Origin of the sequence: Mesorhizobium sp. CA10, assembly GCF_020165285.1 — a bacterium.
Lineage (GTDB): Bacteria > Pseudomonadota > Alphaproteobacteria > Rhizobiales > Rhizobiaceae > Mesorhizobium.
Window position 1 is genome coordinate 55,854 of sequence record NZ_JAIUHV010000009.1, and the last position, 55,556, is coordinate 111,409.

The following is a 55,556-nucleotide window of genomic DNA, read 5'->3' on the forward strand; positions in this document are numbered from 1 at the left end:
TTCCACGGCGCCTTCGCCGTCGGCCTCGCCGAGGCCATGCCCATGGAGGAAGCCCTGCGCTTTGCCAGCGCCGCCGCGGCGCTCAAATGCCTGCGCTTCGGCGGCCGCCTCGGCGCGCCGGATCGGGCCGAAACGCTGGCGATGATGGCGGCGCACTGGCCGCCAGCCCAGGGCTAGAACGCAAGAGTATCTCCGCTATTTCCGCGAAATCGGCACAAACGCTGGGGTTGGCGTAAGTCGCTCAACCTCGTCATTCCAGGGCGGAGCAGCCGCGAAGCGGCGTCGCGGAGATCCATTCCGTGACCTGAGCCATGGAATGCGGCGGAGCAGAATTCTGCACCGCGACAGCGCTCGGAAGTCACGGAATGATCCTCGGGTCTGCGCGCGTCGCTTCGCTCCTTGCTCCGCCCGTGGATGACGATCGCGATGGGCGTTTCGGCCAATCTCCATCGCATGCGCCTGCCCAGGCTGACAGGTCAATCCACGCCAGAGAACGAGGGAAAAGCCTAAGGCTTGGCCGGGTGCTCGACCGCCTGGCGGCCAAAATCCGGCACATCGATGTCCTGGCCGGCCTCGATGATCGAACGGCGGATTGCGCGGGTGCGGGTGAAGAGGTCGAACAGCTTCTCGCCGTCGCCCCAGCGGATCGCCCGCTGCAGCGAGGCCAGATCCTCCGAGAAACGCGCCAGCATCTCCAGGATCGCGTCCTTGTTGTGCAGGCACACGTCCCGCCACATGGTGGGGTCGGAGGCGGCAAGACGGGTGAAGTCGCGGAAGCCGGAAGCGGAATATTTGATGACTTCGCTTTTGGTCACCGCTTCCAGATCGTCCGCCGTGCCGACGATGTTGTAGGCGATGATATGCGGCAGATGCGAAACGATCGCGAGCGTCATGTCGTGGTGCTGCGGGTCCATCGTGTCGATGTTGGAGCCGCAGCGCCGCCAGAATTCCGAAAGCGTCTCGAGCGCCGCGGGATCGGTGCCCGGCAGCGGCGTGAAGATGCACCAGCGATTCTCGAAGAGATCGGCAAAGCCGGCATCGGGCCCGGACTTTTCCGTGCCGGCCAGCGGATGTCCGGGGATGAAGTGCACGCCTTCGGGCACATGCGGCTGCATTTGCGCGATGACGGAGGCTTTGGTCGAGCCGACATCGGTGAGGATGGCGCCCTTCTTCAGCGCAGGCGCGATCTCGGCCGCAACCTCGCCGGAAGAGCCGACCGGAACCGAGACGATGACGAGATCGGCGTCACGCACCGCTTGGCTGGCGTCGGTGCTGTAAGAATCGCCAAGGCCAAGCTCCTCGGCACGCTTGAGCGTCGAAGCGCTGCGCGTCGCTATGGCGATATGGTGCGCCAGGCCCTCACGGCGGATGACGCGGGCGAGCGACGAGCCGATAAGGCCGATGCCGACCAGCGCTATTTTCTCGAACATCGGTGATGCCATGGTGTCTAGCTTTTCAGGAAGGTCTTCAGCGCATCGATGACGCCGCGATTGGCTTCCTCGGTGCCGACGCTCATGCGCAGCGCATTGGGGAAGCCGTAGCCGGTGACGCGGCGCAGGATGTAGCCGCGGGCGCTCAGATAATCGTCCGCCGCCGCCGCCGAATGTTTGTTGCCGTCGGGAAAATGGATCAGCACGAAATTGCCGACGCTGGGCGTGACGCGCAGGCCGAGCCCGGTCAGCTCGGCGCTGAGCCAGGCCAGCCATTTCTCGTTATGCGCCACGCTGCGCTCGATATGGGCGCGGTCGCGGATCGCGGCGATGCCGGCCTCAATCGCTGTAGCGTTGACGTTGAAGGGGCCGCGAATGCGGTTGATCGCATCGACAATATGCGCCGGCCCGTACATCCAGCCGATACGCGCGCCGCCGAGCCCGAGCTTGGAGAAGGTGCGGGTCATCACCACGTTCTCGGAACTGCCGGCGAGCTCGATGCCGGCCTCGTAGTCGTTGCGCCGCACATATTCGGCATAGGCCGCGTCGAGCACCAGGAGCACGTTCTTCGGCAATGCAGCGTGCAGCCGGCGCACTTCCTGGAACGGCACATAGGTGCCCGTCGGATTGTTGGGATTGGCGAGAAACACGATCCGCGTCGCCGGCGTCACCGCGGCCAAAATCGCGTCGATGTCGGCGCGCTCCTCGGTCTCCTTCACCGCCACCGGCTTGGCGCCCGCCGCCTGGATATAGATTTTGTAGACCATGAAGGCGTGCTCGGTGAACACGGCCTCGTCGCCCGGCGCGAGATAGGTCTGCGCCAGCAGCCCCAGGATCTCGTCGGAGCCGTTGGAGCAGATGATGTTGGCCGGATTCAGCCCATGCACCTCGGCGATCGCCTCGCGCAGCCGGCGGGCGGTGCCATCGGGATAGACATCGAGCTTCGCCGCCACTTCGCGCACGGCCTCGATCGCCTTCGGCGAGGGCCCGAGCGGGTTTTCGTTCGCCGACAGCTTATAGACCTTCGTCACGCCGGCCGGCGCGGTGCTTTTTCCCGGCACATAGGCCTCGATGTCCATGATGCCCGCGCGGGGCGTCGGACGGGGCTGATCCTGCTTCATGTCACAAATCCGTCGAGAAAGCCTTCAAGGCCGCAGCGGAAATACAGGCCACGGGCTGGAATGTCGAGTGGCGGCGCCTGGCACCCGCATCCGGTCGCGAGGAGGCCACCCGTTGACGAAGCGCGGCGCTGGTCCTAGAAGGATTGCCAGACTCCCGTGGTGATTTGGCCGGTCGGCTTGCAGCCACGTTAAACAACTCGCTAAAGGGCCGTTTGCAACCTGTAACCGGCTTTGCGACGGCAATGCCGGTTTTTTATTGTCCGCTGCCGGCCGGACACCGCATCGGGACGAGACCGATGCGGGACAGGATGAGGACGGACATGGCCGCTCAGCGTGCTGCAAGAACCAACGACGAGGCCGACCATCCGTCGAGCCCGGTGCTGCGGTTCGGCCCGGACAAGCCGCTGAAGCTCGACGCCGGAACGCTGCTCTCGCCCTTCCAGATTGCCTACCAGACCTATGGCACGCTCAACGACGCGCGTTCCAATGCCATCCTCGTCTGCCATGCGCTGACCGGCGACCAGCACGTCGCCAACACCAATCCGGTGACCGGCAAGCCGGGCTGGTGGGAGGTGCTGATCGGCCCTGGCAAGATCATCGACACCAACCGTTTCTTCGTCATCTGCTCCAACGTCGTCGGCGGCTGCCTCGGCTCGACCGGCCCGGCCTCGACCAACCCGGCGACCGGCAAGCCCTACGGGCTCGACCTGCCGATCATCACCATCCGCGACATGGTGCGCGCGCAGGCGATGCTCATCGACCATTTCGGCATCGAGAAGCTGTTTTGCGTGCTTGGCGGCTCGATGGGCGGCATGCAGGTGCTGGAATGGGCAGCAACCTATCCGGAGCGCGTGTTCTGCGCCCTGCCGATCGCCACTGGCGCCCGCCATTCCTCGCAAAACATCGCCTTCCATGAGGTCGGCCGGCAGGCCGTCATGGCCGATCCCGACTGGCATGGCGGCAAATATCTCGATTTCGGCAAGCGGCCGGAAAAAGGGCTCGCCGTTGCGCGCATGGCCGCTCACATCACCTACCTTTCGGAAGCCGCGCTTCACCGCAAGTTCGGCCGCAATTTGCAGGACCGCGAGGCGCTGACCTTCGGCTTCGACGCCGATTTCCAGATCGAGAGCTATCTGCGCCATCAGGGCATGACTTTCGTCGACCGCTTCGACGCCAATTCCTACCTCTATCTGACCCGCGCGATGGACTATTTCGACCTTGCCGCCGATCACGGTGGGCGCCTCGCCGACGCCTTCGCCGGCACCAAGACGCGTTTTTGCCTGGTCTCCTTCACCAGCGACTGGCTGTTCCCGACCGAGGAGAGCCGATCGATCGTGCATGCCTTGAACGCGGCGGGCGCTTCCGTCTCCTTCGTCGAGATCGAGACCGATCGCGGCCACGACGCCTTCCTGCTCGATGAGCCGGAGCTGTTCGCGGCCATCAACGGCTTCATCGCCTCCGCCGCCCGCGCGAGGGGGCTCAGCCTATGACCCCGAACCGAAGGTCAGCGAACGCAAAAAGTCGCGGACTTTTCGGACCGGCATCATGCGCCATGCAGGAGGCGAAGCCATGAGCGTCAATCGCGCCCAGCGTGTCGACCTCGAGGTCGTCACCGATCTCATCCCGGCCAATTCGCGCGTCCTCGATGTCGGCTCGGGCGACGGACTGCTTCTGGAACTCCTGCAGGAGACCAAGCAGGTCGACGGCCGCGGGCTGGAACTGTCGCAGCGCGGCGTCAACGAATGCGTGGCGCGCGGCCTTTCCGTCGTTCAGGGCGATGCCGACAAGGACCTCGAATTCTATCCCGACAAGGGCTTCGATTTCGTCGTGCTCTCACAGACCCTGCAGGCGACCCGCAACCCGAAGCTGGTGCTCGACGAGCTGCTTCGTATCGGCAACCGCGCCATCGTCTCCTTCCCCAATTTCGGCCACTGGCGCGTGCGCTTCTCGCTGTTGGTCAAGGGCAGGATGCCGGTCACCAAGGACCTGCCCTACTCCTGGTACGACACGCCCAACATCCATTTCTGCACCATCCGCGACTTCGTCAACCTGTGCGAGGAACTCGGCGCGACCGTCGAGAAGGCAACCGCGCTCGACGCCAACGGCCAGAAGATCGGCCTGTCGATGCCTTGGTGGTTCTGGAATTTTTTTGGTCAGCAGGCGGTGTTTTTGCTGAGGCGATGACGGAAATTCGTTTCTTTCGTCGATCGCCGGCAGTGGTGGAAATCCCCCCGAATATTCTTTCCGAAATACGGGCGGGAATTCTCGTCTGCACATCGCCGCGCAGCGGTCATCTTGCAGGTTTGATGGCTTCCGCCGGGCTGGGCCATCCGCTGGAATGGTTCGGCGGCGACGTCTGCTGGAGCTGCCGGATTATCCGCGAGATCCCCGCGCCCAGCTACTGCGTGCGCTGACAGGGGCGGTCCTCTACCGGCGTCTATGCAATCAAGCTCTTTGCGAGTCAGTTCGCACAACTTGTCGATAAGATAACTCATCTGACAAATTCGCAGCGCATAATTGCATCCCGATCGTTTGACAGCATGCTGTTAGGACTATAGCCACTGGGTTGATCAACCGGTTGTGCCGCGATGGCTGAACATCCCACCTATTCTATTGTCTTGGAGATGGAGAATGCTAAATCCATCGACTGGGACGAGATTGGCCTTGGGCTGAAGGCCTTGGCGCGCGAGATCGCCCAGGCTTCCGCTACTGGATATCCGAAGCCGAAGGTCATAATCTCGCACGGCGGCCTCGAAACTGACGCAGTCTCACTGCGAAGCAGCATCGGAGCTGAAGCGCCACAACTGGAGCAGGTTGCCGATCTGGCCTTCGCGGCGTTCCCTGGCGGCAGATATTACGACCTCAAGAACAACGGCATTCCCTCGTGCGAAGGGAGCGTCCTTGTTTTTCTCGATTCCGATACAGTTCCGGAACGGAACTGGCTCTCAACTCTACTGAAACCCTTCGTCGACCAGCCTGAAACCATCTGTGTGAATGGACACACCTATCTTTCATACGATGACTTCTTTTCGCGAACCTTCGCATTGATCTGGTTTTTCCCGATGGCTGAGGGAGACGAGAGATTCGCCTCGAAGCGTGCTCTCAACGCCAACAACATCGCCTTTCGGCATGACTGGATATCCAGTCACCCATTTCCAGCCCACAACGGCTTTAAGGTCTCGTGCACGTTGCTGATGCACCGGCTTTGGAGCGAAGGCCACAAGATAGTCAACGTGGACGCACGCGTTCACCACTACTCGCCGCGGGGCTGGGGGTTCTTCTTTTGGCGCGCGCTGGTAACCGGCAGGGACGCCGATCGAAAATTCGTCGAGCTTCATGCACCTGGCAGGGCTCGGCGTATCGTCAAATCCTTCACGCGCTGGGGGACTATGTCTTGGCGCACGATCCGGCGAGTGACAGGCCATGCGCGGCAGACCGGCATGCCGTTCTGGCAAATCCCGTTTGCTGTCATTGTCGGACTGGCGTTCTATACTCTGGCGTTTTTCGGCCATTTCAGCCTGGCGGCCGGCCTTGTCCGCGACGAGGTCGAAATGGTGCCGGACTATATCGGGCACAGCTAACGCCAATCTTTTCTCGCTAGCCAGGCACATCCGTAGCCTTATGCGGATGCTCGACGCCGTCAGCGAAGATCACGTCGGATTGCGAGTTCTCGGTGCGCGGCGAAAGGATCGCCTGATAGGCCGGTGAATTGTACCAGTCCCGCATGTGCTGCCTGCCGGGGGATTCGATGACGATCAGGTGCCCGGGCCAAGGGCAAAACCGTCCGTTGGTTCCTGTTGGCGGGCCGCCTAATCAACAGGAAGGCCAGTTGTGTTGCCATCAGACCGCAATGTTGCGGAAAAACCGCTAATTTCGGCATTTCTCGGCCGGCCTGGCGTGACACAAAGGGGGGTTTTTTGTAGCGTCGGCCGCAAATCAGAGGTGGGACACGAAGATAGCCATCGGACCCATCCGACAAACGCTAGATCCGACCGGTGGTGGCAGCCCGATGTCGAGCCAGGACGTTCCGCTGATCTCAGTGATCACGCCGACCCACAACCGCCGCAGCCAGGTCGTGCGCGCGGTGGAAAGCGTTCTGGCGCAGACACTTACCCGCTTCGAGCACATTGTGGTCGACGATGGTTCGACCGACGGGACGGCCGCTGCGCTCGCCGAAATCCGCGACCCGAGGCTGATTTATGTCGGCGCCAAATGGCGCGGCGCAAATGCCGCGCGCAATGCGGGCATCGAGCGCGCGCGGGCGCCGGTCGTGACGTTTCTCGATTCGGACGATGTCTATCTGCCGGACCGGCTGGAACGGACGCTGGCGCGCTTCGACGGGAACCCCTCGCTCGAAGTCCTCATCAGCTCGTTCGTATCGCTGAAGGGCGGCCGCAGCACCAAATGCATCAATCGCGACGCCTTCCTCGACAAGAGCACGCTGCAGCGCGCCCTGGTCTCGCAGACCATCTTCATTGCCGGCTCGGCGATCACCGCAAGGCGCGAGTCGCTGCTGGCGATCGGCGGCTATGACAGCGACATCACGCGCATGCAGGATCGCGAATTGCTGCTGCGCTTTGCCCAACGCGGCGGCGCCTTGCTGTCCGAGGACATCGACTGGAAGAAGTACAATTCGGAGAATTCGATCTCAGGCCGCCGCGATGGCTATGTCGAGGCCTATGCCAGTCTGATCGACAAGCATCCTTATATCGCCGACCGCTATCCCGACGTTCCGCCTTACATGATAGCGCGCCAGATCATCGCCGATATCCTCAAGGGCAGGTTGCCGCAGGCGTTTTCGGGCTATCATGCCAACCGGGCGTCCAAGTCGCTCGGCTACTCGCCCGCCGAACTCTTGCGCGGCTATGTCGTCGGCCGCCGCTGGCGGCGCGACTGCTATGATGAGTTCCGCGCCAAATACGGCGCCCGGGCGGTCTGAGAACCCCACGACGGCTATCTGTCGAGTTCCGGGAAATAAGGATCGGAAAACCGCTGCCGCAGGCGCTCGCCCAGCAGGCAATCGACCGGCATCGCATCCTCGACGTGGAAGGATCTGGCGTCTGTCAGGCCGCTGACTTCCTGGACCAGCTTGCGGCGGACGGCGGTGGAGAATTCGGACGCCGCGTAGATCGGCAGCACGAACGAACCGGCTCCTCCGGTCACGCAGTCGGCGTAGTAGCGGTCGAGACGGCCGACACTCGGCGACGGACTGATCAGTATAGGTAGGCCGTTGATGACGACACCCCTAGCAACGGCGGCGTCACGGGCTGCGGTGACGGGCAGCCCGGTATTGTTGGGCCCGTCTCCCGATATGTCGATGACGCGGCGTGGCGCCGAAAAGCCGGTTCTCTCCAGGAGCCCGGCGCCGAAGCCGAGGGCGCCCGAGATCGAGGTGCCGCGGAAGCTGCGGAACGGCCGCGTGGCGATCTTGTCGGCGAAGGCGTTGGCGCTGTCCTCGCCGTCGATGATCTGCCAGGCAATGGCCCCGTCCTCGCGCACGACGCCCGCCCATTCGAAATAGGCGAGCGCTATGCGGCCATTTGGACCCGCGCGTACGGCGTTGATGAAGTCGGGATGGCGTAGCGCTTCGACATAGCCGGCGCGCTGCAGGGCGAGTTCACGCTGGTCCATCGACTGCGAGATGTCGACGGCAAGCACAAGTTCCACGTCCACCGGCGCGCCTTTGCCCGGCATCGGCAATGGCGCCGCCTCGGCGCAGGCAAGGCACACAAGCAGGCCGAGCATCGCAAGCATGGCAGCCTCGAACGACCCGGCGGATTTTCCCGGCGATCACGGCGAAAATAAGCTATTTCTTCCCCTGGCGGGCAGCGATGGGTGGCGGCTCGATCGCGCCGGCGCGGACACGGGCCGGCTTCAAAGCCGGTGCGCCGGTATCCTTCACAATATTCAGCGCGCGCGGGAAGAACTGGGTGTTGTGCTGGCCCCGCCCGATATTGATGATTGCGGTTTCGGGCAGGCGCTTCTGCAGCATGGCCAGCACCCGCCGCAACGTCGGCCCGTCGAACGCATCCAGGGCTTCGTCGATGATCACCCATTTCGGCTTGCGCAAGGCGAGCCTGGCGAAAGCCAGCGCCCGTTGTTCGTCATCGCCGAGCTCGCGTTCCCATCGCCTGGGATGATCAAGAGTGGTTGCCAGTGGATCGAGGCCGACCTCGCCAAGCACCGCCGCGATCTCGGCATCGCTGGCCGGGGCCTTGCCGTTCGGATGATCGAGCACCTCGCGCAGCGTGCCGGCCGGGAAATAGGGCACGCGCGGCACGAAGATAGGGGTCTCGCCGGCCGGCAGGCCGATCCGCCCGCTCCCCCACGGCCACAGGCCGGCAAGGGCGCGGAAGAACAATGTCTTGCCTGCGCCCGGCTCACCGGTGATCATGACGCGCTCGCCGGCGTGGATTTCGACATCCGTCTGGGCAAGCTTGGTGCAGCCTTCCGGCGAAGCCACCTGAAGCGTGTCGAAGGTCAGGCTGCCATTGGCGTTTTCGCCGAACTGGATGTGTTTTTCCGTATCATGCAGCGCGTCGGTTTCGGTGAGCGCGATGCGGAAATCGGCCACGCGCATCAGCGTCGCGCGCCAGTCGGCTATGCTGCCGATGTTGTTGATGAACCAGCGCAGGGAAGAATGAACCTGGTTGAAGGCGCCGACCGCCATCATCAACCCGCCGAATGAGATGTCGCCCGAGAAATAGACCGGCGAAGCCACCAGGATAGGCGCCACCACCGTTATCCAGCCATAGGTGTCGGTCACCCAGGCCAGGTTGATCTGGGCGGTGAAGATGCGCCGCATGGCGCCCAGCACCGTGCCGAGATCGAGCTCGAGCCGGCGCCTGGCGTCTGGTTCGCCATGATAGAGCGCGATCGCATCGACATTCTCGTTGACCCGCACCATGGAGGAGCGCAGCTCCGCCTCGCGGGTGTAGCGCTCGCTGTTGAGGCCGATCAGCGGACGCCCGACCAGCCAGCTCAGCCACGAGGCGATGCCGGCATAGAGGAACGCGGCCCAGACCATGTAGCCCGGTATCTCCAGCGAATGGCCGCCGACATGGAACACGAAGCCGGAAGACAGCTCCCACAGCACGCCGATGAAGGAGACAAGCAGAATGAACGACTGCAGCAGGCCAACGCCCAGATCCGTCGACAGATCCGACAAATGAGCGGCATCCTGCTGCATGCGCTGGTCGGGATTGACGCCGATGGCGCCGGCATTGGCAAGCCGGAAGGCCCGCGCCGGGCGCATCCATTGATCGATCAGGTCGAGCGTCAGCGCCTCGCGCAGCCTCAGACGGATCATCTGGTTGAGCCAGGTCTGGCCGATATTGAGAACCAGCAGCCCGCCGGCGATCATCGCAAAGACCAGAAGCTGGTGCAGGAAGGCTGTCATGTCGCGTCGGGCCAGCGCATCGTAGAAAGGCTGGTTCCAGCGATTGAGCAGGACCTGTCCGACCGAGGTTGCGACGATGACCGCGACGATACCGATGGAGACCCAGGCAAGTTGCCTGCGCACCGGCGAGGATTTCAGCCCCAGCTTGATCGTCGCCACCTGGTCGGCGAGGCTGCTCGCCTCCACCGAGACAACGGGTTTCTGCGGCCCCGGCTTTTTATTGGTCTGGTCGTCCATGAAGAATATTCCTGGTTTCCGCTGCGGTCATGAACGCTGCGCCGAGCGAGCATGCCTTAGCTCGGGCATGCCTCAGATAGGGTGACGATTGCCGCGCGATGCAAGGCGCGGCGATCACGAACGCGTCACTTGGCCAGGCGCGGCATCAGCCGCACGCCGGCCAAGCCGCGTTGCCCCCTGCGGCGAGAAGACCGGCACGAAGACGCGGCGAGAGGCACGCTGCGCGACCGGCACGCCCTGGTAGAGCCGCTTCTGCGCCTCGACGACGATGACGCCGGAAAAGATCGGCCAGAACCGCCGGCCGGCCTTCTCCAGCACATTGTGGAAGCGCATCATGAAACGCCGCGGCGACGGCGGGAAGAACAGCGCATCGCTCCATGTCGCCGGGGTGAAATTCGCCTCCCGCAGCAGCTCGGTCAACTGGCCGCGCGAGAACGGTCGGCCATTGCCGAAGGGCGTGTGCTCGAACCGCGCCCAGACGCCGCGCCGGTTGGGCACAACGATGACCACACGCCCGGCCGGCGACAGCACCCGCCAGATCTCGTTCAGCGTCTCGCGCGGGTTTTCGGCATGTTCGAGCGAATGCACCAAAAGCACGCGGTCGATGCAGGAATCGACCAGCGGCAGCTCCTCGTCGAAGACCAGCGCCGTCGCCGTCGGCCCCGACACCGGCCATACCACCGCGCCTTGCGTTGCCGGCATGAAGGCGAAGACGCGCTCGGCATCGGTGCCGAAGCGTTCCAGCCATGGCAGCGCATAGCCGAGGCCGACCAGCCGCTCATTGGGAACGGTCGCCCATACGGACGACAGCGCCATGGTGATCGAATGCTCGGCCAGGCGCCCGAGCGTGGTCGAATAGAAGGAACGCAGGTCGACGATATCCGAATGCATGCGCGCGACGGTAGCTGCGAAGGGGCCCAAGTTCAACAAAGGCGGAGAGTTCAACAAAGGTGCCGAGTTCAACAAACCCGGATGACATCGGCGGCCGGCCGCCCTATGTCTGCGACGACAAAGGGAGACATGCGATGCCGGTCGAAATCGAGCAGTTCATGTGCCGCACCGACAATTTCGGCGTGCTGGTCCACGATCCCAAAAGCGGACAGACGGCGATCATCGACGCGCCGGAAGAAGCGCCGATCCTGGCGGCGGTCAAGCGCACCGGCTGGACGCCGACATTGATCCTCACCACGCACCATCATGCTGATCATGTCGAAGCCAACCTGGCGCTGAAGGAACGCTTCAAATTGCGCATCGTCGGCCCGGAAGCGGAGAAGGCGAAGATCCCCGGCATCGACGAGACGGTCAGCCAAGGCTCGGTCGTGCTCCTTGGCGAGGAACGCATCGAGGTCATCGAGACGCCCGGCCATACCGCCGGCCACGTCTCCTACTATCTGCCGGCCTCGAAAGTGGCCTTCACCGCTGATACGCTGTTTGCGCTGGGTTGCGGCCGCCTGTTCGAATGCAAGCCGCCGGTCATGTACGAATCGCTGAAGAAGCTGGCGGCGCTGCCGGCGCAAACCGCCATCTATTGCGGCCACGAATACACCTTGGCCAATGCCCGTTTCGCGGTGACGGTCGACCCGACCAACTCGGCGCTGAAGCAGCGCGCGGCGAGGATCGAAGCGCTGCGCGCCGACAACAAGCCGACATTGCCGACGACCATCGGCGAGGAGTTGTCGACCAACCCGTTCCTGCGCTGGCACGACCCGGCGATCCGTAAGCGTCTCGGCATGGAGAAAGCCTCGGATGCCGAGGTGTTTGCCGAGATCCGCAAGCGCAAAGACAATTTTTAGTTCCACCGCATGTCGACCAAAAGGCTCGACGTTCGTCGCAGCAAAGGCCGCCAATGACCAGCGCCGCCGAGATTATCGCAACGCTAGGCCTCAAGCCGCATCCCGAGGGCGGCTGGTACGCCGAGACCTTTCGCGACGCCGCGGGCGGCCCGCGCGGTCATTCGACCGCGATCTATTTCCTGCTCGAGCACGGCCAGCTTTCGGCCTGGCACCGGGTGAAGGACGCGGCCGAGGTCTGGCATTTTTATGCCGGAGCGCCGCTGGCGCTGTCGATGCATGAGGAAGGCGCAGGCGCCGTCATCGAGCAGGTGCTTGGCACGGCCCTTACCGCCGGCGAGCGGCCGCAGATCGTCGTGCCGGCCGGCTGGTGGCAGTCGGCGCGCAGCCTGGGCGAGTGGACGCTGGTCGGCTGCACCGTGGCGCCGGGCTTCGATTTCGCCGCTTTCGAACTGGCCGAGCCGGGCTGGCAGCCGGCTAGAGCAATTCCAGGAAAAGTGTGAGCGGTTTTCCGTCCGGAATTGTGTAAAAAACAAAGAGATAGGGCGTTTCGTCGTTTCCGTTAAACGGTGAAACGCACTAGGCGAGTAGAAGTCCCAGCGTGATCGCCAACTGGGCGGCATAGTAAAGCACCCAGACCGCATAGCGCATCCAGACGCGATGCGGCGAGATCGCCGCGAGCAGGAAGCGCTCGGCCGCCAGCAGCCCGTCCGAGGCGATGAACAGCACCGCGCCGGCAATCACCCAGGGATGGTCCGTGGTGAGCGCCGAAATGCCCATGGCGAGGATCGCCGCGACATAGACGGCGACCGGCGCGCGCAGTTGCGGGCCGACGCGGCGCCAGAGTGCGGCAAGCATGACGGTGCTGAATGCGGCCATGGCCAAGGCGATCGCGCCGCGCCAGGGTTCGGCGCTCAACAGGCCGAGCCCGCCGCCTGCCTGCGAAAACAGCGCTACATAGGCGATATGACCGGCGAGAAAGCTCGCCAACCCGCTGAGAAAGGCCTTTTCGCCGTCGCGTGACAGAAAGGCGTCGCCGACGGCGCTGAGTGCCAGCGCCGCGACGAGCAGCAGCGGACCGCCCTGCATGGCGGCAAGCACGGCCAGCAAAGCCACGGCAAGCGTCTTTGCCGCCGTGCGCGTCCACTTCGGCGGCATGTCGAGCGCAAAGGCGTAGATCACGGCCGCGACGAACGAGAACAAAAGCGTCGCGTTGGCGTTGGCCTCGACGCCGCCTGGAAACGGCATCATGCGTTGACCTCTTTCGCCGCCGGCTTGCGCATCAGCAGCGACTTCGCCGCGAGCGCAGCACCACCGGTGATGAGCACGCAGGCAGCGAGGATGCGCAGCGACGGCTCGGCGACGCCAGCGGCGATCAGCACCAGCGTCGACAGAAGCGGCGCGGCGTAGCTCGCGGCGCCCAGCACCTGGATGTTGCCGCGCTTGACGCCGATATCCCAGGCATAGAAGGCCGCGCCCACCGGCATCAGGCCGAGCCCGATGACGGCCAGCCATTGTCCGAGGCTGTCCGGCAGCACCGCCTTCTCAAGCAGCAGATGGCAGGCCAGCGACAGCGCCGACGTCGCCGCGCAGAACCAGGTGACGATCGAGGTCGGCACCGACGGAAAACGCCGCGACAAGAGCGAATAGGACGACCACAAGAGCGCGCAGACGGCCGCCATCGCATAGCCGAAGGCGTAGCGCGCGTCGAAGGCCAGCCCGCCGCCCTTGGTGACGATCAGGAAGGTGCCGGCAAGGCCGAGCAGCGCCCCGACGACATGGTTCCAGGCAAGCCGCTCGCCCGGCATCAGCGCCGAGCCGAGCACGATCAGCAGCGGCCACAAATAGGCGATCAGGCTCGCCTCGACCGCCGGCGCATTGCGCAGCGCCGTGAAGTAGAAGAAATGATAACCGAATAGCCCGGCAATGCCGATCACCCAGACTTGGCGAGGGATCTTCCGGCCCCGGTCGGAAGCCGGCATCACCAGCCGCGCCACGAGCCCGACGCAGGTGCCGATGGCGAAGGTGATGGCCGACAACAGGAAGGGTGGCACCTGTCCGGAAGCGTTGGTGAGCAGCGCCAGCAGCGCCCACATGGCGACCGCCGAAAACCCGATCAGTGTTGCGCGCCCCATATTTCCCCCGCCGGCGCGCGGTGGCGCCTGTCCTAATTTACCGCCTCGAACCGTCTCGCGCTGATGGTCAGCGGACCAATCTGGGTCCCGACCGTGGCGCGGATCGGCGCATATATGCCGGATTGGCCGAGCGGTGCAAACGTCACCAGCATGCGGCTCTTGTTCTTCAGGAAATTCAGTGCCTTGCGGCCCTTGCGATAGCCCGCCACCGGCTCGAAGCCCATTTTGCAGGTCACCGTGTCGCCCTTGTAGCCCGGCACCGAGATCGATCCCTTGGAGGCATAGGTCAAGGTCAGGTCGGCGCGCATCTCGCCATCATAGAACTTGACCGTGCGTCCGCAGACCTTGTCCAGGCTGTCGGCATGGATGACGGTCGCGGCCATCGGATCGAGCACCGATTTCAGGTCGCTATCGCCCAGCGGCACCCAGCTCTTCGGATCGCGCTTCTTTGGCGCGGGAACGACTTGCGTGGAGGTGACGGCGCCGTTGTTGAAGCGGATATCGACCATCGAGGCCTTCTTGCCCGACGTATAGTCGGCCCGGAATGCGTGCGGCTGCATCTGTTTGCCGGAAATGGTGCCTTTCGAGGAAATCGTGCCTTTCGTGTCGTCGAACAACTTGCCGAGGCCGGCGGCCGAGACGGTGCCGTCAATGGCATAGTTGTCGCCTTGGTAGCGGCTAGAGAAAGTCGCCCTGGCGATCGAAAGGCCGAGAAACGACACCGTATACTCGCCCTTGAACGACTGCGGCGGCGCGGCGGCGAAGCTCGGTGCCGGCACGGCAACAGCAAGCAGGCTGGCAAGTGCATAAGAAGGACGGAGCATGGCGGCTGGCTGATCCCTGGCGGTTCGGCCGGAACGCAGCGGCTCCGGCCTGGCATATCCCTTCGCGATGGGCTTATACTGTGAAATCCGGCCTTTATATGGAGCGTGTCTGACAACGGGGCGCGTGCCGGAGCTTGACGCAGTGGTGAAATGCCACTATGGAACGCCAACTTTTCCAAAGGCCGCCTGACCGAGACCGCGCGCCGCCCGGCGCGGGCAGTATGGTTTGGCAGGTTTAGAAACTGAAGGTTAGACAAGATGTCCCGCACCTGCGAACTCACTGCCAAGGCAGTCCAGACCGGCAACAATGTGAGCCACGCCAACAACAAGACCAAGCGTCGCTTCCTGCCGAACCTGGTCAATGTGACGCTGATTTCCGAAGCGCTGAACCAGAATGTTCGCCTGCGCATTTCGGCCAACGCGCTGCGTTCGGTCGAGCACCGCGGCGGCCTCGACGCTTTCCTGGCCAAGGCCGACGTCAAGGAATTGTCGCAGCGCGCCCGTCTGCTCAAGAAGCAGATCGCCAAGAAGCTGGCCGAGCAGTCGGCCGCTTAAAGCAGCAGCTTTCAGGCGGGGGACGACCGCCTCGAGCCCCGGCCAGACCGGTGCTCGAAACAGGAGCGAGCGTCGGCATGACGCTCGGCTGGTTCCATTACCCAGGATAAAAAAATGTATTTCCTGACGCGATATTTGCCCTTCGTGGCCGCCATGGCGTTTGTCGTCGTGGCGTCGAACATCCTCGTGCAGTTCCCGATGCAGGGCCAAGTCGGTGGCCTGTCGTTGGCGGACCTGCTGACCTGGGGCGCCTTCACCTATCCTTTCTCCTTCCTGGTCACCGACCTCGCCAACCGCCGCTATGGCCCGGCCGTGGCGCGCAAGGTGGTGTTCGTCGGCTTCATGACCGCGGTGACCTGTTCGATCCTGATTCCGCCCTTCCTGTTCCGTCATGGACTGATCGAGTTCGAAACCGCCGCCGACCGGCTGGTGCGCATCGCAGCCGCCTCGGGAGCTGCCTTTCTCGCCGCGCAGTTGCTCGACGTCACCGTCTTCAACCGGCTGCGCCGGCAGAGCTGGTGGCGCGCGCCGATCGTCGGCACGCTGGTCGGCTCCATCTTCGATACCGTCGTCTTCTTCGGCGTCGCCTTCTCCGCCGCCTTCGCCTTTGCCGGTCCCAACGACAGCTTCGCGCTGGAGACCGCGCCGCTGATGGGTGTGCTGCCGGTCGAGACGATGCGCTGGGTCTCCTGGGCGCTCGGCGACCTTTCGGTCAAGCTGATCATCGCCGTGGTGGCGCTGATCCCCTACCGGCTGCTCGCCGCGCGCTGGAGCCAGCCGGCGGTCGCGGTCGGAGCATGATCCCAGCAAGTGGAATCGGGCCGTGATCCCCTGGGTTCAGCTTGACTCCGCCCGCACGCCCGATGGCGGCCAGGAGCTGCGCCTGAAGCGGCGCGGCGCTGAATTCTCGATCATGCTCGGCACCAACGAGCTGATGAACAGCCGCCTCAGCGGTTCCGAGGAAGCGCTGGCCAGGCTTTCCTGTCAGCGTATCGCCGGACGCGAGCGGCCAAGCATCCTCATCGGCGGGCTCGGCATGGGCTTCACCTTGCGCGCCGCCCTCGCCGCGCTCGATCGGAACGCTGCCGTCACCGTGGCCGAACTCGTCCCCGCGGTCGTCGACTGGGCACGCGGTCCCATGGCGGAAATCTTCGGCGGCTGTCTCGACGATCCCCGCGTCACCATTCGCGAGGCCGATGTCGGCCAGGTGATAGGGGCGGAGAAAGCCGTCTGGGACGCGATCCTGCTCGATGTCGACAATGGTCCCGAAGGCATCGTCCACAAGGGCAATGACACGCTCTATGGCGCCGCCGGCCTTGCGGCCGCGCGCACCGCGTTGAGGCCCGGCGGCGTGCTGGCGGTCTGGTCGCAGGGGCCGGACAGCGGCTTCACCCGGCGGCTGAAACAGGCCGGCTTCGCGGTCGAGGAGATCAGCACGCGGGCCAACGGCAAGCGCGGCGCCCGCCACGTCATCTGGATCGCAACCAATCAGGGCTGACGCTTTCAGCCACAGCCGCGGCGGCTTTACGCTTTGTTACGCCCGATCGTGCAGGATCGCGAAAATTCTCCAGAGTGGTCCGACGTTTCACGGAAACGGCGGACCACTCTATCTCTTTGTTTTGACGCAATTCCTGACGGAAAACCGTGGCACACTTCTCCTGGAATTGCTCTAGGGCATTGCGACCAGCATGACCGTGCAAGGCACCGGTTGGAAAAACGACCTTCTGCTTGCGCTGTGCGCCACACTGGTGGTGCTGACGATCAACGCCGTTTCCGGCTTCCCCACCCTTGCCAACTACGGCGCCGACAATGACAGCATGCTGCGGCTGGTGGAGGTTCGCGACCTGCTCGGCGGGCAAAGCTGGTTCGATCTCCACCAATACAGGATGGGAACCTCGGGCGGCTTCGTCATGCACTGGTCGCGCTTGGTGGACATGCCGCTCGCGCTGATCATCATGGCCTTCGAAGCGCTGGGTGCCGGCCCCGCCACCGCCGAGCGCGCCGCGCAGATCATCTGGCCGACCCTCCTCTACGGGCTGACCATATTCGTGCTCATGCGCGCCTCGCAGCGCTTCGCCGCTGCGAATGTCGCGATGCCGGCAGTCATTCTGTCGACGGCGGCGCTTTTCTACCTGGTGATCTACAGCCCGGGCGTGATCGATCACCACAATGTCCAGCTGCTTCTGACGGCGGCCGGCCTCTGGCTTCTGATGGAAGCGCCCTCTTGGCGGCCCGCGGCCCTTCTGTCGGGCATTTGCGCCGGCCTGACACTCGCGGTCGGCATGGAGACGGCTCCCTATGTGGCGGTGCTCGGCATCTGCGCCGCTGTCCTGTTCATCCTCGACGACAAGGAGCGCGGCACGGCGCGAGGCTTCGGCATCGGATTTGCCGGCATCGCCTCCCTGGTCTTCGTGGCGACCATCCGGCCCGCCGACTGGGGCGTGGCCCAATGCGACGCCTTCTCCTCCTTCCAGTTCGCCGTGGCCGCATTGTCCGGCTTCGGCCTCGTGATCGCCAGTACCTTTGCCGCGTCCAGCCGCCGGGCGCGGCTGGTTTCGGTGCTGGCGCTGATGGCGGCGGTCGCGGTCATTGTGATCGTGTTCTTCCCGCAATGCCTGGCATCGCCCTATGCGGGCATGGACGAACGTATCCGCACCTATTGGCTGGCCGACGTGGTCGAAGCGCAGCCCTTCTGGAGCGTCGCCATCCACCAGCCGAAGCTGATGGCTGCGCGCTATGTGACGCCCTTCATCGCGATCCTGCTGGTCGGCTTTCAGCTGCGAACCCGTCGCCTGCGCCGCGAGGAAACGCTCGCCGCCATCCTGCTCGTCGTCGCCTTCGGCGTCAGCCTATGGCAGGTGCGCGGCTCGACTTTCTCCGTCGCCTTCGCCGTGCTGCCGCTCTCGGCCTGGATCGCGAGAATCCGCCTGCGGGCGGACGCCGCGCCCTCATGGCGCCTTTCCACCGGCATCGTCATGGCGTGGCTGGTCTCGCTCAACGCGACCTGGGCCGGGGTCGCGGTAGCGGCGCAGTCCGTGGTTCGGCAGGCGCCACAGCGGGTTAATTCCGACCCCGACCATGCCGTGACCTGCGGCAAGCCGGGCGACTTCCACGATCTTGCCGCGATGCCCGCGACGACGGTGCTTGCCTCGTCCAATCTCGGCTCGGGAATATTGACCTTCACCGGCCATCGGGCGCTGGCCGGCCCTTACCACCGCAATGTCGGCGGCAATCTCGCCATGCTCGACGCGTTCATGGGGACGCCGGACGCCGCCCGCGCCGTCATCGAACGCGAGCATGTCGGGCTGGTCGCGATCTGCCGCGGCAACACGGAAGAGATATCGCTGGCTCTGGACGCGCCGAAGGGCCTTGTCGCGGCGTTGCTGCGGGGCGACCTGCCTGAGTGGCTCGAACTGGACCAGTCTACCGCGGGAAAGCCGATCGAGATCTACAAGGTTCGTTGAATATCGGCCCGCGGCCATATCAGCATCGTCGACAGCGCCCTTCGCAACACGGCTGCTCTGCGCTGATGCAATTTCACTGCGTGATTTAGAAAACCGCTATCGAAATCAGTTCCGTGGATCGTTGCAATCCAGCCTGTGCTTTGGTTAGCATCTCGTTTAGGCGGCGATATATGTATTCAAGAAATTTGGATTCGGGGTTTTAGCTTGGGGAGAAGACATCCATGTCGGCCATAGAGGGCGCGGCGGCGCCAGCATCAGCCACACAAACGCTGCAGCATGTTGTCTCTCACATGGTGGACGCCGTGAACCGCGCCGCGTTTGTGGAAAAGCCTTTCTGGCATCTGGAAATGACCGATGTTTTCCCGGCGGACCTTTATCGGCGCATGCGCGCCGCCATGCCGGAGGCGCGCGAATATCGTGCGCTCAAGGGACGCAACAATGTGAATATCAAGGCTGACGGCACCGCAACGCGGATCAAGATCGACCTCTACCCCGAATACATCCGCCATCTGCCGCAGGAGAAGCGGGCGATTTGGTCCCTGGTTGGCAAGGCATTGCATGCGCCGCAGCTGAAGGACGCATTCATGCGCCGCCTTGCCCCGGGCTTGGAGCGCCGGTTCGGCTCGGACTTCATGAAGGTCGGCATGTATCCGGTGCCGATGCTGACGCGCGACGTGGCGGGCTACAAGATCGGCTTCCATACCGACACGAAATGGAAAGGGATCACGGTCCAGTTCTACCTGCCAGAGGACGACTCGATCAACCATATCGGCACCCGCTTCGCCGAGCGCATGCCGGACGGGCGTTTCGAGAATTCGCACCGGATGTCGTTTTCGCCGAACACCGGCTACGCCTTTGCGGTCGGCACCGACACCTGGCACGCGGTCGACACCGTCGGACCGGAAGTCCGCACCCGCGACAGCATCCTTCATACCTATTTCGTGGACAACACCGCGACGCTCAAGATCCGCAACCGGAGCAAGCGCGCGGCCAATTTCGTGATGAACGAAGTCCGCCACGTCGGCCGGTAATCTTTCGGCGCGCCCCCGTCGGCACGGCTGAATCCATACCGGCCAGCCGTCGTCAATCCTGGTGCAGGATGAATTCCAGGTAGAGGTTGCGCTGCAGGATCGAATGGTTGTCGTCGGATATCAGCGACACCATCAGCGCGCCATCCTCGCGGGTCCAGACATCCAGCCCTTCCATATTGTCGATCTGGTAGCCCATATCGGCCTCCATCAGTACCGGCCCGTCGGCGACCGCGCCCTTCTCGACGCTTTCGCCAAAGATGCGCCGCAGCCGCATTTTCACCCCGCGCGCGATCGAAAAACTGCGCTCCAGCAGCAACAGGTCGCCATCCGGCAGGAAGGCACCGTCGGTTATGTCGAAATCGCCATCGCGCTTCACGGTGAAGACACCCTTATGCGGCCCCTCGATGATGGCGGCGTAGACGTTGCCGGCTTCATCGAGGCTCCTCTCCGAGACCACGACCAGGCCGCCCGCGTGCTGCCCATAAGGATTGGCATGGGTGACGGTCTCGAAGCCGCGGTTCTGGCGCAGCTCCCGGGCGGGGATCTGGTAATCGAGCTGCCGGATCGGCGCTTTCATATTGTCGGGATCGATCTTGAACTGGGCGACGCGCTGGTCGCGCTCAAAGCCGACGGTGGCGATACCGTCCCTGACCGCGAGCCCCTCAGCGTCGACCTTCCATTTCCGGTTGATCGGCCGGCCCGAAGCGTCGACCATCTGCTGCAGGCGGAAGTTCGAAACGCCCGACGGACGTCGGTCGGCGTCATGCGTGATCGTGCCGAAGAACCAGAAGCCGGTGTCGGCGACGCCGATGAAGTCGCTGCCCGGCTTCAGAAAGCGAAAGGCCGACAGCGCGCCGAAATCGCGTGCCTGCGAAGTCATCTCCAGCCCGCCGACGAATTCAAGCGGCCCGAACCGCGTCTCGTCGCGGCCGATATGGAACTGGCTGATCGGTGGCGCCGAAATCCCGACTGTTTCGACGGGAGTTCCCGGAGCGGCCATGGCCGGTGAGGCGCAGGCCAGCACGCAGGCGAAAAGCGTCCGCCGCGCACGCCGCCCCGAAAGGATCATCCGGCGCGTCGCAATCCGCCGCGCCGCGTGTCACGTGCGCTCTCCTCGCCGAACAGCGAGGCGAGCTGCTCGGTCATGGCGCCGGCGAGTTCCTCGGCATCGACGATGGTGACGGCGCGGCGATAATAGCGCGTGACGTCGTGGCCGATGCCGATCGCCAGCAGCTCGACCGGCGAGCGCGTCTCGATCAGCTCGATGACCGCCCGCAGATGCCGTTCCAGATAGTTGCCCGGATTGACCGACAGCGTGGAATCGTCGACCGGCGCGCCATCCGAGATCATCATCAGGATCTTGCGCTGCTCGGGCCGGCCGATCAGCCGGTTGTGCGCCCACAGCAGCGCCTCGCCGTCGATGTTTTCCTTCAGTAGGCCCTCACGCATCATCAGCCCGAGATTGCGGCGCGCGCGCCGCCACGGATGATCGGCGGATTTATAGATGATGTGGCGCAGGTCGTTGAGTCGGCCGGGATTAGGCGGCTTGCCGTCCTTCAGCCATTTCTCGCGCGCCTGCCCGCCTTTCCACGCCCGCGTGGTGAAGCCGAGGATTTCGACCGAAACGCCGCAACGCTCCAGCGTGCGCGCCAGGATGTCGGCGCAGGTCGCGGCGACGGTGATCGGCCGGCCGCGCATGGAGCCCGAATTGTCGAGCACCAGCGACACCACCGTGTCGCGGAACTTGGTGTCGCGCTCCTGCTTGAAGGACAGCGGCTGCATCGGGTCGATGACCACGCGCACCAGGCGGGCCGGATCGAGATAGCCTTCTTCCAGGTCGAAATCCCAGGAGCGGTTCTGCTGCGCCATCAGCCGGCGCTGCAGCCGGTTGGCGAGCCGCCCGACAACGCCGGAAAGGTTGGCAAGCTGCTTGTCGAGGAAGGCGCGCAGCCGGTCGAGCTCCTCTTCCTCGCACAGCTCCTCGGCGCCTACCGTCTCGTCGAAGGCGGTGGTGAATACCTTGTAGTCGATCTCTTTTGGCAGGTTCAGGAACGGATTGTCGTTTCGCTTGGCCTCGCCCGGCGTCTCGGCGTCGGCGTCGTCCTCATCGGACAGGTCGTCGGAGGTGGCGTCGGTCGCTTCGGTCTCGGCCGACTCTTCGTCGTCGGCGGAGGCTTCGGCATCTTCCGACTGCGACTGCTCGGAGCCTGAATCCTCCTCGCCGCCTTCCTCGCTCTGTTCCTCGCCCTGCTGCTCGTTCTCTTCGTTTTCCTCCGAGTCGTCGGTTTCCTGGTCGTCGCCGAGTTGCTCGGCCATTTCCATGGAAACCAGCATGTCGCGCACGACGCGGGCAAAGGCCTGCTGGTCCTCGAGCTTGGCCGACAGGCCGTCCAGCTCGCCGCTCGCCTTTTCCTCAATCCAGGGACGCCAGAGATCGACCAGCCGCTCGCCGCTCTTCGGCACGGAACGTCCGGTGAGCTTCTCGCGCACCATCAGCGCAATCGCTTCCTCGAGCGGCGCGTCCGCCTTGTCCCTGACGTCGACGAGGTTCGCCTTGGCGTATTTGTCCTCGAGCATCGAGCCGATATTGTCGGCCACGCCCTGCATGGCGCGGCTGCCGATCGCCTCGACGCGCGCCTGCTCGACGGCGTCGAAGATGGAACGCGCCAGCTTGCCTTCCGGCGCCAGCCTGTTGTGGATGCGCTGATCGTGACAGGCGCGCTTCAGCGCCATGGAATCGCCCAGGCCGCGCGTGATCGCAATGTCGTTGCGGGACGCTTTTTTCGGCAGTTCGGGCAGGCGCGCGCGGTTGCCGGCCAAAGCCGGCCGGTCCTTGGCAAAACCGACCTCGAGGTCCTTGTCGCCGGCGACGGCGCGCATGCACACGGTCACCGCGCGCTTGAAGCTGTCGGCTTCAGACCCGTTCTTCGGCTTGTTGCGCGTGTTGTCGCCTGGACCCGCCATGATCATTCCCTGCGCGATTCATGCTGAAAGGCTAGAGGCCTTTTCAGCCGCGCGCCTACCCCAGCACCACGTTCGCGGCGCTCTCCGGCAGATCCTCACCGAAGGCGCGCTGGTAGAACTCGGCCACCACCGAACGCTCCAGCTCGTCGCACTTGTTGAGGAAGGTCAGCCGGAACGCCATGCCGATGTCGCCGAATATCTCGGCGTTCTCGGCCCAGGTGATGACGGTGCGCGGGCTCATCACGGTCGACAGGTCGCCGTTGATGAAGGCCGAACGCGTCATGTCGGCGACGCGCACCATCTTGTTGACGATGTCCTTGCCCTTGCTGTCGCGATAGTGCTTGGCCTTGGCCAGCACGATGTTCACTTCATTGTCGTGCGGCAGGTAATTGAGCGTGGTGACGATCGACCAGCGGTCCATCTGCGCCTGGTTGATCTGCTGCGTACCGTGATAGAGGCCCGTGGTGTCGCCGAGACCGACCGTGTTGGCGGTGGCGAACAACCGGAATGCAGGGTGCGGGCGGATGACCCGGCTCTGGTCGAGCAGGGTCAGGCGGCCCGACGATTCCAGCACGCGCTGGATGACGAACATCACGTCCGGCCGGCCGGCATCATATTCGTCAAAGCAGAGCGCCACATTGTGCTGATAGGCCCAGGGCAAAATGCCGTCGCGGAATTCGGTGACCTGCAGCCCTTCCTTGACGACGATGGCGTCCTTGCCGACGAGGTCGATGCGGCTGACATGGCTGTCGAGGTTGACGCGCACGCAGGGCCAGTTGAGCCGCGCCGCGACCTGCTCGATATGCGTCGACTTGCCGGTGCCGTGATAGCCCGACACCATGACGCGGCGGTTGTAGGCAAAGCCGGCGAGGATCGCCAGTGTCGTCGCCTTGTCGAACAGATAGTCGGGGTCGATGTCCGGCACATGCTCCGTCGCCGCCGAATAGGCGGGAACGATCATCTTGGAATCGAAGCCGAATTTCTCCTTCACCGGCACGGTCGTGTCGGGCAGGTTGGCGATGTCGCGATCGACCTTGTTCATCACTATCAACGTCTCCACGGGCGAAACGCCGCGTTTCGCCGGCAATCGATTTTGTCCGGGGGCGGTCTTAGAGCCTTTTCCAACCATATGAAAGTTGGAAAAACGACTTGGTACCGTGGGGCCGCTCAGCACAATCCTGCTTGCTTGAGCACGCGATAGGCCTGCAGCACATCGCGGAACCGGTCTTCCGAACCTCTGTCGCCGCCATTCGCATCCGGATGGTGGCGCTTAACGAGTTCCTTATAGCGCGCCTTGATGTCCTGACCAGTCGCCTTTGTGTCAAGGCCAAGCGTTTCCAGCGCCTTGGCCTCAAGTGGCTTTGCCTTGCGCTCGCGCGGCTCGCGTGCTCCGCCGCTGAACAGATTGAAGGGATCGCGCATGCGGTTGTAGTAGCCGGCCCGCCCCGAACGCTGCTGCGCGAAATCCGGCGCCGAGCGCGTCCCGCCGCCATTGGCGCCCATGCGCCATGTCGGCCTGTGGCCGGTCAGCGCCTCCTTCTGGAAGCGGGCGATCTCAGTGTCCGACACGCCGGAGAAGTAATTGAAGCCCTTGTTGTATTCGCGCACATGGTCGAAGCAGAAGCGAAAATACTCGCCCTCCTTGAGGCGCCCGACCGGCGCGCGATGCGTGCCGGCTTCGTTGCAGCCGTCCCACTGGCAGATCGGGGCGCGCGACTTCAGCTCCGCGTCCTTCTCCGGCCGAATTCGAATTTTCTCGAAATATTTGGGGTACGGTTTCATCTCACCCATTTATGGGCTGTTCGCATGTGCGAAACAAGAATTGACATTTCGCCGATGATCGCCCTAACCGCTGAATCGCGGCTTAAAAGCGGTCGAAATTCAAGATTTTGCGGCTATGCCGCAGATGTGGGGAAGGGAAACCCGGATGTCCATACAGTCGACAATCGAAAACAAGCTGAAAGCGGCATTTTCGCCCGAACGGCTAGCGGTCATCAATGAGAGCCACCTTCACGCCGGGCATCATCACGTCGAGTCCGGCCACCACGCGACGTTCGACGGCGCCGGCGAGACGCATTTTCGCGTTCGCATCGTTTCGCCGAGCTTTGCCGGCATGGCTCGCATCGAGCGCCACCGTGCCGTCAACGAATTGCTCGCGGACGAACTGAAGGCCGGCGTGCATGCGCTGGCGATCGAGCCGGCGGCGCCCGGCGAGAAGACGCGCTGGTAAGCTCTCAGCCGACGCTCGCCTTGAGGAAGGCCAACACAGCCGCGGTCAAGGCGTCGCCGTCCCGACCGAAATCGCGATTGATCGACATGTGCGTATAGGCGCTGCCGTCGAACAACGTGACTTTGGCGCCGGTGGCGCGCAGGCGTTCCGCGAAAGCATTCGACGCTTCGGCTCGCTCGGGCGCGCGCGAATAGGCGATGAAGGTCGGCGGATGTTTCCTGCCGTCGACATAGGTCGACGGCGATAGCGCCGCCCATTGTGTCGGGTCGGGAAAGGCACGCGCATAGGCGCCCACCATGCCGCCATTCCTGAAAAGCGTCGCAAGATCATAGGCCCTGGTATCATCCAGGATCAGCGCGGCGACACCGGGCAACCCGCCGCGCATGCCGGTCAGCGCGATCAGATGGCACCCGGCCGAATGGCCCATGCCGACGATGCGACTGGGATCGCCGCCGTATCGGGCGATGTTGGCGCGCACATAGGCGTAGGCTTTTTCGACGTCGCCGGCCTGGGTGGCGACATCGGCTTCCGGCAGCATGCGGTAATCGATCGAGACGAACGCGAAGCCATTGGCGAGCAGGAAGGCCGGCTTTAAGCCGACCTGGCCGCGTTTGCCGAACCGCCAGGCGCCGCCATGGACAAAGAAAAGCACCGGCAGGTGGTTCGCGCTGTCCGGCGCGTAGACATCGAGCTTGGCCGGACCGTAATCGAGGGCTTGCGGTGCCTGCCGGCCCGGACGCCTGGCGGCTGACGCACCTGCAGGCAGCAGCGCCCCAAGGCATGCCGCGATGAAGCCGCGTCGATCGGTCATCGTCATCTCCGGCCAGGTTGCGGCGCAAGCCGCGCACCTCGATTGGATCAATAATGACAACTTGTGGGCAGCAAACCAAATCAGGACCTTGAAGCTCCGCCGGCAATCACCACGTATTTCTCGGGCGAGCATTTTCGGCCGCGTCGGGTATCCCCCGGGTCAATGCCAGATTGCATGCGCTATCCTTCATGTGAAGGGAACAAAGAGTGCTTTCCGGCAGTTGATGCAGCGATGAGCCGATTGGCAGCCCACCGGCTCCGAGGCAAAGCACCATGCGCGAGAACCAATCAGACGTCTTCGATCTGTTTTCGGAGATTTATTCCAACGCGGCTCAGGAAGAGATCAGCCTGCAGCAATATCTCCTGGCCTGCCGCGAAGACAAATCCATGTATGCGTCGGCGCCCGAACGCATGGTCGAGGCGATCGGTGAGCCGAACCTGGTCGACACCAGCAAGGACGAGCGGCTCGGCCGCATTTTCTCCAACCGCACCATCAAGGTCTATCCCTCCTTCTCCGATTTCTACGGAATGGAGGATACGATCGAGCGCATCGCCGGATATTTCCGCTATGCCTCGCAGGGCCTCGAGGAGCGCAAGCAGATCCTCTATCTCCTCGGCCCGGTCGGCGGCGGCAAATCCTCGCTGGCCGAACGGCTGAAGAAGTTGATGGAGGAACGCCCGATCTACACGCTGAAGGTCGGCAACAAGATCAGCCCGGTCTTCGAATCGCCGCTCGGCCTTTTCCATCCCGATCGCATGGGCGATCTGCTGGAGGATAAATACGGCATCGCCCGCCGCCGCCTGAACGGACTGATTTCGCCCTGGGCGGCCAAGCGCCTCGACGAACTGTCGGGCGACATCTCCAAATTCAGCGTGGTCAAGCTGATGCCGTCGCGGCTGCGCCAGATCGCCATCGCCAAGACCGAGCCCGGCGACGAGAACAACCAGGATGTCTCGGCCCTGGTCGGCAAGGTCGACATCAGGCAGTTGGAGCACTTCAGCCAGTCCGACCCGGACGCCTACTCCTACAGCGGCGGCCTCAACCGGACCACGCAAGGGCTGCTCGAATTCGTCGAGATGTTCAAGGCGCCCATCAAGGTCCTGCACCCATTGCTGACGGCAACCCAGGAAGGCAGCTACAACGGCACCGAGAATTTCGGTGCCTTCCCCTATCAGGGCATCGTCGTGGCCCATTCCAACGAATCGGAATGGCAGCAGTTCAAGAACAACAAGAACAACGAAGCCTTCCTCGACCGCATCCTCGTGGTCAAGGTTCCCTATTGCCTTCGTGTTACCGAGGAGAGGCACATTTACGAGAAGCTGCTGCGCGAGAGCGAGCTGGCAAACAGCCCCTGCGCGCCCGAAGTGCTGGACATTCTCAGCCGCTTCACCGTCTCGACCCGCCTTGCCGAGCACGAGAACTCACCGCTCTACACCAAGATGCGCGCCTATGACGGCGAGAACCTCAAGGAGATCGACCCCAAGGCCAAGTCGGTCCAGGAGTATCGCGACGCCGCCGGCGTTGACGAGGGCATGACCGGAGTCAGCACGCGCTTTGCCTTCAAGATCCTGTCGCAGACGTTCAACTACGACACCAAGGAGGTGGCGGCCGATCCCGTGCACCTGATGTACATCCTCGAGGAGGCCATCAAGCGCGAGCAATTCCCGAAAGAAACGGAAGCCGCCTTCCTCGAATTCATTAAGTCGGAACTCGCGACGCGCTATGCCGAGTTCATCGGCCATGAAATCCAGAAGGCCTATCTGGAATCCTACAGCGAGTACGGTCAGAACCTCTTCGACCGCTACATCGCCTATGCCGACGCCTGGATCGAGGATCAGGACTACAAGGACCCCGACACCGGCCAGATCCTCAACCGCGAGGTGCTGGACAAGGAATTGTCGCAGGTCGAAAAACCGGCCGGCATCGCCAACCCGAAGGACTTCCGCAACGAAGTGGTCAAATTCACCTTGCGTGCCCGGGCGCGCAACCATGGCCGCAATCCCTCCTGGACGAGCTATGAAAAGCTTCGCGAGGTCATCGAGAAGCGCATGTTCGGCCAGGTCGAGGACCTGCTGCCGGTGATCAGCTTCGGCTCCAAGCAGGACAGCGTCACGGAGAAACGGCACAACGAATTCGTGCAGCGTATGGTGGAACGCGGCTACACCCAGCGGCAGGTTCGCCGGCTGGTCGACTGGTATATGCGCGTGAACAAGGCGGGTTGAGCAAAGCCGGGACGGTTCCATGCCGATCTTCATCGACCGCCGCCTGAACCCGAAGGACAAGAGCCTGGGCAATCGCCAGCGCTTCCTCCGGCGCGCCCGTGATGAGCTCAAGCGCAGCATCCGCGACCACGTCCGGACAGGTCGTATCGCCGACATTGACCGCGAGCATGCCGTGCCGATGCCTCGCAAGGGCACCAGCGAACCGACCTTCGGCGACGACAAGGAAAGCGGCAGGCGCCAGCACATCCTGCCCGGCAACAGGACATTCAGCCCTGGCGATCTCATCTCCAAACCGGGCGGCGGAGGAGGCTACGGATCGGCTCCAGGGACCACGGAATCCGAAGACGACTTCCGCTTTGTGCTGTCACGCGAGGAAGTGCTCGACCTTTTCTTCGAGGACCTCGAACTGCCGGATCTGGTCAAGCTCAATCTCAAGCAGATACTGAGCTTCAAGCCGAGACGGGCAGGCTTCACGGCAAGCGGAGCGCCGACCAACATCAATGTCGGGCGCACGATGCGCAACAGCCATGGGCGCCGCATCGCGCTCAGACGCCCCAAGCAGGCGGAGTTGGACGCAATCGCCCTGCAGATTGCCGAGCTTGAAGCGAAGCCGGCAAGCACGGCCATGAGCGAACGCATCGCTGCCCTGCGCGAGGAGTTCGACCGGATCGAGCGCAGGCGCAGGCGAATTGCCTATGTCGATCCGGTCGATATCCGGTTCAATCGCTTCGATCCCCAGCCGGTGCCGAACGCCAGCGCGGTGATGTTCTGTTTGATGGACGTCTCCGGCTCGATGGGAGAGCGCGAGAAGGATCTGGCCAAACGCTTCTTCGTGCTGCTGCATCTGTTTCTGACACGGCGCTACGAACGCACCGAGGTCGTCTTCATCCGCCACACCCACGAAGCCAAGGAGGTGGACGAGCATACGTTCTTCTACCACACCGAAAGCGGCGGCACGGTCGTCTCCACCGCGCTCGAGGAAATGCATCGCATCATCGAGGAACGCTACCCGGTCGCCGAATGGAACATCTACGCCGCCCAGGCCTCCGACGGCGACAATTTCGCCACCGATTCCGAGCGCTGCATAGAACTGCTCGACCGCAAGCTGATGCGGCTTTGCCAGTATTTCGCCTATGTGGAGATCATCGACGAGCGGGAAAGCCACATTTTCGGCTCGACCGAGAACGGCACATCGCTCTGGCGCGCCTACAACGCCGTCGACGGAAAATGGCCGAATTTCCAGATGAGGCGCATCGCCGCGCCGGCCGACATATACCCGGTCTTCCGCGAGCTCTTCGCCAGGCAACCTGATCTGCGCAAGAGCGCTTGAGGACTGAGGCTCGAAGGAACATAGGCCGATGGTCAGCCAGGCGCGCAAATCCGAATTGCTGTTTTCCGGGTCGGACTGGGATTTCAACAAGCTGTCCCGGGTCTATGACGAGATCGAAGCGATCGGCCTCGAAGAGCTTCGCCTCGACATCTACCCGGTGCAGATGGAGATCATTTCTTCCGAGCAGATGCTCGACGCCTATTCGTCGGTGGGCATGCCGCTGATGTACCGGCATTGGTCATTCGGCAAGCACTTCCTCTATAACGAACTGCTCTACCGTAAGGGCGCACGCGGTCTGGCCTATGAATTGGTCATCAACTCCAATCCCTGCATCGTCTACCTCATGGAAGAAAACACCATGGCCCTGCAGGCTTTGGTGACGGCGCATGCCGCGCTGGGACACAATCATTTCTTCAAGAACAATCACCTTTTCCGACAATGGACGGACGCCGGCGGCATCCTGAGCTATTTGGATTTTGCCAAGAGCTACATAGCCCGATGCGAGGAGCGGCATGGCATGGCGGCCGTGGAGGCGATCCTGGATTCGGCCCACGCGCTGATGGAGCAGGGGGTGTTTCGCTATCATCGGCCGCCGAGACTGTCGTCCGAGCAGCAGCGCGAAGGGCTGCGCGAGCGCCTGGAATACGAGGAGCGTTCGTTCAACGATCTCTGGCGGACACTACCGCCTTCGCAAGAGAGCGACGATACCAAAACAGCCGGTGACGACGACGCGGCCGAGCGGAAGAAATCGCTCAATCTGCCGGAGGAGAATCTGCTCTATTTCCTCGAAAAGAACAGTCTCGTCCTCGAGCCTTGGCAGCGCGAGATCGTCAGGATCGTGCGCGTCATCGCGCAATATTTTTATCCGCAGCGGCAAACCCAAGTGATGAACGAAGGTTGCGCGACCTTCGTGCATTACACGCTCATGAACATGCTGTTCGACCGTGGCCGCATCAGCGAAGGCGCCATGCTCGAAATCCTGCGCAACCACTCGAACGTGGTCTTCCAGCCGGCCTATGACGACCCGCGCTTTTCCGGCATCAATCCTTATGCGCTGGGTCTCGACATGATGCAGGACATCCAGCGCATCTCGACCGCGCCGACCGCAGAGGACCGCGACTGGTTTCCCGACATCGCCGGCCGCGGCGACTGGCGCGACACCTTGCTCGACGCCTGGGCCAACCATCGCGACGAATCCTTCATCCGGCAGTATCTGAGCCCAAGGCTGATCCGCAAATGGCGGCTCTTCGTGCTGGCCGACGGTGCCGACGAGTCGCACTATGAGGTGGCCTCAATTCACAATGAGCGCGGCTATGGCAAGATAAGGTCGGCGTTGGCGCAAAGCTACGATATCGGCGCCAACCGTCCCGACATCCAGGTGGTTGACGTCGACCTGCTCGGCGACCGGCATCTGCGGCTCCAGCACGTGGTCAAGGACGGCGTCATGCTCGAGGGCCAGAGCCGCGACGCGACGCTGCGCCATATCCGCAACCTCTGGGGCTATGATGTCAGCCTGGCGGCAATCGATGCCGGTACCGGCGCGATACTCAGTGAGCGTTGGACCAAGGAACTTTGAGGGCATCGCCGGACATCGACACGCGCCTTAGCCCTCGCTGGCGGGGCGTATCCGCAATCTGGCGATGCGGTTCTTCTCGCGCTTCATCACCACGAAACGCTTGCCGTGGAAGGTGAAGGCCTGCTTCTCCTCAGGGATCGACTGCGTCTCATGGATGACGAGGCCGGCGATCGTCGTGGCTTCCTCGTCGGGCAGGTCCCAGTCGAGCGCGCGGTTCAAATCGCGGATCGGCACCGTGCCGTCGACGACGACCGAGCCGTCGGCCTCTTTCTTGACACCCTGCATGTCGATGTCGTGCTCGTCGGCGATCTCGCCGACGATCTCCTCGATGATGTCTTCCAGCGTCACCAGCCCTTCGACCTCGCCATACTCGTCGACGACGATGGCGAAATGCGCCTTGCGCCGCAGGAAAGCGTTGAGCTGTTCCTGTAAGGTGGTGGTGTCCGGCACGAACCACGGCTTGGCCGCGATCTTCATGACGTCGATCCGCGAAAAATCGTTGCCGACCTCATTGAGGGCCCTCAGTAGATCCTTCGCGTGCAGGACGCCGACGATGTTGTCGAGAGAGCCCTTCCACAGCGGCATGCGGGTGTGCGGGCTCTGCAGAATCTCGCGCACCACCGCCTCCGGCGCATTGTCGGCATTGACCGAGCGCATATTGGTGCGGTGGACCATGACATCCGACACTTCGAGCTCGTCGAGATCGAACAGCCCCTCAAGCCGATTGCGCTCCTCGGCAGCCGTGCCCTCGCGCCGGGGTTCGTCGCCGTCTTCATCCTTGCCGTTGCGCTCGGACCGCTGCGGCGGCTCGATCGGCCGCAGCGCATAGCCGCAAGCGGCAAGCAATCGGGCGCGGAAGAAAAGCGCCAAAAGCACGATGGCGGCAAGGACGGCGGCGACGATCCAGCCGGCCCCGTTCATCCGGGATGGCTCACCTCGAGCCGTCCGGGATGGCTCGATTTGAGGAAGGAGAGCACTTCCGAGGACGGCACGTCCTTGGCGATGAAAGCCTGGCCGATGCCGCGCGTCAGGATAAAGGTCAGCGCGCCGCGCGAGACCTTCTTGTCCTGGGTGATGAAGCCGAGCAGCGCCTCGGCGTCCGGCAGCTCGCCCGGAATGTCGGCCATTCGACAAGGCAGGCCGACGGCGCGCAGATGCGCTTCGACGCGCTCCGCGTCGTCCGGACTCGCCAGGTTGAGACGCGCCGAGAAGCGGTGCGCCAGCGCCATGCCGATGGCGACGCCTTCGCCATGGACGAGCCGGCTCCCGTCATACTGCGTGGCAGCTTCGAGCGCATGACCGAAAGTGTGGCCGAGATTGAGCAAGGCGCGGTCGCCGGTCTCGAACTCGTCGCGGGCAACGACGTCGGCCTTGGCGCGGCAGGCCTCGGCGATCGCCTCGACTCGCGCCGGACCGCCGGCAAAGACTTGCCCCCAGTTCTGTTCGAGCCAGGCGAAGAAGGCCGGGCGGTCGATCAGCCCGTATTTGGCAAGCTCGGCATAACCGGCGCGGAACTCGCGGATCGGCAGCGTGTCGAGCACCTGGGTGTCGGCAAGCACCAGCCTGGGCTGGTGGAAGACGCCGACGAGGTTCTTGCCGCGCGCGCTGTTGATGCCGGTCTTGCCGCCGACGGAAGAATCGACCTGCGCCAGCAGCGAGGTCGGTATCTGCACGAAATTCATGCCTCGGCGCACGATGCCGGAAGCAAAACCGGCAAGGTCGCCGACGACGCCGCCGCCGAGCGCGATCACCACGTCGCGGCGTTCGAGCCTTGCCGCGAGCACGCCGTCGACCACTTCCTCCAGATGGACGAAGTTCTTTGTCTTTTCGCCCGCAGGCAGCGTGATGACGGCGGACTGGATGCCGCCTTTGTCCAACCCAGCCTTCAGCGTGTCGAGATGTGCGGCGGCGACATTTTCGTCGGTGACGATGGCCGCGCGGGTACCGGGAAGCCGGCGCGCGATCTCCTCGCCGGAGCGCGTCAACAGCCCTGAGCCGATCAGAATGTCATAGGCGCGGTCGCCGAGCCCGACCTCGACCTTCACCGGTTCGGCATTGCTCACGATTGAATCTCGCCAGTTGTGGCGCTTGTAGCGCCGGTTGCGATCGCGTCGATGCCAAGATGGGCGCAGAGCGCGGCGACGACTTCGCCGGCGATGATCTCCTTGCGGTCGTCGCGCGTCGGCACAGTCAGGTCGGCGATGGCATACACCGGATAGCGCTCGCCCATCAGCTTCTCCAGCACGCCACGCGGGTCGGGATTCTTCAAGAGCGGCCGGTTCTGCTTCTTCGAAACGCGCTCCATCAACAGGTCCAGATCGGCCTTCAGCCAGACCGATACGCCATGCGCGGAAATCGCCTCGCGCGTCTGCGCGTTCATGAAGGCGCCGCCGCCGGTCGACAGCACTTGCGGACCGTTCTCCAGCAGGCGCAGGATCACCCGCTGCTCCAGCGCGCGGAATTCCGGCTCGCCATAGCGCTCGAACAACTCCGGCACCGTCATGCGCGAGACGCTTTCGATCTCCTGGTCGCTGTCCATGAAGGGCAGCGACAGCATCGTCGCCACCTTGCGGCCGATCGCGGTCTTGCCGGCGCCCATCAGTCCGACGAAGACGATCGACCGGCTTCCGAGCCGTTCGATCAGCGCGGCACGGCCTTCGTCCGTCGGATTTGGTGGCAGAGCGTTCATCGGGGCCTCTTTGCGCCGTATCGACATCAAAAGCCTGTTTGCGTCAAGCACGGCCGGACAAACGGCCGCGAAAGCTTCCCCGGCAAAACCTCCTGTTCACCGGAATGCTTCGTGCTTGAATTGACCGGATCGGCGTCCCATAAGGGCACAGGGCTTTGGAAAAGCAGAACAACAAGACGGGCGAAAATTGAATGCCGACTTTGTTTCGCTTCGTCGTGACGCTGGCGGTTCTTGCAGGCATTGCCTATGGCGCGATGTTCGCGCTGGCGATGTTCGTGGAGCCGAAAAAGGCCGAAATGAGCATCCGAATTCCGGCTGAAAAGCTCAACCCCAAGAAAAACTGACCCAAGAAAACCGACAAGGAGCTGATCCCGGCCCGATGAACAGCGCCGCCCGCATCGAAGCCTTCCTCGAAATGATGAGCGCCGAGCGCGGCGCGGCCGAAAACACGCTTTCGTCCTACCGCCGCGACCTGGAGGATGCTTCCGAGGCGATCAACGGCGGACTGGCGGGCGCGGGATCGGCCGACATCCGCGCCTATCTCGACGACATCGCCGCGCGCGGCTTCGCGCCGACCTCGCAGGCGCGCAAATTGTCGGCGATCCGCCAGTTCTTCAAATTCCTCTATGCCGAAGGGCTGCGCGGCGACGACCCGACCGGCACGCTGGACAGCCCGCGCAAGGGCCGGCCGCTGCCGAAGACGATGAGCGAAGCCGAGACCGGGCGCCTGCTCGACCGGGCAGCGCAGGAAGCCGGAGAATCCGGGCCGGACGGCGACAGACTGGCCGCGTTGCGCCTGCACGCGCTGGTCGAAGTGCTCTACGCAACGGGCTTGCGCGTGTCGGAACTGGTCGGCCTGCCGGTCACGGTGGCGTTGCGCGACGATCGCTTCTTCATGGTGCGTGGCAAGGGCAACAAGGAACGCATGGTGCCGCTCTCGACCAAGGCGCGCGCCGCCATGCGCGCCTGGCTCGCCGCAAGGGCCGAGCGGCCGGCCTTTGCCGAGAGCCCCTTCCTGTTCCCCGCCTCCTCCGACAGCGGCCATCTCTCCCGGCAAGTCTTCGCCCGCGATCTCAAGGGCTTGGCCGCGCGGTCCGGCATAGCGTCGGCGAAGATCTCGCCGCATGTGCTTCGCCATGCTTTTGCCAGCCATCTCCTGCAGAACGGCGCGGATCTCAGAGCCGTTCAGCAACTTCTTGGCCATGCCGACATCTCGACCACGCAGATCTACACCCATGTGCTGGAGGAGCGGCTGGTGCGGCTGGTCAACGATCATCACCCGCTTGCCGACTAGGCCTCATATCGCTATGTGAGGGCGACGTTCCACCGCCCGGAGCCGGCATTTCAGCGGTTCCGCCAGCCATTTGCCTTCCGACGGATCGGTCCGCTCAAGCATGTACAACTACCTCGACTTTGAAAAGCCGGTGCAGGATCTGGAGCTCAAGATCCTTGAGCTGAAGAAGCTTGCCGAGAACGGAGAGGCGGTCGATGTCGGCGAAGAGATCAGCAGGCTGGAAAAGCGCTCGCGCGACGCGTTGCGCGACCTCTATAAGGCGCTCACGCCCTGGCAGAAGGTGCAGGTAGCGCGCCATCCCGACCGTCCGCATTGTGTCGACTACATCAAAGGGCTGTTCACCGATTTCACGCCTTTGGCCGGCGACCGCAATTTCGGTGACGACCAGGCGATCGTCGGCGGCTTCGCGCGTTTTCGCGGCGAGCCGGTAGCGATCATCGGCCAGGAAAAAGGTTCGGACACCGCAAGCCGCATCAAGCACAATTTCGGCTCGGTCCGGCCGGAAGGCTATCGCAAGGCGGTGCGCTTGATGGAATTGGCCGACCGCTTCCAGATCCCACTTTTGACGCTGGTAGACACCGCCGGCGCCTATCCCGGCGTCGGCGCCGAGGAGCGCGGCCAGGCCGAAGCGATCGCGCGTTCGACCTCGGCCTGTCTTTCGCTGAAGGTGCCGTCGATCTCGGTGGTCATCGGCGAAGGCGGCTCCGGCGGCGCCATCGCGATCGCCACCGCCAATCGCGTCTACATGCTGGAGCATGCCATCTACTCGGTGATCTCGCCCGAAGGCGCCGCCTCGATCCTGTGGCGCGACACCACGCGCTCGAAGGACGCGGCGACCAACATGAAGATCACCGCGCAGGATCTTCTCGAGATGAAGATCATCGACGCCATCATTCCCGAGCCGATGGGCGGCGCCCAGCGCGCGCCGGAAACGGTGATTGCCTCCACCGGCGACCTCATCGCCAGGACGATGAAGGATTTCGCCGGCGCCAACACCGATTTCCGCGAGCAGCGCCGCGAGAAATACCTGGCGATGGGCCGCAGCCTTTGACCTCTTAAGTCCGGCAAGACGTTCAACTGTGGCCGGAATAAGCAATTCCGCCACAAAAATGCCGCCGGATTCGGCTCAATGGAAATCGCCGTGAGGGGTTTGCCAAGGCTTGCGGTAAGGAATTTTCAAGGTTAACGGGCTTACGGTCCACTGGTGTTCAGCCTATGGGCCCGGCCATGCCGACAGCCGTTTGCCCAAGAGAAGAAACATAGCCGTATCGATGTTTGCCAAGCTTGCCCGCACCGGAATCCTGATCGCCGCCATCGGCGTCGCCGGCTGCAACGATTCGTCAATGAAGGACTTCGCGCCGGAGGCCAACAAGCCGTTGCCCGACAAGATCCTTGCCGACATGAAGGCCAAGGGCATGGTGCGCACCTCTTCGGTGATGGCGCGCATCTTCAAGGAAGAAGGCAAGCTTGAGATCTGGAAGGCCAAGACCAATGGCCGCTACGATCTCGTCGCCACCTACGACATCTGCAAATGGTCGGGAAAGCTCGGCCCCAAATACACCGAGGGCGACCGCCAGGCGCCGGAAGGCTTCTATACGGTGCGTCCGTCGCAGATGAATCCGCGCTCGAGCTACCATCTGTCCTTCAACATCGGCTTTCCCAACGCCTATGACCGCGCCAATGGCCGCACCGGCCAGAACCTGATGGTTCATGGCGCTTGTTCGTCGTCCGGCTGCTATTCGATGACCGATGCCCAGATCGAGCAGATCTATGCCTTCGGCCGCGACGCCTTCCAAGGCGGCCAGACCGAGTTCCAAATCCAGGCCTTTCCGTTCCGCATGACCGCCGCCAACATGGCGCGCTACCGCAACGACCCGAACTACGAGTTCTGGAAGATGCTGAAGGTCGGCTACGACAATTTCGAGATCACCAAGGTGCCGCCGAAGGTCGACGTCTGCGAGAAGCGCTACGTCTTCAACCAGGTGGCGCCGGAAGGCACGACCTTCGACCCGACCGGCCCCTGCCCCGCGACCATGCAGCCTGACTCGTTGAAAACGGCCTACGCCGACTACGAGAAGCGTTATGACGCGGCCTTCAAAGCAGCCGTCAATTCCAGCACGCCGCCGCCGAAGCCGACGATTGCCGGCATCAAGGAAGCGAGCATCGTTTCCGACTGGTCGAAGCGCCGCGCCCGCGGCGAGCGCGTGCCGATCGATCCGCCGTCGCTGAATTCCGACGGCTCGGTGACCGAAACGACCCGCATGGGCCGCATCGATTCCCCGCTCGGCCGCAAGATGGCGGCAGCCGACGCGGAAAAGGAAGCCAAGCGCAAGGCCGAAGAGCAGCGCCTGGCCGCGATCGAGGCGGCCAAGGCCGCCAAGGCAGAGGCAAGGGCGCAGGCGCTGGCCGAGAAGGAGGCCGCCAAGCAGGCGGCGCAGCAGCCGGTCGTCACCGCTGGCGTCGAGGCCGCGCCCGCCCAGCCGGCACAGGAAACGCAGGCCGCCGCCGACGCCGACCAGGGCACCGTGTCGAAGCTGAAGAAGAAGCTTCTCGGCATGTTCGGCGGCTGAGACTTCCGCTTGGCAAAGCCGCCCGCCATCTACGATCTCAAGGGACTGAACTGTCCGTTGCCGGTGCTGAAGGCCCGCAAGCGGCTGGCTGCGATGCGACCCGGCGCCCGGCTGTGGCTCGAAACCACCGATCCGCTGGCGGTGATCGACATCCCGGCCTTCTGCGCCGATGCCGGCCACCAGTTGCTCGAGACGGCGGCCGTCACTGGCGGCCACCGCTTCCTGGTCGAACGCGGCAACGCGGCTGACCTGCTTGCTTCAGCTTAAAGCCCGGCAATCGCGAGCGGATTGGCTTCCAGCGCTGCGCGGTCCGGCGTGTCGATCGACGGCTTGTTGGTGAAGGCCGCGAACAGCCGCTGGATATAGTCATCCGGCATGTCAAGCGTGATCAGCACCAGCCTGGTTCCGCGCTGGCCGTCAGGCCAGGCGGGCAATCTCGCCGGCGGATGCAGGATCTTCTGCACGCCGTGGATGACCAGCGGCCGCGAGGGATCCTCCGCGAGTGCGATGACGCCCTTCATGCGCAGGAGTTTCTCGCCATGCGTCGAGCGCAGGAGGTCGAGGAACATCTCGATCGCCGAGAACGGCACCGGGCCGTCATGGACAAGCGAGTGCGAGCGCACGCGCGTGTCGTGGCGATGCTCATGATGGTGGTGAGGATCATGGTCGCCGTCATGGTGGTGATGGTCGTGATCATGGCCGTGCGCCGCCTCTTCGCCAAGCCAGCGCCGCACGTCGGCGGACTTGGACTGAGGATCGTAGAGCCCGCAATTGAACAGCGCCGCCGCGCCGGCCTCCTCGACCTCGAGCACGACGGCGCCCGGATTGATCTGCTTGAGCCTTGCCCGCAACGCCTCGACTGCGGCCGCGTTCACAAGCTCGGTCTTGGTCAGCACGACGCGGTCGGCCACCGCGGCCTGTTTCACCGCCTCGACATGGGTGTCGAGCGTCGCCTCGCCGTTGACGGCGTCGACCAGCGTGATGACGCCGTCGAGCCGGAACGCCTGCACCAGCGCCGGATGCGCCATGATCGACTGCAGCACCGGTGCCGGATCGGCCAGGCCCGTCGTCTCGACGACGACACGGGCCAATTTCGCGATACGGCCGGTCTGCAGCCGGTCGACCAGATCGGCGAGCGTATCGACCAGGTCGCCGCGCACCGTGCAGCAGAGGCAGCCGTCGGAAAGCTGGATGATGCCGTCAGAAGCCTGCTCCACCAGCAGATGGTCGATCGCCACCTCGCCGAACTCGTTGATGATCACCGCCGTATCGGCAAGCGCCGGATCCTTGAGCAGCCGATTGAGCAGTGTCGTCTTGCCGGCGCCGAGAAAGCCGGTGAGCACCGAAACGGGAATGGGAAAGCCGCTCATTGGTTTAGCTAATTGGCAGCTTTGACGGGCTGGTCGCCCTGCGCTCCGGCAGCGGCGGTCGCCAGCGGCTCGGCGCCGGGCGGCGCCGGCCTGTCCGGTCGCCAGATCGGCAGCGGCACGTCGGCATAGTTCTGGTCGGTCTGGTCGACGAAGGCCTTGGGCGCGGGTCCCGTGGCGCCGCCGAGGCCGACTGCGATGAGCGTGGGATGGGCGAGCTTCACCTGATAGGGCGATTTCGGTTTATTCTTGGCGGCAACCTCGGGCGCCGCCTCCGATTGCTCCGCCTTCGGCTTTTTCGCGCAGATCTCGTCATGCATGTCGTTGGGTGACAGCGTGTCGCCATATGGCTTGAGAGCGGCGAGCGTGGTCGAACCGACCGCCGGCATCTCAAAACCCTGGTCGAGCAGCTTTGCCGCCGCTTCGGCGCGGCTGACCGCCGATTTCTCGCCAAGCACCACGGCGACCAGCGTGCGCCCGTTGCGCGTCGCCGAGCCGATCATGTTGAAGCCGGAAGAGCAGACGAAGCCGGTCTTCATGCCGTCGGCGCCCGGATAGCGGCCGATCAGGAGATTGTAGTTCGGGAGCGCCTTCTTGCCGACGGCAAGGCCTTCAATCGAGAACCACGGGGCATATTGCGGAAAATCATTGCGCAACGCCGTCACCAGCACGGCAAGGTCGCGCGCGGTCGTATACTGGTCCGGCGAATAGAGCCCGTTCGGATTGACGAAATGCGTGCCGACCATGCCGAGCCGGGCCGCCTCGGCGTTCATGCGCTCGGCGAACGCGGCCTGCGACCCGCCGATATTCTCGCCGACTGCCATGGCTATGTCGTTGGCCGACTTGACCAGCATCATCTTCAGCGCATTGTCGAGCCGCATCACCGAACCCGGCTTGAAGCCCATCTTGCTCGGCGGCTCGCCGGCCGAATGCTTCGTCACCTTGATCGGCGAATCGAGCGCCACCTCGCCGGCCTGGATCGCGCGGAAGGCGACATAGGCGGTCATCAGCTTGCTGAGCGAGGCCGGATACCAACGCTTGAACGCGTCCTGGTGCTCCAAAATTGAGCCGCTCTTCAAGTCGAAAAGCACGACCGGATTGGCGCGCGCCGTGCCGGCAAGCACCGGAAGCGCCAGCGCGCCTGCCAGCAACAGGTTGAGGAAATGCCTTCGCCGCATGATTAAATCCGAAATCGCCTCTTGCCGTGATCGCCGCTGGCTCCGTAAGATTTCGTTACCCATCGCCAGCATAATGCGGCCCGACCCTCGATCCCGGGCTGCATTGTTGCGGTGCTATTTACCCTATGTGACGCCAAAATGGCAAAGTGCCATATATTCACAATTGCTGAGCAGTGGCCCTGAACCGACTGCCGCCAGTCAACCAAGAGATGGACCGACCATGCCGATTCTGAACCGCGCCGCGCAAATGCAGGAAGAAGTTGCCGGCTGGCGACGACATCTGCACCAGACACCGGAGCTGAATTTCGACGTCTTCCAGACCGCCGGTTTCGTCACCGAGAAGCTGACGGCCTTCGGCTGCGACGAGGTGGTGACGGGACTGGGCAAGACCGGCGTCGTCGGCATCATCCGCGGCCGCAAGGGCGATGGCCCGACCATCGGGCTGCGCGCCGACATGGACGCGCTGCCGATCGACGAGATCACCGGCAAGCCGTGGGCCTCGACCGTGCGCGGCAAGATGCATGCCTGCGGCCATGACGGCCACACCGCCATGCTCTTGGGCGCCGCCAAATATCTGGCCGAGACGCGCAATTTCGCTGGCACCGTGGCGGTGATCTTCCAGCCGGCAGAGGAAGGCGGCGGCGGCGGCAACGAAATGGTCAAGGACGGCATGATGGAGCGCTTCGCCATCGAGAAAGTGTTCGGCATGCACAATATGCCGGGCCTGCCGGTCGGCCAGTTCGCCATCAAGCCCGGCCCGATCATGGCCGCGACCGCAGAATTCACCATCACCGTCAAGGGCCGCGGCGGCCATGCCGCGATGCCGCACGGCACGATCGACCCGATCGTCATCGCCAGCCAGTTGGTCGGCGCGCTGCAAACCATTGCCTCGCGCAGCACCGATCCGGTCGAGTCGGTGGTGGTGTCGGTGACGAAGTTCCACGCCGGCGACGCCTATAACGTCATCCCCGAAAGCGCCGAGATCGCCGGCACCGTGCGCACGCTGAAGAAAGAAGTGGCCAAGAAATCGGAAGAACGCATTCGCGCACTCTGCGCCGGCCTCGCCTCCGCCTTCGGCGCTACCATCGAGGTCGATTACGACCCCAATTACCCTGTCACCTTCAACCATGCCGAGGAAACCGTGTTTGCGGGCGACATCGCCGCCGACATCGCCGGCGACAGCCACGTTCACCGCGCCATCCAGCCGGTGATGGGCGGCGAGGATTTTTCCTATATGCTGGAAGCCCGCCCCGGCGCCTTCATCTTCATCGGCAACGGCGACTCCGCCGGCCTGCATCACCCGGCCTACGACTTCAACGACGAGGTCATCCCGCACGGCATGAGCTATTGGGTGAAGCTGGCCGAGACCGCGCTCGCCACCTGAGCGCACGCAGGCGAAGGCGGCGAGCGTCCTGCCAAAACGGCTTGGCCCGCCCGGCCCGCCGAGATGAGTTACAGCCCAAGGGGAGGACAGCATGCCTCTTGGCGAACCGGCCCGAAGCGTTTATGTGTCGGGCCGCGTGGTCCCGTAGCTCAGTAGGATAGAGCGGCAGATTCCTAATCTGTAGGTCACAGGTTCGATTCCTGTCGGGATCACCAAGTTTTTCAATGGCTTGGCGAGCAGGTCGCTACATCGTGGGCGTCAGGACGATCCTGAAGTGAACGGCCCCGAAAGATGGTGCCTGCGCAAAAGCGTGGAGAGGTGGTTCGCGGCCTCGGCGAATGCTTCGCCTCCGGAAGCGATCAGCGCCGGTCGTTCCTGCTCGGGCGCTGCCAGAACGCGTTTCCAGAATGCGGCTATGAGTGCGCTCGACCGCGCGAGGTCGGCGGCCACGGCCTGATCGGCGGCCAGCGCCGCCAAATGCCGAGATGTAATGCCGCCGATGCCGGGCGGCACTTTCGCTCCCATGTCGAGAAAGCCCGGAGGCAGCGATCCTTTCAGATTGTGGACGCGATGCTCGACGATGGCGGCGTAGATCTGGTCGACGGCCTGCTTGGCGCCGGCGACACGGGAGGGGTGGTCGGTGTCGGCCGCGGCGTGAGGGAGGAGTTCCAGGCGCTGGCCATGGCGTTCGACCAGTTTCAGGTAAGGCAGCATCGGCCCTGAAAGTGCGGCGCCGTCGGTAAAAAGGTCGGCATCGATCGCTGCGTGAGAAACACGACCCGATTCCAGCGCGCGCTCCAGTGCTGCCACATCGACCAGCTCGCCGCGATCGTAGTTGATGAGCACCGCGCCGTGGTTGAGGAGGGAGAGGACTTCATCTCCGATCAGTCCGGCATTGGTGTATCGCTGCTGGCCGGCATCGAAGGGACCGAGGCCTAGGTGGACCGAAAGCGCGTCGGCGCCGCGCGCGGCGTCTTCCATGGTCTGGGCATAGTCGAAGCCTTCCGCCTCGATCCATTTTTGGTGACGGGGCCGCGCATGGATGGCGACCCGCATGCCGAAGGCCTGGCCGAGTCTGGCGAATTCGCGACCGATATTGCCATAGCCGAGCACGGCAAGTCTTTTGCCTTCGAGCTTCTCGGTCGGGTAATGCCGCAGGTCTTTTCCGGTATCGAACTGCCCGCCGGCGACCAGGGTGTTGAGCTTGTCCACGGGAAGATCCGGCCTGACTTTCAGCAGCGCCTTCATGGCCATTTGCGCGGTGGCGCGGCTGTTGATGCCCGGCGTGTTCATCAACGGCGCTTCGCCCCCTTCCCCGCTGCCTCCGCCCCAGGATGCCGAGCCCATATTGCCGGTGCCAGCGCCGATACGCACGCCGCCGAGGCGGAACCTGGTCTCCGCCGGAATGAAGGTCGCGGCGGCGATGACGGCGTCGTAGCGGCCGTCACCGGCCTCTGCCAGCAATTCGTCACGCGTGCTCAATTGCGGCAGGTAGAAGAAATGCAGCCTGTCGGGGTCAAGGGCGCCGGCCTTGGCGATGCCTGTCTGGTGGAACACGCCACCCTTGGCTTCGATATAGGCCTTGACCTCGCTGTGGTCTGGATTGCCGTCCGCGCCAAAGCGCAGCCCGACAAAATCGCAGATCAGAATATTGGCTGATGTCATGGAGCGTCGTTTCCCTGCAGCTGTCTCCAGTTACTCCAATCCGTGATCCTATGGATCGCGCGAAACGGCATATCCGGGTCGCAAGCGAGAAATCGCCGTAAGGAAGTTAAAACTTGTCGGCGCCAGCGAGGTCAGCCTGAGATAATTTCGTAGTGAAGGATCTGGGCGTCGCCGAGGGACGATCTGCGTCCGGGCGAGATGACGCCGGAGCCGAAGAGAAGAATATCTTCGCGGCGTATGAACACTTCATGGCCGGGTCCCATCGACACAAATGTGCCCGACGAGCTTCGCTCGACAAAGCGCGCTTTACCATTCGAAATGGTGAAGGTCGCGTGGAGCCTTGAGACCCAGGGTCGCTGGACGACGATATTGCATTCCGGAGATCGGCCGATCGTCACGAATTCGTTGTTTCGGCAGGATCGCGACTGATCTTCATAGCGGATGACCAGATAGATCTGCGGCGGGGCGGAGCGCCTATCGACAAAGGTGCCTCGGTTGGCGATGTGCGTGCTGAGGGCCCCATCGTCGCTCCTCAGCGTATAGACGTCGAAGAGTTCTTGCTTTCCCTTGAAGGCCATTTTGTCGAGGAGCCGCAAGGTACTGCGGCTGCCCGCGGAAAGGGCTTCGAAGAAGCTCTGGCTGATCAGCACCTCCCCGGGGTTGGCCGTGGTGGACAACCTTGCGGTGACATTGACAACGTCGCCGAATAGCGCGCCGCGCGCGCGAATGACCGCCCCGAAATGCAATCCGATCCGGGCGCTCAACGGTCCCTTCATCAGTTGGCTGCTGATTTGGCTGACGGCCCTCAGCGCCGCCTCCGGCCTCTCGAACAGGCTGAGCACGTCATCGCCCTTCGAGTAGATGAAATCACCGCCGTGTTGGGCGACGATCTCGCGTATCGCGTCGAGGCAATCCGAGACCTGCCGCAAAGCGTCATCGTCGCCGATGCGCTCATAGAGCGGCGTGCTGCCCACGACGTCAGCCAAGAGGACCGCGGCTAGAAGTCTTTCCTGATCCATCGACTCGTGTCCGCCCCGAGAACGAAGCGTATATAACATACCAAGGCCGACTTTGACTTATCCATGGGCGCGCCAAAAGGGCCTGCGCAACTGGGCAAGTGCTTGGCGCGATTAGCTCGGACGGACAGGCATCTGCCTTCGCTCATCCCGCCAAACGGGTTATCGGCTCAGAAAGAGCGAAAAACGTTTCGTATCCTTAACCCGGGCTGCCGGCCGCCGGATTGGCGATGATCGCCGCCCGGAAGCGGGCGACGAAATCGTCCAGCGCCGGGCGTTCGGCATCCGAGATCGCCCAGTAGGAGAAGGCATCGTCGGTCCAGTGGACCAGAAGGAAGCCACCTGCCGACAGATCGTCCGCCACCGGTACGGATTTGGCCTCGTTCTGCCGGGGCGCGGCCACCAGCGTGATCAGATGCTCGTGATGGCGGTAGACCAGCGCCGGCATCGGCCTGTCGCCGATCACCTCGACGCGCCCGCCAAGCAGGGCGTAACCATCCTTGGCCATGTCGGGCGCCGCCGGCGAGACGCCGATGCGGCCGTCGAGCCATGGCTTCACCGTGTGGCGGTCGGACGAGACGATGTCGACTGGAGTCGCCGCAAGCAGGCTGCGGCGGTGGCCGTTGGCGACGGCCACGGCGAAGCTGTCGGACCCATTGTCTGCCGTCGCCAGCCACTGCGTCGCGCCGCTGGCCAGAAAGGCCGTCAGCACGATCGAGGCCGCCATCTGGCGCCAATCGAAGGAGTTGAACCAGCGTGCCGCGCGCGGCCGCATCTCGACGACATTGCCTTGCTGCTGTTGCGGCTGTGACTGCGCCTTCACGGCTGTGGATTGGACGGCTTCGTCGGCCCCACTCACCTCGGCGATGGCCGCAATGCGGGCCAGAAAATCGTCGCGGACCGCCTGGCGCGGCACATTGGCGACAGCGCCGCGCAGCGCCACCAGGCGCGCATGTTCGGCGGCCAGCTCCGGATCGGCGGCCATGCGCCGCTCGACCGCCAAAGCGGCCGCGGCATCGAGCTCGCCATCGACAAGGGCGTGGATCATCAGCTTCATATCCTGCGGGTCTTGCGGCAATCCATCCTCACGCGGGCGATTTTCATGCGGGCTCATGGTGGCGCCCTCCAAGTTCCTTCATCAAGAGGCCGCGGGCTCTCGCCAGCCGCGACATCACCGTGCCCTGCGGCACGCCCAGCATGGCAGCGATCTCGCGGTAGCTGAGACCGTTGATGTCGCGCAGCACAAGTGTTTCGCGGAACGCTTGCGGCAGCCTGGCGATCGCCGCTTCCACCGCCGCCGAATTGGCCTTGGCGATCAGCACCGCCTCCGGGCTGTCGGTGTCAGTGTCGGGCGGCGGCGACACGTCGTCGAGATCGGCGAGGTCGCCGACGGCGACCACGCTGCGCGGGCGGTTGCGCGCCATCCATGTGTAGGAAGCGTTGCGCACGATGGTGAGCAGCCACGCGCGGGGGTTTCCCCCAGCGAACCCGGCAATGCCCGCATGCGCCTTGAGGCAGGCCTCCTGCACCACATCCTCGGCGTCGGCTTGATTGCCCGTGAGCCAGCGGGCAAGCGACAGCGCATCGCCAAGATGCGGCAGCACCACTTCGGCAAAACGCGCTGCCAGCATCTTTTCGCTCAACACCGTTCCGCCGTCGGGCGCTCCCGCCATGGGTTTGCCGCCCTCAGCGGGAGGCGACGATCTGTCCCTGCTCGTGTGGGTGAAGATCGCGACCGCAGGCGATGGCGCCTGCTTCGAGGGAGGAGAAGGCATTGGTGTCACCGGAGTCAAGTGTCTCGGAAGCAAGGCGTGCCTCGGAAGAGGACGGCGCATCGCTGGCTGCAAAGGGGCGGTCGCCGTCATGGTCGTGGATCTCGATGGTTGCGATCGGCACGGATCAGGGCCGGCGGCGAGGCGGTATCGCCCGGACCGGATGCGCCCGGCTCATCCGCTCCATAGGACGCCGGCGGCTGACGCCTTCGCCTTGTTCACATGCGTATTCGTCTTCGCGCCGCTTCATGGTCGGTCTCCTGCTGTTGCGCACAAATGGCGCATGCTCTGGAGACCCGCAGACCGGGCGGTTTATTCCCGGCCGGTCGGCTTTTTCGTTAACGCCAACTTGATCGAACGGCGTGCGGGCCTACAGCGCCTGCAGCGCAAGCCCCGCCAGAGCCGATCCCGCCAGCGTCGGCAGCATGCCGAGTTTCAGCCTGAACATGGCGACCATCGCCGCCGCCGACAGAAGCGCGGCGCGCCAGTCGAGCGAGGACAGGACCGGAACCTCCACGCCCCAGCCGACGCTTGCGACCTTGCCGAAGACGACATGCAGCGCGAACCACAGCGCGAGGTTCATGATGACGCCCACCACCGCCGCGGTGATCGCGCCGAGCGCCGCTGCCAGCGCCTTGTTCTGCCTGAGCTGCTCGATGTAGGGCGCGCCCAAAAATATCCAGAAGAAGCACGGGACGAAGGTGGCCCAGAGCGTCAGCGCCGACCCGAGCGATCCGGCAAGCAAAGGATTGATTGCACCGGCATGGCGATAGGCGGCGGCGAAGCCGACGAATTGCAGCACCAGGATCAGCGGCCCTGGCGTCGTTTCGGCAAGCCCCAGCCCGTCGACCATCTGTCCAGGCGAAAGCCAGCCGAACGAGGTCACCGCCGCCTGTGCCACATAGGCGAGAACCGCATAGGCGCCGCCGAATGTGACCACGGCCATCAGGCTGAAGAAGCCGCCGACCTGCGCCCACACGCTGCCAGGCCCCGCCAGCACGGCGACCAATGCTACAGGCCCCAGCCAGAGCGGCAGCCAGATGGCGATGGTGCGGGCCGCATGCCATCTGGTCGGCACGGTATGGCCGAGCTCACCGCGCTCGAACATCAGGTCGACCACGCCTTTGATGTCGGCGACGCTGCCCTTGCCGTGTGCCGAGCCCGAAAACAGCCGTGGCGCAAACCGATTGCCAATCCAGCCGATGAGGCCTGCCGCGAGCACGATCAGCGGGAACGGCACTCTGGCGACATAGATGGCGAGGAAGGCCGCCACCGCGATCACGATCATGGCCCGGTTCTTCAGCGCCCGCTTGCCGATGCGGATCACGGCTTCGACGACGACGGCAAGCACCGCCGCTTTGACGCCGAAGAACAGCGCCTCGACGACCGGTGCATCGTTGTAGAGCATGTAGAAGCTACTCAAGCCCAGCATGACCAGCGCGCCCGGCAGCACGAACAGGCTGCCGGCGACGAGACCGCCTGCCGTCCGATGCAGCAGCCAGCCGATATAGACGGCAAGCTGCTGCGCCTCGGGCCCGGGCAAGAGCATGCAGTAGTTGAGCGCGTGCAGGAACCGCTCCTCGCCGATCCAGCGGCGCTCCTCGACCAGTTCCTTGTGCATCAGCGCAATCTGCCCGGCCGGCCCGCCGAAGGACAGCAGGCCGATCTTGGCCCACAGCCGCGTCGCCTCGCGAAAGCTCGGCACGGTCGGGACATCGACCAGCGGCGCGGCGTCGTTCTTGGCGAGTGCTGTCATTACGCCTTGCCTCCTGCCGGCCAGTTGTGCGTCTCGTCTGCGGCATCGCGGCACCAGCGGAAGAAGGCGTCATAGAGGAGCATGCCGGCTTCGAGCTGCTCGAGGTCGTCGCGGAACATGCGCGACAGGCCGAGCGAGGCGGCGAGGAACCCGGCCGCCTGCGGCACGAGGTCGAGGCGCGCCGTATCGGCGCCGCGCACGATCAGCGCCAGGCGATCGAGCGCTTCGACGCGCATGCCGAACTCCTCGATCATCGTGTCGAAAGTGCAGCGATCCCCACGATGGCTCCAGAACACGCCCTCGATGTCGAAGGGAACCGCTGCGAAGCGGTCCGCCACAAGAGGCACTTCGGCTGGATCGACGAACAGGAAAACCGCCTGGGGATCGACGAAACGGCGGATCAGCCAGGGGCAGGCGATGCGGTCGACCTTCGGCCGCGAACGCGTGACCCACACGGTGCGGCCCTTCTCGTCGCGGGCCGGGATCGCGCCGGCGCTGACCAACGGCGCCCTGGCGGCGACCCAGGCCTCGAAGCCGCCTTCCAGCGATTCCGCCGGAATACCTTCGTGGCGCAGCCACGCGGCAACGCCTTGCGAGAGTTTCTGCCCCCTCTGGCAGATCACGACGACTTTGCGCCCCGAAAATTCCGACGCCCAGCTTGAGACAGTCCTGAAATCGCGCCGGCATGACGCCGGCAACAGGCGCGGATCGGCTTCATAGTCCTCGTCGATGCGCACATCGACCAGGCAAGGCGCATCGGGCAAGCCGACGAGACGGGAAAGCTGCGGAACGGTGATTGCGGTTGTTGACGGCATAGCGTCCACCTCCTGAGCAAAGAGAGTCTGGACGCGATCGTTGGGCTGACGCCTCACGGGGTCGTCGCGGGGAACCCCTTGCCGGAATGCTGGAACGATCACCGCCGATTGTCAAGGAAGGCGTTGCCTCCGACCGCCTTCGTTTTGCGATCGCCGTTGCGCTTACTGCGCCGTCCAGCCGCCATCCATCGGCAGGGTCGTGCCGGTGATCTGCCTGGCGGCGTCCGAGCACAGGAACAAAGTCAGCGCCGCCAGTTCCTCGACGGTGACGAATTCCTTGGTCGGCTGCGCCGCAAGCAGCACGTCGTGCTTGACCTGTTCCTCGGTCATGCCGCGCGCCTTCATCGTGTCGGGAATCTGCTTCTCGACCAGCGGCGTCCAGACATAGCCGGGCGCGATCGCGTTCACGGTGATGCCGTTCTGCGCGACCTCCAGCGCCACCGTCTTGCTCAGGCCGGCAATGCCGTGCTTGGCCGAGACATAGGCCGACTTGAACGGCGAGGCGACCAGCGCATGCGCCGAAGCCGTGTTGATGATGCGGCCCCATTTACGGCTCTTCATGCCGGGCACCGCCGCCTTGATGGCGTAGAAGGCAGCCAGAAGGTTGATGCGGATGATGGCTTCCCACTTGTCGTCGGGAAATTCCTCGATCGGCGCGACATGCTGGATGCCGGCATTGTTGACCAGGATGTCGAGGCTGCCGAATGCCGCCTCGGCCTCGTGGATCATGGCGGTGACGGCGGCGCCGTCCATCATGTTGGCGCCCGAGTAACGGCACTTGACGCCGAAATCCTTTTCGATGCCGGCCCGCTCCTGCTCGATCGCCGCCGCGTCGCCCAGGCCGTTGATGGTGACGTTGGCGCCCTCTGCGGCGAAGGCACGGGCGATTGCAAGGCCGATGCCGCTGGTCGAGCCGGTGACGAGCGCATTCTTCGAAGACAGGGAACCCATGGGAGATCTCGCAAGAGGTGGGAGGGACTTATCAACGCAACGAGTTGGGAGAGCAGATAGTTGGTGCAGTGCAGCACGACAATGGCACGGCCATGTGTCGGCTCGATTACACCGCGGCAGCGCCATTTTGCCGGCTCCGTGGCGGCGTGTCGCCGGGCTGACACGGCACTGTCATGCTGCCATGCAACATATTTGCCAGCGCATTCGCGCGGGTCATTTCAAACCTTACTGGGGCACCAGCCATGGAAATCGCCGATGTCGTGAAGCGAGCCTATGCCATGCCGCTCACCAACCCCTCCTTCCCGCCCGGCCCTTATCGTTTCTTCGACCGCGAATACATCATCATCACCTACTGCACGACGCGCGAGGCGCTGGAAGCCGTCGTGCCGGCGCCGCTCGAGATCGACGAGCCGCTGGTCAAATACGAATTCATCCGCATGCCGGACTCGACCGGTTTCGGCGACTACACCGAGACCGGCCAGGTCATTCCGGTGCGCTACAAGGGCCAGCACGGCGGCTACGTGCATTCCATGTATCTCGACGATGACGCGCCGATCGCCGGCGGCCGCGAGCTCTGGGGTTTTCCAAAAAAGCTCGCCAACCCCAAGATCGTGCATGAGGGCGAGGTGGTGGTCGGCACATTGCATTATGGCAGCGTGCTCTGCGCCACCGGCACCATGGGCTACAAGCACAGCGAAGCCGACCACGACCAGGTGCTCGCCTCGCTCGCCGCGCCCAATTTCCTCATCAAGATCATCCCGCATGTCGACGGCAGCCCACGCATCTGCGAGCTGGTCCGCTACTACCTCACCGACATCACGCTGAAGGAAGCCTGGACGGCGCCCGCCGCGCTCGACCTTCGGCCACATGTCATGGCCGATGTCGCCAAGCTGCCGGTGCTCGACATCGTCTCGGCCGTTCACTTCACCGCCGATCTGACGCTGGGTCTCGGCGAAGTCGTGCATGACTATCTCGCGGACCGCGGCCGATCGGCTGCCGGCGCGAAGGAACTGGAGAAAGCCGGTGCTTGAGCGTACCCGCAACAAGGCGGCTGCCGCCACCATCCAGGAAATCACTGCGCAATATGACCGCATCGCCCTGGTCTTCCAGGGCGGCGGCGCGCTCGGCGCCTATCAGGCAGGGGTTTATCAGGCGCTAGCCGACGCCGGCTGCGAGCCGACCTGGCTTTCCGGCGTCTCGATCGGTGCCATCAACGCCTCGATCATCGCCGGCAACGAGCCGAGCCGCCGCCTGCAGCGGCTGGAGCAGTTCTGGCAGACGATCTCGGGCCGCAAGATCTGGGCCTATACGCCCGAAGGCGACATCTATCGCGATATCCGCAACCAGACCTCGTCATTGATGACCATGACGATGGGCCAGCCGGGCTTCTTCAAGCCGCGCAGCCCGAACCCCTGGTTCCAGCTGGCGGGAGCGGAAGGTGCCACCAGCTTCTACGACACCGCCGAGCTCAAGGACACGCTGGAGAGCCTGATCGACTTCGACGTGCTGAACGACGGCAAGAAGCGCTTGAGCGTCGGCGCGGTCAATGTCAGGACCGGCAACTTCGTCTATTTCGACACCGACAAGGTGCGCATCGGGCCGGAGCACATCATGGCGAGCGGCGCGCTGCCGCCGGCCTTCCCCTCGATCCGCATCGAAGGCGAGTATTACTGGGACGGCGGCATCGTCTCCAACACGCCGCTGCAATATCTGCTCGACCAGGAGGAGGACCGCTCCTCGCTGGTGTTCCAGGTCGATCTGTTCAGCGCCCGCGGCGTGTTGCCGCGCGGCTTGGCCGACGTCCTGTCGCGCCACAAGGACATCATGTATTCCAGCCGCACGCGCCAGAACACCGACAACTTCCAGCGCATCCATGCGCTCAAGATGAAGCTGCTCGACGCGCTGAAGCGCGTGCCGCCGGACCAGCTCAAGGATGGCGAGAAGGAATTGATAGCCGACTATTCCGACGCAGGCGTGGTCAACATCGTCCACCTGATCTATCAGCACAAAGGCTATGAAGGCCACGCGAAGGACTACGAGTTCTCCGGCACCTCGATGCGAGAGCACTGGGAAATGGGCCTGGAAGACACCGAGCGCACGCTGCGTCACAAGAAGTGGCTGATGCTGCCCGACAATGCCGACGGCGTGACCATCCACGACCTGCATCGCGAAGACCCGACCTGATATTTGCATCCGCCACAAGCGGGGCAATCTCGGGAAAAAGTCACAGCGGCCGCTCGCCTGGGAGCCCGCAAACTGTGAAGCTCTGCTTCACAGGCCATCAACATTGTCGCGGATAGCCGCCTCGCGGAGAGCGGGCTTACATCTGGGCGTCAGCAAAATGCGCTGGGCTCAATGGAGTACCGCCGATGACCGCCGAAGCTGTTTCCCCTGCCGTCGTTCCATTGCGTGACGCCTGGCGAGGCCTGCTGTGGTTTGTGCCGCTCACAACGCTGTGGCTACTCTTGATCTATCGTTGGCCGGCGATCCCGGAGAGCGGCGTTCCGACCACGTTCCACCAGCTCGCGGCCCACGGGCTCATCGCCCTGGGGTTGTGGCTCGGCCTCGAACATACGAGCCTGACACCGGGTCAACGTCGCGCGACTTGGCTGGCAATCATGATCCCGGATACGCTGTGGTTCGCCGTCGCTTGGAGCGCCGCGATCAATGGCATCTTCCATCCGGACGCCACGGCTTTACCGGCGTTGCCATCGGCCATCTTCCTGCCGGTGATCATCGGTGCGCCGCTGTTGCTGTTCTCCAGGCGGGTCGGGCAGGTGCTCGATGCGACGCCGGCGAGCTGGCTCGTCGCGGTTCAGCTCTACCGCGTATTCGGCAGTTGGGCGCTCGCGGCGTGGCTGCATGGTGCGCTGCCCGGCGTATTCGCGGTGCCGGCAGGCGTCGGCGACGTGCTGACAGGGCTGTTCGCATTGCCTGCGGCGATCGCGGTGGCTACCGGCACAGCCGGGAGCCGGAGGGCAGCAATTCTCTGGAATATCCTCGGCCTTGCCGATTTCGCTGTCGCGATCACCATGGGCATAATCACCTCGCCCGGCCCGTGGCAGTTGATCGTTCCGGATGTGCTGAGCATCGGCGCTGGCGATTATCCGGGTGTGCTGACCCCTGCTTTCGTGGTGCCAAGCTCAATCCTGCTGCATGTTCTGTCGCCGCGCCAGCTGCGCCGCCTTAGAGCAATTCCAGGAAAAGTGTGAGCGGTTTTCCGTCCGGAATTGCGCAAAACAAAGAGATAGAGCGGTTCGCCGTTTCCGTGAAACGGTGACCCGCTCTAGCAGGGCAGAAGTTGCGCGGCGGTAGGAAAGAAACGGCGCCGCCAGCCGCGCCGTTTCCTTGAGGACCTTCCCGCTCAGAACACGTGGCGGAGGATCACGAACAGCACAAAGGCCAGCGCGATCGAGCAGGGCAGCGTGAGCACCCAGGCCAGCAGCAGGTTGCGCACGGTCGACCATTGCAGGCCGGAACCGTTGGCTGCCATGGTGCCGGCGACGCCGGACGACAGCACGTGCGTCGTCGACACCGGCAGGCCGAAACGGTCGGCCATGCCGATGGTGATCATCGCGACCAGCTCGGCGGCGGCGCCCTGACCATAAGTCAGGTGGCTCTTGCCGATCTTCTCGCCGACGGTGACGACGATGCGCTTCCAGCCGACCATGGTGCCGAGGCCGAGCGCCAGCGCCACGGCGATCTTCACCCAGAGCGGAATGAACTTCGTCGCGTTGTCGACCGCCTTGTGGTAGTCGGTCACCGCCTTGAGATCGGCGTCCTGCATCGGCAGCAGCTTCTTCTTGTCGATCAGCTTCAGCGCTTCGCCGATCAGGTAGATGTCGTTGCGCGCGTTGCTGACAAGGTCGGTCGGCACGTTATCGACCGAGGCGTAAGGCTGCAGCCCGGCGGTGGTGTTGTGGATATAGGTCTGCAGCGCGATCGTGGTCTGATCGTTCCAGCTCTTGCTGCGCACGGCCTCCTGCACGGCAGCCTTGGCAGCATTGGCATCGGCGACAGCAACGCCAGGCTTGAGGTACTTGCCCAGAGCCTGCTCGACAGACACCGAGGCCGCCTTGTAGGCGTCGAGATAGTTGATGTCGGGCGTGCGGTTGAGCGCGTAAGCTGTCGGCACCACGCCGATCAGGATAAGCATGATCAGCCCCATGCCCTTCTGGCCGTCATTGGAGCCGTGCGCGAAGCTGACGCCGGTGCAGGTGAAGATCAGCAGCGCGCGGATCCACCATGGCGGCGGCGCATTGCCCTTCGGCGCTTCATAGAGCGCCGGATTGCGCACCAGGAGCTTCATGGCATAGAGCAGGATGGCGGCGGCGAAGAAGCCGACGATCGGCGAGACCAGCAAGGTGATGCCGACATTGGTCGCCTGCCCCCAGTCGACGCCGCTGGTGGCGCTTCCGGCCGGGGCCATGAACTGGTTGGCGAGGCCGACGCCGATGATCGAGCCGACCATCGTATGCGAGCTCGAGGCCGGCAGGCCGAGGAACCAGGTGCCGAGGTTCCACAGGATGGCGGCGACCAGAAGGGCGAACACCATGGCGAAGCCGGATGACGAGCCGACCTGCAGGATGAGCTCGACCGGCAGCAGCGACAGGATGCCGAAGGCCACCGCGCCGCTCGAGGTCAGCACCCCGAGGAAATTGAAGACGCCCGACCACATGACGGCGAATTCGGCCGGCAGCGAGCGCGTGTAGATGACGGTGGCGACCGCGTTGGCGGTATCGTGGAAGCCGTTGACGAATTCGAAGCCCAGCGCGATCAGAAGCGCGATCCCAAGCAGGATCCAGGGCACCGTCTTGGCGATGGCCAGATCCTGGCTGAGCGCATAGCCGACATAGACGATGCCGACGAGCACCAGCACGCCGAAAGTCGGCAGGAACCATTTGGCACCGCCCGATTGATCCAGGGGATGATCCGGTCTCGGGATCCCCGCTTCACTCGAAACTACGTCCACCATTGTCCCACTCCTTTTGCATTGCAGCAAAGAACCGGGGAGGACGCTATGTCCCTAGGATGAAGCTGGTGTGACGCTGTTAACCGTTTGGTCACCACCACTACCAAGCCGTTTGGTCACCACCAAACCGTTGGTGACCTATCCGGCTATCTTCAGGAGCGAGGACACCAGAAGCTTGCGCTCGTCTTCTGAGAGCACGTCTGAATCGAACAGATTCATGCTGCGCATCCCTTCGATGGCGAGAAAGCAGACCAGTAGCGAGCCGAGGTCGTCCGTCTCCCCCTTCAGCCTTTCGAACAGCTGGCGCTTGAAGGCCTTGATCGGTGTCAGAAAATCGGGATCCTCCGCAATCGCCGAGAACATCCACGACGCCGATGGTTTCGGCCGCTCGCAGTCGTCGGCAGACAGCTTGATATAGGCTGAGAGGACGCTCTCGTGGCCGGCCTCGGTGGCGCGTGTTTCCAGCGCCTTCTGGAAGTCGTTGAGATAGCTTTCGACGAGCCCCTGCATCAGCTTGGCTTTGGTCGGAAAATTATAGAGCAGGCCGCCCTTCGACACGCCGGCGCGGCTTGCGACCGCCTCGAGCGACAGACTTCCCGGACCAGCCTCGCGCGCCACGTCGGCAGCGGCGGCAAGTATCTTTTCGCGCGAGTTCGCCCTGGGTACTCTCATCGCGCCTCCCCGTACATTAGCTTAGGCAGAATTGACAAGACCGTCCAGCCGGTACAGTAAAGCGCGCCGATTTGAAATCGGGACTTATCGTCGATATGTGCCCCGGCATCGATTGATTTGCCGGTTGCCGGCTCGAGGGGACCATCCGTGAAGCGCTTTTTCATCATCGCCGGATTTTTGCTGCTGCTTGCCTTGGTGTGCGTCGGCATCGTTGGTTTCAACTTCATGCGCGACGCCGGCATCAAGCAGTATTTCGCTACCATGAAGCCGCCGGCCGCGACGGTCTCGACAGTGACGGTCAAGCCTTCGGTATGGACCCCCGGCATCGAGGCCATC

General features: G+C 63.8%; 55 protein-coding genes, 1 tRNA gene, 1 pseudogene and 1 riboswitch (2 of these 58 cut by a window edge). Of the genes and pseudogenes, 28 read left to right on the forward strand and 29 right to left on the reverse strand.

What is annotated here, in order from left to right:
- A protein-coding gene (locus tag LB535_RS19225; RefSeq protein WP_224633321.1) for a sugar kinase crosses the window boundary here: on the forward strand, positions 1-177 show its end. Its footprint begins 756 nt before the window's first position; only the last 177 of its 933 coding nucleotides appear in the window; the start codon falls outside the window, past its left edge; it ends in the stop codon at positions 175-177.
- A gap of 329 nt (positions 178-506) precedes the next feature.
- On the opposite strand, the gene LB535_RS19230 is transcribed toward LB535_RS19225, so the two are convergent.
- A complete protein-coding gene (locus LB535_RS19230) occupies positions 507-1,442 on the reverse strand; it encodes a prephenate/arogenate dehydrogenase family protein (RefSeq protein ID WP_224633322.1) in 936 nt (311 codons plus the stop codon).
- 5 nt (positions 1,443-1,447) lie between these two features.
- Positions 1,448-2,551: a histidinol-phosphate transaminase gene (gene hisC, locus LB535_RS19235; protein WP_224633323.1), complete on the reverse strand. Its 1,104-nt coding sequence runs from the start codon at positions 2,549-2,551 to the stop codon at positions 1,448-1,450.
- A gap of 146 nt (positions 2,552-2,697) precedes the next feature.
- A riboswitch (SAM riboswitch) is annotated at positions 2,698-2,775 on the forward strand.
- Positions 2,776-2,871: 96 nt separating this feature from the next.
- Here hisC and metX point away from each other — a divergent pair.
- The 4 genes from metX (at position 2,872) to LB535_RS19255 (ending at position 6,132) form a co-directional block, all read left to right on the forward strand.
- The gene (metX, locus tag LB535_RS19240) at positions 2,872-4,041 is read left to right on the forward strand and encodes a homoserine O-acetyltransferase MetX (protein ID WP_224633324.1); all 1,170 of its coding nucleotides are present in this window, start codon (positions 2,872-2,874) and stop codon (positions 4,039-4,041) included.
- Between the two features lie 79 nt (positions 4,042-4,120).
- Positions 4,121-4,735, forward strand: coding sequence for a methionine biosynthesis protein MetW (gene metW / locus LB535_RS19245; protein ID WP_095767561.1), 615 nt, complete (start codon positions 4,121-4,123; stop codon positions 4,733-4,735).
- Complete coding sequence (locus tag LB535_RS19250) at positions 4,732-4,965, forward strand: hypothetical protein (RefSeq protein ID WP_224633325.1); 234 nt, start codon at positions 4,732-4,734, stop codon at positions 4,963-4,965. The genes metW and LB535_RS19250 overlap by 4 nt, the downstream gene beginning before the upstream one ends.
- A 174-nt stretch (positions 4,966-5,139) precedes the next feature.
- Entirely contained in the window at positions 5,140-6,132 is a 993-nt protein-coding gene (locus LB535_RS19255) for a glycosyltransferase (protein ID WP_224633326.1), read from the forward strand.
- Between the two features lie 16 nt (positions 6,133-6,148).
- Here the strand turns inward: LB535_RS19255 and LB535_RS19260 are convergent.
- Positions 6,149-6,322: pseudogene (locus LB535_RS19260) on the reverse strand (DUF1330 domain-containing protein); the annotation flags it as partial.
- 238 nt (positions 6,323-6,560) lie between these two features.
- Here LB535_RS19260 and LB535_RS19265 point away from each other — a divergent pair.
- Positions 6,561-7,490 (forward strand): glycosyltransferase family 2 protein, encoded by a 930-nt coding sequence (locus LB535_RS19265; RefSeq protein WP_224633327.1) that lies wholly within the window; start codon positions 6,561-6,563, stop codon positions 7,488-7,490.
- A gap of 14 nt (positions 7,491-7,504) precedes the next feature.
- On the opposite strand, the gene LB535_RS19270 is transcribed toward LB535_RS19265, so the two are convergent.
- The 3 genes from LB535_RS19270 to LB535_RS19280 all read right to left on the reverse strand — a co-directional run bounded on the left by LB535_RS19270 (position 7,505) and on the right by LB535_RS19280 (position 11,078).
- On the reverse strand, positions 7,505-8,296 hold the full coding sequence (locus tag LB535_RS19270; RefSeq protein ID WP_411969590.1) for a DUF1194 domain-containing protein: 792 nt from the start codon (positions 8,294-8,296) through the stop codon (positions 7,505-7,507).
- Between the two features lie 61 nt (positions 8,297-8,357).
- Positions 8,358-10,187, reverse strand: coding sequence for an ABC transporter ATP-binding protein/permease (locus tag LB535_RS19275; protein WP_224633329.1), 1,830 nt, complete (start codon positions 10,185-10,187; stop codon positions 8,358-8,360).
- Positions 10,188-10,301: 114 nt separating this feature from the next.
- Entirely contained in the window at positions 10,302-11,078 is a 777-nt protein-coding gene (locus tag LB535_RS19280; protein WP_095767455.1) for a class I SAM-dependent methyltransferase, read from the reverse strand.
- 134 nt (positions 11,079-11,212) lie between these two features.
- Between LB535_RS19280 and gloB the strand changes: the two genes are divergently transcribed.
- Both gloB and LB535_RS19290 read left to right on the forward strand, forming a co-directional pair.
- Positions 11,213-11,980, forward strand: coding sequence for a hydroxyacylglutathione hydrolase (gene gloB / locus LB535_RS19285; protein WP_224527372.1), 768 nt, complete (start codon positions 11,213-11,215; stop codon positions 11,978-11,980).
- Positions 11,981-12,033: 53 nt separating this feature from the next.
- Entirely contained in the window at positions 12,034-12,480 is a 447-nt protein-coding gene (locus tag LB535_RS19290) for a cupin domain-containing protein (RefSeq protein ID WP_140845872.1), read from the forward strand.
- A 76-nt stretch (positions 12,481-12,556) separates the two neighbouring features.
- On the opposite strand, the gene LB535_RS19295 is transcribed toward LB535_RS19290, so the two are convergent.
- The 3 genes from LB535_RS19295 to LB535_RS19305 are packed head-to-tail and all read right to left on the reverse strand — an operon-like array spanning position 12,557 to position 14,936.
- On the reverse strand, positions 12,557-13,228 hold the full coding sequence (locus LB535_RS19295; RefSeq protein ID WP_224633330.1) for a lysoplasmalogenase family protein: 672 nt from the start codon (positions 13,226-13,228) through the stop codon (positions 12,557-12,559).
- The gene (locus LB535_RS19300; RefSeq protein WP_224633331.1) at positions 13,225-14,112 is read right to left on the reverse strand and encodes a DMT family transporter; all 888 of its coding nucleotides are present in this window, start codon (positions 14,110-14,112) and stop codon (positions 13,225-13,227) included. Before LB535_RS19300 ends, LB535_RS19295 begins: the two co-directional genes overlap by 4 nt.
- A 32-nt stretch (positions 14,113-14,144) precedes the next feature.
- Positions 14,145-14,936: a DUF3108 domain-containing protein gene (locus tag LB535_RS19305; protein ID WP_224633332.1), complete on the reverse strand. Its 792-nt coding sequence runs from the start codon at positions 14,934-14,936 to the stop codon at positions 14,145-14,147.
- A 258-nt stretch (positions 14,937-15,194) separates the two neighbouring features.
- On the opposite strand from LB535_RS19305, the gene rpmB reads away from it, so the two are divergent.
- The 5 genes from rpmB (at position 15,195) to LB535_RS19330 (ending at position 19,986) form a co-directional block, all read left to right on the forward strand.
- The gene (gene rpmB, locus LB535_RS19310) at positions 15,195-15,491 is read left to right on the forward strand and encodes a 50S ribosomal protein L28 (RefSeq protein ID WP_095767449.1); all 297 of its coding nucleotides are present in this window, start codon (positions 15,195-15,197) and stop codon (positions 15,489-15,491) included.
- Positions 15,492-15,605: 114 nt separating this feature from the next.
- Positions 15,606-16,292, forward strand: a complete 687-nt coding sequence (locus LB535_RS19315) for a queuosine precursor transporter (RefSeq protein ID WP_224527360.1) — start codon at positions 15,606-15,608, stop codon at positions 16,290-16,292.
- A 22-nt stretch (positions 16,293-16,314) separates the two neighbouring features.
- Complete coding sequence (locus LB535_RS19320) at positions 16,315-16,989, forward strand: hypothetical protein (RefSeq protein WP_224633333.1); 675 nt, start codon at positions 16,315-16,317, stop codon at positions 16,987-16,989.
- Positions 16,990-17,179: 190 nt separating this feature from the next.
- Positions 17,180-18,955 (forward strand): GtrA family protein, encoded by a 1,776-nt coding sequence (locus tag LB535_RS19325; protein WP_224633334.1) that lies wholly within the window; start codon positions 17,180-17,182, stop codon positions 18,953-18,955.
- Positions 18,956-19,176: 221 nt separating this feature from the next.
- Positions 19,177-19,986: a hypothetical protein gene (locus LB535_RS19330; RefSeq protein WP_224602385.1), complete on the forward strand. Its 810-nt coding sequence runs from the start codon at positions 19,177-19,179 to the stop codon at positions 19,984-19,986.
- Between the two features lie 52 nt (positions 19,987-20,038).
- Here LB535_RS19330 and LB535_RS19335 read toward each other — a convergent pair whose 3' ends face one another.
- The 4 genes from LB535_RS19335 to LB535_RS19350 form a co-directional block, all read right to left on the reverse strand.
- A complete protein-coding gene (locus LB535_RS19335) occupies positions 20,039-21,055 on the reverse strand; it encodes an esterase-like activity of phytase family protein (protein WP_224633335.1) in 1,017 nt (338 codons plus the stop codon).
- Positions 21,052-22,950, reverse strand: a complete 1,899-nt coding sequence (gene cobT / locus LB535_RS19340; protein WP_224629993.1) for a cobaltochelatase subunit CobT — start codon at positions 22,948-22,950, stop codon at positions 21,052-21,054. Before cobT ends, LB535_RS19335 begins: the two co-directional genes overlap by 4 nt.
- A 55-nt stretch (positions 22,951-23,005) precedes the next feature.
- Entirely contained in the window at positions 23,006-23,992 is a 987-nt protein-coding gene (gene cobS / locus LB535_RS19345) for a cobaltochelatase subunit CobS (RefSeq protein ID WP_095767438.1), read from the reverse strand.
- Between the two features lie 125 nt (positions 23,993-24,117).
- Positions 24,118-24,741, reverse strand: a complete 624-nt coding sequence (locus tag LB535_RS19350; protein WP_224633336.1) for a J domain-containing protein — start codon at positions 24,739-24,741, stop codon at positions 24,118-24,120.
- A gap of 136 nt (positions 24,742-24,877) precedes the next feature.
- On the opposite strand from LB535_RS19350, the gene LB535_RS19355 reads away from it, so the two are divergent.
- Positions 24,878-25,180, forward strand: coding sequence for a BolA family protein (locus LB535_RS19355; protein ID WP_095767436.1), 303 nt, complete (start codon positions 24,878-24,880; stop codon positions 25,178-25,180).
- 4 nt (positions 25,181-25,184) lie between these two features.
- Here LB535_RS19355 and LB535_RS19360 read toward each other — a convergent pair whose 3' ends face one another.
- Positions 25,185-25,991: an alpha/beta hydrolase gene (locus tag LB535_RS19360; RefSeq protein ID WP_224633337.1), complete on the reverse strand. Its 807-nt coding sequence runs from the start codon at positions 25,989-25,991 to the stop codon at positions 25,185-25,187.
- A gap of 272 nt (positions 25,992-26,263) precedes the next feature.
- Between LB535_RS19360 and LB535_RS19365 the strand changes: the two genes are divergently transcribed.
- From LB535_RS19365 to LB535_RS19375, 3 genes are read left to right on the forward strand one after another with little or no spacing between them, the layout of a single operon-like run.
- Entirely contained in the window at positions 26,264-28,213 is a 1,950-nt protein-coding gene (locus LB535_RS19365; protein ID WP_095767435.1) for a PrkA family serine protein kinase, read from the forward strand.
- Between the two features lie 19 nt (positions 28,214-28,232).
- A complete protein-coding gene (locus LB535_RS19370; RefSeq protein WP_095767434.1) occupies positions 28,233-29,543 on the forward strand; it encodes a YeaH/YhbH family protein in 1,311 nt (436 codons plus the stop codon).
- 28 nt (positions 29,544-29,571) lie between these two features.
- Positions 29,572-31,119 carry a SpoVR family protein gene (locus tag LB535_RS19375; protein WP_224633338.1) on the forward strand — a complete coding sequence of 516 codons (1,548 nt, stop codon included), beginning with the start codon at positions 29,572-29,574 and terminating at the stop codon, positions 31,117-31,119.
- A 27-nt stretch (positions 31,120-31,146) separates the two neighbouring features.
- Here LB535_RS19375 and LB535_RS19380 read toward each other — a convergent pair whose 3' ends face one another.
- From LB535_RS19380 to LB535_RS19390, 3 genes are read right to left on the reverse strand one after another with little or no spacing between them, the layout of a single operon-like run.
- The gene (locus LB535_RS19380) at positions 31,147-32,040 is read right to left on the reverse strand and encodes an HlyC/CorC family transporter (protein WP_224609388.1); all 894 of its coding nucleotides are present in this window, start codon (positions 32,038-32,040) and stop codon (positions 31,147-31,149) included.
- Positions 32,037-33,182: a 3-dehydroquinate synthase gene (gene aroB / locus LB535_RS19385; RefSeq protein ID WP_224633339.1), complete on the reverse strand. Its 1,146-nt coding sequence runs from the start codon at positions 33,180-33,182 to the stop codon at positions 32,037-32,039. The genes LB535_RS19380 and aroB overlap by 4 nt, the downstream gene beginning before the upstream one ends.
- Positions 33,179-33,808, reverse strand: a complete 630-nt coding sequence (locus LB535_RS19390) for a shikimate kinase (protein WP_224633340.1) — start codon at positions 33,806-33,808, stop codon at positions 33,179-33,181. Before LB535_RS19390 ends, aroB begins: the two co-directional genes overlap by 4 nt.
- Positions 33,809-33,999: 191 nt before the next feature.
- Between LB535_RS19390 and LB535_RS19395 the strand changes: the two genes are divergently transcribed.
- The 5 genes from LB535_RS19395 (at position 34,000) to LB535_RS19415 (ending at position 37,939) form a co-directional block, all read left to right on the forward strand.
- The gene (locus LB535_RS19395) at positions 34,000-34,152 is read left to right on the forward strand and encodes a hypothetical protein (RefSeq protein WP_042643428.1); all 153 of its coding nucleotides are present in this window, start codon (positions 34,000-34,002) and stop codon (positions 34,150-34,152) included.
- 35 nt (positions 34,153-34,187) lie between these two features.
- Complete coding sequence (locus LB535_RS19400; RefSeq protein ID WP_224633341.1) at positions 34,188-35,102, forward strand: site-specific tyrosine recombinase XerD; 915 nt, start codon at positions 34,188-34,190, stop codon at positions 35,100-35,102.
- A 100-nt stretch (positions 35,103-35,202) separates the two neighbouring features.
- Positions 35,203-36,153: an acetyl-CoA carboxylase carboxyltransferase subunit alpha gene (locus tag LB535_RS19405; protein ID WP_140843171.1), complete on the forward strand. Its 951-nt coding sequence runs from the start codon at positions 35,203-35,205 to the stop codon at positions 36,151-36,153.
- Between the two features lie 220 nt (positions 36,154-36,373).
- Complete coding sequence (locus LB535_RS19410) at positions 36,374-37,672, forward strand: murein L,D-transpeptidase family protein (protein ID WP_224633342.1); 1,299 nt, start codon at positions 36,374-36,376, stop codon at positions 37,670-37,672.
- Positions 37,673-37,681: 9 nt separating this feature from the next.
- On the forward strand, positions 37,682-37,939 hold the full coding sequence (locus LB535_RS19415) for a sulfurtransferase TusA family protein (protein ID WP_095767426.1): 258 nt from the start codon (positions 37,682-37,684) through the stop codon (positions 37,937-37,939).
- Here the strand turns inward: LB535_RS19415 and LB535_RS19420 are convergent.
- Together LB535_RS19420 and LB535_RS19425 are read right to left on the reverse strand one after the other, a co-directional pair.
- Positions 37,936-39,042 (reverse strand): CobW family GTP-binding protein, encoded by a 1,107-nt coding sequence (locus LB535_RS19420; RefSeq protein WP_224633343.1) that lies wholly within the window; start codon positions 39,040-39,042, stop codon positions 37,936-37,938. The genes LB535_RS19415 and LB535_RS19420 overlap by 4 nt on opposite strands.
- A gap of 8 nt (positions 39,043-39,050) precedes the next feature.
- Positions 39,051-40,217: a D-alanyl-D-alanine carboxypeptidase family protein gene (locus LB535_RS19425; protein WP_224633344.1), complete on the reverse strand. Its 1,167-nt coding sequence runs from the start codon at positions 40,215-40,217 to the stop codon at positions 39,051-39,053.
- Positions 40,218-40,437: 220 nt separating this feature from the next.
- Here LB535_RS19425 and LB535_RS19430 point away from each other — a divergent pair, with 220 nt between their 5' ends.
- Both LB535_RS19430 and LB535_RS19435 read left to right on the forward strand, forming a co-directional pair.
- Positions 40,438-41,601, forward strand: coding sequence for a M20 aminoacylase family protein (locus LB535_RS19430; RefSeq protein WP_224633345.1), 1,164 nt, complete (start codon positions 40,438-40,440; stop codon positions 41,599-41,601).
- A gap of 138 nt (positions 41,602-41,739) precedes the next feature.
- Positions 41,740-41,816 (forward strand) — tRNA-Arg (locus tag LB535_RS19435).
- A 43-nt stretch (positions 41,817-41,859) separates the two neighbouring features.
- On the opposite strand, the gene LB535_RS19440 is transcribed toward LB535_RS19435, so the two are convergent.
- From LB535_RS19440 to LB535_RS19475, 8 genes are all read right to left on the reverse strand, one after another.
- Positions 41,860-43,266, reverse strand: coding sequence for an NAD(P)-dependent oxidoreductase (locus LB535_RS19440; RefSeq protein WP_224633346.1), 1,407 nt, complete (start codon positions 43,264-43,266; stop codon positions 41,860-41,862).
- A 131-nt stretch (positions 43,267-43,397) separates the two neighbouring features.
- Positions 43,398-44,285 (reverse strand): adenylate/guanylate cyclase domain-containing protein, encoded by an 888-nt coding sequence (locus LB535_RS19445; protein ID WP_224633347.1) that lies wholly within the window; start codon positions 44,283-44,285, stop codon positions 43,398-43,400.
- A 196-nt stretch (positions 44,286-44,481) separates the two neighbouring features.
- Entirely contained in the window at positions 44,482-45,396 is a 915-nt protein-coding gene (locus tag LB535_RS19450) for an anti-sigma factor family protein (RefSeq protein ID WP_224633348.1), read from the reverse strand.
- Positions 45,383-45,955, reverse strand: coding sequence for a sigma-70 family RNA polymerase sigma factor (locus LB535_RS19455; protein WP_224633349.1), 573 nt, complete (start codon positions 45,953-45,955; stop codon positions 45,383-45,385). The genes LB535_RS19450 and LB535_RS19455 overlap by 14 nt, the downstream gene beginning before the upstream one ends.
- A 13-nt stretch (positions 45,956-45,968) precedes the next feature.
- A complete protein-coding gene (locus tag LB535_RS19460) occupies positions 45,969-46,178 on the reverse strand; it encodes a hypothetical protein (protein WP_224602362.1) in 210 nt (69 codons plus the stop codon).
- A gap of 246 nt (positions 46,179-46,424) precedes the next feature.
- Positions 46,425-47,810, reverse strand: a complete 1,386-nt coding sequence (chrA, locus tag LB535_RS19465; protein ID WP_224633350.1) for a chromate efflux transporter — start codon at positions 47,808-47,810, stop codon at positions 46,425-46,427.
- On the reverse strand, positions 47,810-48,625 hold the full coding sequence (locus tag LB535_RS19470; RefSeq protein WP_224633351.1) for a chromate resistance protein ChrB domain-containing protein: 816 nt from the start codon (positions 48,623-48,625) through the stop codon (positions 47,810-47,812). The genes chrA and LB535_RS19470 overlap by 1 nt, the downstream gene beginning before the upstream one ends.
- 162 nt (positions 48,626-48,787) lie before the next feature.
- A complete protein-coding gene (locus LB535_RS19475) occupies positions 48,788-49,576 on the reverse strand; it encodes a 3-hydroxybutyrate dehydrogenase (RefSeq protein ID WP_224633352.1) in 789 nt (262 codons plus the stop codon).
- 242 nt (positions 49,577-49,818) lie between these two features.
- Here LB535_RS19475 and LB535_RS19480 point away from each other — a divergent pair, with 242 nt between their 5' ends.
- From LB535_RS19480 to LB535_RS19490, 3 genes are all read left to right on the forward strand, one after another.
- Entirely contained in the window at positions 49,819-50,607 is a 789-nt protein-coding gene (locus LB535_RS19480; RefSeq protein WP_224633353.1) for an acetoacetate decarboxylase, read from the forward strand.
- Complete coding sequence (locus LB535_RS19485; protein ID WP_140842969.1) at positions 50,600-51,760, forward strand: patatin-like phospholipase family protein; 1,161 nt, start codon at positions 50,600-50,602, stop codon at positions 51,758-51,760. Before LB535_RS19480 ends, LB535_RS19485 begins: the two co-directional genes overlap by 8 nt.
- A 185-nt stretch (positions 51,761-51,945) precedes the next feature.
- Entirely contained in the window at positions 51,946-52,788 is an 843-nt protein-coding gene (locus LB535_RS19490) for an MFS transporter (RefSeq protein WP_224633354.1), read from the forward strand.
- 152 nt (positions 52,789-52,940) lie between these two features.
- On the opposite strand, the gene LB535_RS19495 is transcribed toward LB535_RS19490, so the two are convergent.
- Positions 52,941-54,551 (reverse strand): inorganic phosphate transporter, encoded by a 1,611-nt coding sequence (locus LB535_RS19495; protein ID WP_224609343.1) that lies wholly within the window; start codon positions 54,549-54,551, stop codon positions 52,941-52,943.
- A gap of 135 nt (positions 54,552-54,686) precedes the next feature.
- Positions 54,687-55,220: a TetR/AcrR family transcriptional regulator gene (locus LB535_RS19500; RefSeq protein WP_095767408.1), complete on the reverse strand. Its 534-nt coding sequence runs from the start codon at positions 55,218-55,220 to the stop codon at positions 54,687-54,689.
- Positions 55,221-55,367: 147 nt separating this feature from the next.
- Here LB535_RS19500 and LB535_RS19505 point away from each other — a divergent pair, with 147 nt between their 5' ends.
- Positions 55,368-55,556: the 5' portion of an efflux RND transporter periplasmic adaptor subunit gene (locus LB535_RS19505; protein WP_224633355.1), read on the forward strand. 1,110 nt of this gene lie beyond the right edge of the window; the window shows 189 of its 1,299 coding nt (coding positions 1-189); its start codon is at positions 55,368-55,370; its stop codon lies off the right edge, out of view.

What these genes read in the sequence shown, in the direction of transcription:
- LB535_RS19325 (WP_224633334.1), top strand. Translation starts at nt 17,180, where the DNA reads ATGACCGTGCAAGGCACCGGTTGGAAAAACGACCTTCTGCTTGCGCTG.
- LB535_RS19300 (WP_224633331.1), bottom strand. Translation starts at nt 14,112, where the DNA reads ATGGGGCGCGCAACACTGATCGGGTTTTCGGCGGTCGCCATGTGGGCG.
- LB535_RS19410 (WP_224633342.1), top strand. Translation starts at nt 36,374, where the DNA reads ATGTTTGCCAAGCTTGCCCGCACCGGAATCCTGATCGCCGCCATCGGC.
- metX (WP_224633324.1), top strand. Translation starts at nt 2,872, where the DNA reads ATGGCCGCTCAGCGTGCTGCAAGAACCAACGACGAGGCCGACCATCCG.
- LB535_RS19405 (WP_140843171.1), top strand. Translation starts at nt 35,203, where the DNA reads ATGTACAACTACCTCGACTTTGAAAAGCCGGTGCAGGATCTGGAGCTC.
- chrA (WP_224633350.1), bottom strand. Translation starts at nt 47,810, where the DNA reads ATGACAGCACTCGCCAAGAACGACGCCGCGCCGCTGGTCGATGTCCCG.
- LB535_RS19395 (WP_042643428.1), top strand. Translation starts at nt 34,000, where the DNA reads ATGCCGACTTTGTTTCGCTTCGTCGTGACGCTGGCGGTTCTTGCAGGC.
- cobS (WP_095767438.1), bottom strand. Translation starts at nt 23,992, where the DNA reads ATGAACAAGGTCGATCGCGACATCGCCAACCTGCCCGACACGACCGTG.
- metW (WP_095767561.1), top strand. Translation starts at nt 4,121, where the DNA reads ATGAGCGTCAATCGCGCCCAGCGTGTCGACCTCGAGGTCGTCACCGAT.
- cobT (WP_224629993.1), bottom strand. Translation starts at nt 22,950, where the DNA reads ATGGCGGGTCCAGGCGACAACACGCGCAACAAGCCGAAGAACGGGTCT.
- LB535_RS19475 (WP_224633352.1), bottom strand. Translation starts at nt 49,576, where the DNA reads ATGGGTTCCCTGTCTTCGAAGAATGCGCTCGTCACCGGCTCGACCAGC.
- LB535_RS19275 (WP_224633329.1), bottom strand. Translation starts at nt 10,187, where the DNA reads ATGGACGACCAGACCAATAAAAAGCCGGGGCCGCAGAAACCCGTTGTC.
- LB535_RS19375 (WP_224633338.1), top strand. Translation starts at nt 29,572, where the DNA reads ATGGTCAGCCAGGCGCGCAAATCCGAATTGCTGTTTTCCGGGTCGGAC.
- LB535_RS19455 (WP_224633349.1), bottom strand. Translation starts at nt 45,955, where the DNA reads ATGGCGGGAGCGCCCGACGGCGGAACGGTGTTGAGCGAAAAGATGCTG.
- LB535_RS19445 (WP_224633347.1), bottom strand. Translation starts at nt 44,285, where the DNA reads ATGGATCAGGAAAGACTTCTAGCCGCGGTCCTCTTGGCTGACGTCGTG.
- LB535_RS19250 (WP_224633325.1), top strand. Translation starts at nt 4,732, where the DNA reads ATGACGGAAATTCGTTTCTTTCGTCGATCGCCGGCAGTGGTGGAAATC.
- hisC (WP_224633323.1), bottom strand. Translation starts at nt 2,551, where the DNA reads ATGAAGCAGGATCAGCCCCGTCCGACGCCCCGCGCGGGCATCATGGAC.
- LB535_RS19330 (WP_224602385.1), top strand. Translation starts at nt 19,177, where the DNA reads ATGTCGGCCATAGAGGGCGCGGCGGCGCCAGCATCAGCCACACAAACG.
- LB535_RS19490 (WP_224633354.1), top strand. Translation starts at nt 51,946, where the DNA reads ATGACCGCCGAAGCTGTTTCCCCTGCCGTCGTTCCATTGCGTGACGCC.
- LB535_RS19335 (WP_224633335.1), bottom strand. Translation starts at nt 21,055, where the DNA reads ATGATCCTTTCGGGGCGGCGTGCGCGGCGGACGCTTTTCGCCTGCGTG.
- LB535_RS19255 (WP_224633326.1), top strand. Translation starts at nt 5,140, where the DNA reads ATGGCTGAACATCCCACCTATTCTATTGTCTTGGAGATGGAGAATGCT.
- LB535_RS19350 (WP_224633336.1), bottom strand. Translation starts at nt 24,741, where the DNA reads ATGGGTGAGATGAAACCGTACCCCAAATATTTCGAGAAAATTCGAATT.
- LB535_RS19265 (WP_224633327.1), top strand. Translation starts at nt 6,561, where the DNA reads ATGTCGAGCCAGGACGTTCCGCTGATCTCAGTGATCACGCCGACCCAC.
- LB535_RS19360 (WP_224633337.1), bottom strand. Translation starts at nt 25,991, where the DNA reads ATGACCGATCGACGCGGCTTCATCGCGGCATGCCTTGGGGCGCTGCTG.
- LB535_RS19280 (WP_095767455.1), bottom strand. Translation starts at nt 11,078, where the DNA reads ATGCATTCGGATATCGTCGACCTGCGTTCCTTCTATTCGACCACGCTC.
- LB535_RS19365 (WP_095767435.1), top strand. Translation starts at nt 26,264, where the DNA reads ATGCGCGAGAACCAATCAGACGTCTTCGATCTGTTTTCGGAGATTTAT.
- LB535_RS19450 (WP_224633348.1), bottom strand. Translation starts at nt 45,396, where the DNA reads ATGAGCCCGCATGAAAATCGCCCGCGTGAGGATGGATTGCCGCAAGAC.
- LB535_RS19425 (WP_224633344.1), bottom strand. Translation starts at nt 40,217, where the DNA reads ATGCGGCGAAGGCATTTCCTCAACCTGTTGCTGGCAGGCGCGCTGGCG.
- LB535_RS19305 (WP_224633332.1), bottom strand. Translation starts at nt 14,936, where the DNA reads ATGCTCCGTCCTTCTTATGCACTTGCCAGCCTGCTTGCTGTTGCCGTG.
- LB535_RS19470 (WP_224633351.1), bottom strand. Translation starts at nt 48,625, where the DNA reads ATGCCGTCAACAACCGCAATCACCGTTCCGCAGCTTTCCCGTCTCGTC.
- LB535_RS19420 (WP_224633343.1), bottom strand. Translation starts at nt 39,042, where the DNA reads ATGAGCGGCTTTCCCATTCCCGTTTCGGTGCTCACCGGCTTTCTCGGC.
- LB535_RS19480 (WP_224633353.1), top strand. Translation starts at nt 49,819, where the DNA reads ATGGAAATCGCCGATGTCGTGAAGCGAGCCTATGCCATGCCGCTCACC.
- LB535_RS19440 (WP_224633346.1), bottom strand. Translation starts at nt 43,266, where the DNA reads ATGACATCAGCCAATATTCTGATCTGCGATTTTGTCGGGCTGCGCTTT.
- rpmB (WP_095767449.1), top strand. Translation starts at nt 15,195, where the DNA reads ATGTCCCGCACCTGCGAACTCACTGCCAAGGCAGTCCAGACCGGCAAC.
- LB535_RS19495 (WP_224609343.1), bottom strand. Translation starts at nt 54,551, where the DNA reads ATGGTGGACGTAGTTTCGAGTGAAGCGGGGATCCCGAGACCGGATCAT.
- LB535_RS19380 (WP_224609388.1), bottom strand. Translation starts at nt 32,040, where the DNA reads ATGAACGGGGCCGGCTGGATCGTCGCCGCCGTCCTTGCCGCCATCGTG.
- LB535_RS19295 (WP_224633330.1), bottom strand. Translation starts at nt 13,228, where the DNA reads ATGATGCCGTTTCCAGGCGGCGTCGAGGCCAACGCCAACGCGACGCTT.
- LB535_RS19230 (WP_224633322.1), bottom strand. Translation starts at nt 1,442, where the DNA reads ATGGCATCACCGATGTTCGAGAAAATAGCGCTGGTCGGCATCGGCCTT.
- LB535_RS19315 (WP_224527360.1), top strand. Translation starts at nt 15,606, where the DNA reads ATGTATTTCCTGACGCGATATTTGCCCTTCGTGGCCGCCATGGCGTTT.
- LB535_RS19500 (WP_095767408.1), bottom strand. Translation starts at nt 55,220, where the DNA reads ATGAGAGTACCCAGGGCGAACTCGCGCGAAAAGATACTTGCCGCCGCT.
- gloB (WP_224527372.1), top strand. Translation starts at nt 11,213, where the DNA reads ATGCCGGTCGAAATCGAGCAGTTCATGTGCCGCACCGACAATTTCGGC.
- LB535_RS19290 (WP_140845872.1), top strand. Translation starts at nt 12,034, where the DNA reads ATGACCAGCGCCGCCGAGATTATCGCAACGCTAGGCCTCAAGCCGCAT.
- LB535_RS19430 (WP_224633345.1), top strand. Translation starts at nt 40,438, where the DNA reads ATGCCGATTCTGAACCGCGCCGCGCAAATGCAGGAAGAAGTTGCCGGC.
- LB535_RS19355 (WP_095767436.1), top strand. Translation starts at nt 24,878, where the DNA reads ATGTCCATACAGTCGACAATCGAAAACAAGCTGAAAGCGGCATTTTCG.
- LB535_RS19400 (WP_224633341.1), top strand. Translation starts at nt 34,188, where the DNA reads ATGAACAGCGCCGCCCGCATCGAAGCCTTCCTCGAAATGATGAGCGCC.
- LB535_RS19370 (WP_095767434.1), top strand. Translation starts at nt 28,233, where the DNA reads ATGCCGATCTTCATCGACCGCCGCCTGAACCCGAAGGACAAGAGCCTG.
- LB535_RS19270 (WP_411969590.1), bottom strand. Translation starts at nt 8,296, where the DNA reads ATGCTCGGCCTGCTTGTGTGCCTTGCCTGCGCCGAGGCGGCGCCATTG.
- LB535_RS19390 (WP_224633340.1), bottom strand. Translation starts at nt 33,808, where the DNA reads ATGAACGCTCTGCCACCAAATCCGACGGACGAAGGCCGTGCCGCGCTG.